Here is a 56,988-nt window from a genome sequence, read left to right on the forward strand (position 1 = left end):
CGAGACGAAACGCCCGGAACGCACCGGAACCCTCTGCCCCCGCGCCCGACCGCCGGCGGCCACCTTCTCGAGCTCTCAGCCCTGCGCGTGCGCCGCGGAGACCGGATGCTGCCTCCCGTCGACCTGACGGCGACCCCGGGCACCGTGACGCTCATCGAGGGACCCAGCGGCGCCGGCAAGTCCAGCGTGTTCGCCGCCCTTCGCGGAGCCGCGACATTCGATGGAGCGGCGACGTGGGCGGGCACCGACATCCGCGACCTCGCACCGTCGGAGTGGCTCGCCTGGGCGGGCCAGCGGCCCGGCCTCCTCGCGGGCACGATCGCGGACAACGTCACCCTCGGCGACCCGGCGCCGGAGGCCTCCACCGTGCGCGCCGCGCTCGACCTCGCGTGCGCCGGCAGCCTCGACCCCGCGCAGGAGCTCGGCGTCCAGGGGTCGGGCCTCTCGGGCGGGCAGGCGCAGCGCGTCGCGGTCGCCCGCGCGTTCTACCGGCACCTGCGCGGCGTCGCGCAGCCGCAGTTGTCGCTCGATACGCCGCCGAGCGGCACGACCGGCACGCTGATCGCGCTGGACGAGCCCAGCTCGGCGCTCGACCCCGACACAGAGGCTCGCCTGTGGCGCGGCATCCGTCACCTCGCCGACGAGGGCGCGACGGTGCTTCTGATCTCGCACCGGACGTCCGCCCGCCAGATCGCGGATACCGTCGTCCGCCTCGAACCGATCGAGGTCCTCGCATGACCACGCCCCCGGGAAGCGGTGGGGCGGGGACTCCGAGGGCGGTGCTGCGCGGCGCGATGCCGCCGGCGCGGCGGTTCGGATGGGCGCTGGCCGCGGGGTTCGCGTCCGAGGCGTCCGCCGTGGCGCTGCTCGCGGTGAGCGCGTGGCTCATCGTGCGCGCGAGTGAACAGCCGCCCGTGCTGTACCTGTCGGCGGCGGTGGTCGGCGTGCGGTTCTTCGCGATCTCGCGCGCCTCGTTCCGCTACCTGGAGCGGCTCACCGGCCACGACGCCGCGCTGCGGCAGCTCGCCTCGACCCGCGCCGACCTCGTGCGCCGCCTCGTTCCGCTGGCGCCCGACGGCCTGGCGCGCACCCGCAGGGGCTCGGTGCTGGGCACGCTCGTGGACGACGTCGACGAGCTGCAGAATCTGCCGCTGCGCGTGGTGCAGCCGCTCGTCGCGTCGGCGCTCGTCGCGCTCGGCGCCGTCGTGCTCGTGGCGTTCGTGTGGTGGCCGGCCGCGCTCACCCTGCTCGCGTGCCTCGCGGTCGCGGCGGCGATCTCGACGCTGTGGGGATGGATGTCGGGAGCCCGCGCCGAGCGCGACATCTCGCCGTTGCGCGGCGCCCTCGCCGACGCCGTGCTCGACCACATCGGCAGCCTCGATGTGCTCGCCGCGTTCGGCGCCGAAGCGCAGAGCCGCGAGCGGATCGCCCGCGCCGACGCCGACCTCCGACGCGCCATCGTCCGTCGCTCCGGAGCCCAGGCGGGAACCACGGCCCTCGTCTCGCTGCTCGCCGGTGCCGCGTCGATCGCGGCGGTGCTGGTCGCCGCGCCGGGCGTGGCATCCGGCGCTCTGACCGGACCATCGCTCGCCGTGGTCGTGCTGGTGCCGATGGCCGTGTTCGAGGTGTTCGCCGCCGTGCCGATGGCCGCCTCCGCATGGCGGCAGGTGCGGGCCTCGGCCGAGCGTGTCGCGGGCGCGCTGCCCGCGACACCGCCGGCCGAACTCGCGCCCGAGTCCACCCCCGCCACGGGCGATGCTCCGGAGTTGGGCGACGGCATCCGGCTGCAGTCGGCGGACGTGCGCTGGCCGGGCGCGGCGCAGGCCTCGCTCCACGACATCGACCTCGCGATCCGGCCGGGCGAGCGCGTGCTGGTCATCGGGGCGAGCGGGGCGGGCAAGAGCACGCTGGCGCATGCCCTCGTGCGGTTCCTCGACACGGACGGCGGCTACGACATCGGGCCCCGGTCGGTGCACGGCCTGTCGCCCGACGACGTGCGGCTGACCGTCGGCCTGTGCGAGCAGCATCCGATGCTCTTCGACGAAGACATCCGGCAGAACCTCCTGTTCGCGCGAGAGACCGCAACGGATGCCGAGCTCGAGGCGGCGCTCGCCCGCGTCGGACTGGATGCGTGGTTGCGGGAACGCGGCGGACTCGGCGCCCGCGTCGGGGAACGCGGCGCGCTCGTGTCGGGCGGTCAGGCGCAGCGCATCGCGCTGGCCCGGGCCCTGCTGCGGGGCTTCCCCGTGCTCGTGCTCGACGAGCCGACCGCGGGCGTCGACCCCGAGGCATCCGATCGGCTCCTCGTCGACCTGCTGAGCGCCGTGCGGGACGACCAGGCGGTGGTGCTGATCTCGCACGTCGCGGTGCCGGACGGGCTGGTCGACCGTGTGGTGCGGCTCGAGGACGGCCGCATCACCGCCTGAGCGGCGACCCACCCCGGCCCCGGATCGAGCCTCTCGGCGGATCCTCGCGGCGCGACGGCCGGCGCGGCTCAGGGTTCGCCGACGGTGCCGCCCGCTGCCGTCGCGGTGATGCGCCGCGCCATCCCCGCGAAGATGAACCCATGGAACGGCAGGACGGCGAGCCAGTACAGGCGCCCGGCAAGGCCGCGCGGGAAGAACAGGGCGCGCTGGTCGTACCGTGAACCGCCGCTCACCTCGTCGGCCGACGCCCGCAACTCGAGCCACGCGAGACCCGGAACCTTCATCTCGGCGCGGAGGCGCAGCATCCGTCCCGGCTCCAGCGCCTCGACGCGCCAGAAGTCGAGCGCGTCCCCCACTGCCAGCCGGTCGCGGCTGCGACGACCGCGCGCGAGGCCGATGCCGCCGACGAGGCGGTCCATCCAGCCGCGGACGGCCCAGAGCACCGGCGAGGAGTACCAGCCGTTCTCGCCGCCGATCCCGACGATGACGCGCCAGAGCGCCTCGGGGGATGCCGGACTGTGCGCGGTGCGGATGTCGCTGAACACCACGCGCCCGGCCCAGTCGGGATCGTTCGGCAGCGGGTCGCTGGGCGCGCCCAGCACGCCGGCATCCTGCCAGCTGGTCTCGATCGCGTCGGTCTCGAGCTTGCCCAGCGCCAGCTGCACCGCCGTGCGGTACGACGTGAGACCACCCTCCGGCGGCGGGATGAGCGCGTCGACCGCGTGGTCCTTCATGATGCACTCGTTCTGCAGCGACTCGACGAGAGGCCGCGCGATCGACCGCGGGATCGGTGTCACGAGATTCACCCAGTGCGACGCCAGTCGGGGCGTCAGCACCGGCAGCGCGGCGATGGCACGCTGCCGCAGCCCTGCCTCGACGGCATAGCCGTTCATCATCTGCCCGTACCGCAGCACATCGGGTCCGCCGATGTCGACGGCCCGGTTCACGTCGGCCGGCAGTCGTGCGGCGCCGAGCAGATAGTGCAGCACGTCGCGCACGGCGATGGGCTGGATGCGGTTGCGCACCCACCTCGGCGCGGGCATGTACGGCAGCACCTCGGTGAGATGGCGCACCATCTCGAACGACGCCGATCCCGAGCCGATGACGACGCCCGCCTGCAGCACGATCGTCGGCACGGCGTTCTCGAGGAACGTCCGCCCGACTTCGACGCGCGACTGCAGATGCGGCGAGAGCGCCACCCCGGTCGGGTGCAGGCCGCCCAGATACACGATGCGATCCACGGATGCCGCGGCCGCCGCCTGCGCGACGGTCTCGGCCGCACGGCGGTCGGTGTCGGCGAACCGCTTGCCGCCCGACATCGAGTGGACGAGGTAGAACACCACGTCGACGTCGCGCATGGCCTCATGCACCGGGCCCTCAGCGGCAGCGTCGCCGCGGACGATCTCGACGCGGTCGCCCCAGGGGAAGGCCGCCGCCCGGGCGGGGTCGCGAGCGAGCGCGCGGACCGCGTAGCCGGCGTTCAGCAGCCGCGGCACGAGCCTCCCGCCGATGTACCCCGTCGCCCCGAGGACGAGGGCACGTGGCACGGTGCCGTCGGGGCGCGTCAGCGCCAGGAGATCCGGCTCATGGCCGGTCGGCGCCGAGACATCGTCCACGGGGGGCAGACTACGCGGGCGCACTCCGCAGCCGCACGGGTTGACGTCCGGTCGGCCGTGGCGTAGTCAGAGGCGCGTCGCGAAGACCTGGATGCCCTCGGGCGACGGCAGCGGCTCGAACCCGACGCGCGGGTAGAAGGCGATGGCGCCGGTGTTGTCGGCCGAGGCGACGAGGTGGAGCCCGGGAACGCCCGCCTTCCGGAGCGCGTCTTCGAGCGTCTCGATGAGCCGGCGGCCGAGACCCTGGCCCTGCGTCTCGGGCAGCAGGTCGATGTGCAGGTGCGCCGGGTACTCGTCACCGAACGGCTGCGCCCCGCCCGCGCGGGAGTACGCGTAGCGGAGGATGCCGTCCTGCCGCGAGGCGGTGGCCGCCTGACCGCTCTGCGGTCGCGGCCAGCGCTCGGCGTGCCGAGGCCACCACTCGGCCCGGAACCACTCCTCGAACGCCGCGGAGTCGGGCGTGCCCACGACGTAGCCGACGACGCGGCCGTCGTCCGCTTCGACCACGAAGGCGAACTCGGGGTGACGCGCCGCGTAGGGCAGGACGAAGATCTCGGCCCAGAGATCGTCGTCATCGAGGATGCCGGTCGCGTCGGCTCCGGCATCCGCTGTCTTCAGGCAGATGTCGACGAGAGCGGGTTCGTCACCGGGGCGGAAGGGGCGGATGCGCGTCACCGGGCGAGTCTATGAGATGCGTCGGACAGCTGTCTTGGCCCGGGTCGTTGACGAAGCATCCCGCCCCGGCGCGGTCCCTCTCCCGGTCGTTGAGCGAGCGAGGAACGAGCGAGACGAAACGCTCTGAGTGTGCGGGAGGCTCAGTGCTCGACGACCACTCGCACATCGGCCGGGTCCACGCGCAGCGTGATCGTGTCGCCGGGCGCGAGCCCCGCGGCGCCGTCGGCGGCGACGTCCACCGCGACGTCGGGATCGGCGGTGCGCATCCGCACCCCGGCGGGCGTCTGCTCGAGGCGCACGATGCGTGCTGTCCACTCCCCCGCGGCGCGGGGCGGCCCGTCGATCACTCGGACGGCGCTCGGCCGGAACACCGCGACAAGAGACGGCTGCCGCCACCCGGCCGGGTGGGGCAGCACCAGGTCTCCGGCACGCCAGGCCGAGTCTGCGGGTTCGAGGGTCCCGACGACGCGGTTCAGCCCAGCGACCGCCGCGGCGAACCGCGTCGCCGGGGAGGCCAGCACTTCGCGGACCGGCCCGGTCTGCGTGACGCGGCCGTCCTCGATCACGACGAGGCGGGTCGCGAGAGCGACCGCGTCCACCGCGTCGTGGGTGGCCACGACGGCCGTCGTGCGCGTCGCCGCGAGCTGCTGGTGCAGCAGGGCGCGCACGTCACCCGCGGTCTCGGTGTCGAGCGACGTCAGCGGCTCGTCGAGCAGGATCGCGGCGGGCGACGTCGCGAGCGCCCGCGCCAGCGCGACGCGCTGCTGCTGGCCGCCCGACAGCTGTGAAGGTCGCCGTTCACCCAGGCCGTCGAGCCCGACACGTCGGAGCCAGTCGGCGGCCCCGGCCGCCGCCGCAGCCTTCGTGGCGCCGTGCACGCGCAGCCCGAACGCCACGTTGCCGTGCGCGGTGAGGTGAGGGAAGAGGCGCGGATCCTGACCGAGCAGCACCACCCCGCGCGCCGCCGGCGCGGTCTGCCGGGACGACGTGCGATCGTGGGTGCGCCGGTCGAGCAGCCGGCCGTGCAGCCGGACCTCTCCCTCGTCGAACCCGGTCAGCCCGGCGAGCACGCCGAGCAGCGTCGACTTTCCGGCGCCGCTCGGACCCATGAGCGCCACCACCTCGCCCACCGGCACGCTGAGCGCCACATCGAGCGCGAACGCGCCGTGCTGGACCCGGACGCGCGCGTCGAGTCCGGCAGGGTCGGCTGCGGACGGCGTGCCCGCAGCACTCATCGCGGGGCCTCCGCGCGCCAGGCCCGCACCAGCAGCAGTACGCCGACGGCGGTCACGAGCAGCAGCAGCGAGAGCGCCACGGCGGTGCCCTGCGAGACCCCGGCGCCGTTGAAGGCCGTGTAGATCGCGAGCGGCATGGTCTGCGTCACGCCCGGCGCGTTGCCGGCGAAGAGGGCCGTCGCGCCGAACTCGCCGATCGCGCGGGCGAAGCACAGCACGATGCCCGCGACGAGGCCGGGGGCGGCGAGCGGGAGGGTCACGCGGGCGAGGATCGTCCAACGCCCCGCGCCCAGACCCGCCGCCGCCTGCTCGAAACCGGTGCCGGTGGAACGCAGCGCCCCTTCGAGGGCGAGCACGAGGAAGGGCAGAGCGACGAAGGTCTGCGCGAGGACGACGGCAGTGGTCGTGAACGGGATGCGGATGCCCCACTCCGCGAGGATCCCGCCCAGCCAGCTCGTGCGACCGAAGAGGAACAGCATCGCGACGCCGCCGACCATGGGCGGCAGCACGAGCGGCACCGTCACGAGGGCTCGCAGCACGGCCGCCGTCCGCACGGTGCTCCGGGCGATCAGGAGCGCGAGCGGCACCCCCAGGACGACGCACACCGTCGTCGCGACGGCACCGGTCGCGAGCGAGAGGCCGAGTGCCGACAGCGCCTGCGGCGAGGTGACGTCCGTCCACAGTGTCGACCACTCGACCCGGAGCACGAGGGCGCCGAGCGGGAGCACCAGCAGTGCCAGCCCGATGAGCGCCGGGACGGCGAGCACGCGGGGCACGAACCCGGCCCGCTCCTCGTGCGTGCGGGCGTCGCGCGCCGCGGCGACCGTCACGGCGCTCCGAAGCCGAGATCGGAGAGCACCTGCCGGGCCTCGTCACCGAGCACGAACCGTACGAAGGCGTCGGCTGCCCGCGGGTTCGCCGCGTCCGTCAACGTGACGATCGGGTACCGGTTCACCACGTCCTCACCCCCGTCGACCTCTATCGCCTCGACGGCGCTCGTGGTCGAGGCATCCGTCACGTACACCAGGCCCGCGTCTGCCTCGCCCGCAGCCACCTTTGTGAGGACGGCGGTGACGTTCTGCTCGTAGCTGTCGACGCTCGCCTTCACCCCGGCGTCCGAGAGGAGCGTCGCCGATGCCGCCCCGCACGGCGCCTCGACGGCGCACAGCACCACTGTCAGATCGGGATCGGCGAGGTCGTCGAGGCCGTCGACTCCGCCGGGATCGCCCGCGGGGACCACCAGCGTCAGCGTGTTCGTCGCGAACAGCTCCGGCTCGCTCGCAAGGTCCGCGTCGACGACCTTCTGCATGTTCCTCTCGTCCGCCGACGCGAAGACATCGGCGGGTGCCCCCTCCACGATCTGGGTGGCGAGCGTCGACGAGCCGTCGTAGGTGAGCGGATGCACATCGAGGGACGGATGCCGCTGCTCGAACTGCGCCGCCAGCTCGTCGAACGCCGCCTGCAGCGATGCGGCCGCGTACACGCTGAGCTCGCCGGAGAGCTCCGGCTCCCCCGAGACGGGCGCCGGAGAGCTCACGCCGGGGTCCTGTGCGGAGCTTGCCGCGCAGCCCGCAAGCCCGAGCGCGAGCGCCGTGGCGACCAGTGCGGTGCGGACGACGGAGCCGTGGCGCACGTCAGGCCTTCGGGGTCTCGACGATCACCGTGGTCGCCTTGACCACGGCGACGGCGAGCGAGCCGGGCTCGAGTTCCAACTCGCGCACCGCCTCGGACGACATGAGCGAGACCACGCGGTGCGGACCGGACTGGATGTCGACCTGCGCCATGACGCCGTCGATCTGCACCCGCGTGACGAGCCCGACGAAGCGATTGCGTGCGCTCGAGAGCACGTCGGCAGGGTCGCCCGGAGCCGCGGCCAACTCCACCGCTCGGGCTGCGAGCGCGTCTCCGGGGATCTCGATCGGCGAGGCCCCGGTCGTCGGCAGTGCCCCGGAATCGATCCACCGGCGCACGGTGTCGTCGCTCACCGCGAGCAGCCGTGCAGCCTCGGAGATCTTGTAGCTCGCCACAGCGCCACGCTATCACCGCGCATGCGGGTTGTCCGAGAGGTTTTCGCCGTAAAAGCGGATGGCGGGTGCCGGAAGCCACAATTCGCGGCACCCGAACTGCCACGCACGCTTGGGAGTCACGACGCTGCAGGGTGCACCGGGGCCGGGAGTACTCTCGGCGAGATGACGGCGACTCTTCCGGCCGACGCTCATGTGCACAGCGAGTGGTCGTGGGACTGGGGCTCGGATCCAGCCTCCCGAGGCTCAATGGTCCGCACCTGCGAGCGCGCGATCCGGATCGGACTCCCGGCGATCGTGTTCACCGAGCACCTCGACTTCGAGCACGACTGGAGAGTCCACCACGGCGACATCGGAGAGCACGCTCAGAAGTACGTCGACGAGAGCGGCCATGCGCGGCTGCCCGACTTCGACGTCGAGGGCTATCTCACGGCGATCGAACGGTGCCGCCACGACTTCCCCGAACTGCGCATCCTCACGGGCGTGGAGTTCGGGCAGCCGCACCTGCGCGACGCGCACGCCGCAGATCTGCTCTCCAGTGGGACGATCGATCGCATCAACGGGTCATTGCACATGCTCCCCTTCGACGGCGTCGACCGTACCGAGCCGACCACGTTGTACCGCCACATGCCGGCGGACGACGTGATGTGGAGGTATCTCGAGGAGATCCCGCGCATGGTCGCCGGGTCGGACTCCTTTGCGGTGTTCACGCACATCGATTACGCCGTGCGCTCCTGGCCGGTCGCGACCGCAGGACCCTTCGATCCCCGCAGGTTCGAAGACGGATTCCGGGCTGGGATGCGCGCGATCGCGGAGTCGGACCGGGCCCTCGAGATGAACACCCGGCGGCTCTGGCCGTGGATCCCGCAGTGGTGGGCGGAGGAAGGCGGGCGTGCCGTCACGTTCGGCAGCGACGCCCACGGACCCGACATGCTCGCCGCTCATTTCCCGGAGGCGACGGCGATGCTCGAGCACTTCGGATTCCGGCCGGGCGCCCGTGCCGAGGACTTCTGGATCCGCTGACCTGAAAGGCGCGCGAGGTGCACCGGCGGAGAGAGACTGTCGATCGGGACGACGTCCGATCGTCATCCCGGTGAACGGCCGTCGCCCGGGCCATACTCTTCACAGCTGCGGCGGCTGAGATTGGAGCCATCATGTCGGACCACACCGGGCCCCTGGATATCCGCTTCACCGCCACGCTCGGCAAAGCTCAGCCGGGAGACACCTGGACCTGCGTGAAGCTGCCCGACTCCGCCACCATCTTCGGCACCCGCGGACTCGTCAAGGTGGCGGGCACCGTGGACGGGCACCCGTTCGAGGGGGCCTTCATGGCCCTGGGCGACGGGACGCACAAGCTGCCGATCAACGCCGAGGTCAGAAGAGCGATCGGCAAGACCGACGGCGACTCCGTGGACGTCCACCTCACCCGGCGCCGCTCCTAGCGCCGATGCCGGCGTCGTCAGTCCACGGGTGGTCGCCGCAGCCGCTTGACGTCGGTGCGCCGCTTCTTCTCACCCAATCGCCGTTCCTTGGCGCCCCGCGTCGGCTTCGTGGGTCGTCGCGACGGCGAAGGCGGCCGGAGCGCGTCGGCGACGACCGCCGCGAGCCGTGCGCGCGCGGCATCCCTGTTCCGCAATTGCGCGCGATGCTCGGATGCCGCGATCGTCAGCACTCCGTCGACCAGCCGGCCGCTCAGCCGCTCGAGCAGCCTCTCGCGTTGATGCGGGGACAGCACCGCCGAACGCGAGGCGTCCCACACCAGTTCCGCCCGCGAGTCCGCCGTGTTCACCCCCTGCTCGCCGGGGCCGGATGACCGCGAGAACCGCCAGGTCAGCTCGGACTCGGGGATCGTGACCCCATGGCCGATCCGAAGGCCGGGGCGATGAGGGGCAGGCATGCCTCCATCTTCCTCCCCGGCTGAGCACACGTCGGGGCACGTTCCGGTTCCCGACGGGTCGGGCCCGGCATCTTCGTGCGACCGTTGGCAGCTGCGCAAGCCCCCTCTCTTCTTGCAGATGCCTGCCTAGTCTCGCCTGCAGGGAGATCTCAGACGCGACAGCCGCCGATCGCGGTCAGCGGGTGCCGCCATGCGAGGGGAGGGACCATGTCCGAGCAGCAGGCGCATCATCAGGTGGTGGTGATCGGCGGGGGCAACGGCGGCATCTCGGTCGCTGCGCGACTGCGTCGCTCCGGCGTCGACGACATCGCCATCATCGAACCGCGCGAGCAGCACGTGTACAAGCCGCTGTTCTCGCATGTCGCCGGCGGCACCGCACGCGCCGGCATCACCGTACGCCCGCAGCGAGAGGTGATGCCGAGAGGCGTGGAGTGGATTCTGGATGCCGTCACCGCCGTCCAGCCCGACGCGAACGCCGTCGTGCTCGAGAGCGGTGACCGCGTCACCTTCGACCAGCTCATCGTGTGTCCGGGCATCCAGCTCGACTGGGACCGCGTGCCGGGGCTGGCCGAGGCGATGCAGACGCCGGCAGCGGCATCCCATTACGAATTGGAGCTGGCGCAGAAGGCGTCGCTGCTCCTGCGCGACCTGAAGGAGGGCACGGTCGTCTTCACTCAGCCCGACGGGCCTGCCTCGTGCGCGGGAGCCGCACAGAAGCCGATGTATCAGGCGTGCGACTACTGGCGGGCCACCGGGGTGCTGGACAAGATCCGAGTCGTGATGATCGTGCCGACGGAGACCGCGTTCATCCCGCCGTTCGATCGCGAGCTCGAACGCAAGATCGAGGAGTACGGCATCGAGCTGCGCACCCGCTCGGTGCTCCTCCGGGTGGACCCCGCGGCACAGGAGGTCGTGATCGGCGGTCCGGACGGGCCCGAGCACCTGCACTACGACGTGCTCAACGTCGAACCGCCGCAGTCCGCACCGGATTGGCTCAAGGCGTCGGTGCTGCCGGCGCCGGGGTCATCGGGAGGGTTCGTGGAGGTCGACCCGCGGACGCTGCGGCATCCGCGCTTCCCCCAGGTCTGGGCTCTCGGCGACGCCGCCGCGACCACCAACTCGAAGTGCGGGGGCGCGCTGCGCAAGCAGACGTGGGTGCTCGCCAAGAACCTCTCGAGGGTGCTCCGAGGGAAGGAGCCGAAGGCGAGCTACGACGGCTACGCGGTGTGCCCGTTCACCGTCTCGCGGTCGACGGTCGTGTGGGCGGAGTTCGACGACACGGGCAAGCAGAAGCCGACGATCCCGTTCTTCCGGCGGATGTACCGGGAGAGCCGGCTCTCGTGGATCTTCGACCGGCACGTTCTGCCCTGGGTCTACTGGAATCTCATCCTGACCGGGCGCGTCTGACCCGACCGCGGTCGGTGCGGCAGGGGGCGAACGGGCGAGCGGCGGCCGGCCACCGATGCGCGCGGCGTAGCCTGTGGATATGGCCTTTCCCCCACTCGTCGAGCCCCTCGCCGAGCTGAGCGACGCCGAACGCACGCGCACCGCGCGCCACCGCGTGCTCGCCGGCTTCGGCGATCTCGCACAGCGCCGCCTCGCCGCCGCCCATATCGCGGTCGTGGGGGCAGGCGGTCTCGGCTCGCCCGCCGTGCTGGCCCTTGCGGCCGCCGGAGTCGGCACCATCACCGTGATCGACGACGACCTGGTCGAGGCATCCAATCTGCAACGGCAGGTGATGCACCGTGTGGGCGATGTCGGTGCGGCCAAGGTCGACTCCGCCGTCCGCATCGCCGCCGACCTCTCGCCCACCACCCTGGTGCGGCCGGTGCAGGCAGTGCTCACGCCGGCCAACGCCCGCGACCTCCTCGCCGGCGCGCACGTCGTCATCGACGGCACCGACACGTTCGAGACCCGCGAGGCGGTGGCCGCCGCGTGCGAGCACCTCGGCGTACCGCTCGTGTGGGGCGTCGTGCAGGAGTTCCACGCACAGGCGACGGTCTTCTGGTCGGCGCCTCCCGCCGGCGCGACGCCCGTCCGCCTCGCGGATCTCTACCCTCCGGATGCCGGACGCGAGGCCCCCACCTGCGCACAGGTCGGCGTGCTCGGCGCGCTCTGCCTGCAGGTCGGCGCACTTCTGGCCACAGAGGCCATCAAGCTCGTCACGGGCATCGGCGAGCCGCTCCTCGGACGCGTGCTGGTGCTCGACGCCCTCCGCGGCCGGACCGACGAGGTGCCGCTGCGTCCCGCCGCCACGCACCGGGCCGGCGAGGCCGTCGTCGCCGATCCGTCAGCAGCCCCCGCTCCCTCACCGGCCGGCCCGCCGAGCATCCCGCAGCTGAGCCCGGCCGAAGCCCTCGCCGCCCAGCGTGCCGGCGCCGTGCTGTTGGATGTGCGCGAGCCTTTCGAGACCGCGCGCGGCGTCATCCCCGGCTCGATGCTGCTGCCGCTCGGCGACGTGCTCGCCGAGCCGCGACGAGTGGAGGCTTCCCGCGTGGTGGTGGTGTGCCAGGTCGGCATGCGCGCGCAGCGCGCGGCAGTGGCCCTGCGCGGCGCAGGGATCGAGGCATCCGTCCTCGCCGGCGGCATCGACGCGTGGACCCGCGACGGAGCGCGCACGGCGGTCGGCGCGTGAGCGGCTTGCGCACCGTCGAGGAGCACCTCGCCGACGCGCTCGCGGCCGCCGAGCCGCTGGAGTCAGAGCGCGTCACCCTTGCCGCCGCCCACGGTCGCACGCTGCGTGAACCGGTGCGTGCCGCCGTCGACATCCCGGTCTTCGACAACTCGGCGATGGACGGGTTCGCCGTCCGCTTCGCGGATGTCGCGGATGCCGACCCCGTCACCCCGGCGACCCTCCGCGTCGTCGCGGACCTGCCCGCCGGCACCGACGCCGACCCGGCACTCGCTCCTGGTGAGGCCGCCCGCATCATGACCGGGTCGGCGGTCCCGACTGACGCCGACGCCATCGTGCCGTTCGAGGACACCGCCGGTGGGCTCGCGGACTCCCTCGGCTCGATCGCGGTGCTGAGGGTCCCGCGTGCCGTGGGCGCCCACATCCGTCGCGCCGGGGAGGACGCCCGCGCCGGCGACGAGGTGCTCTCCGCCGGAGAACTGCTCGGCCCGCTGCAGCTGGCCGCCGCCGCGGCGGCGGGCGTCGCCGAGGTCGTCGTCTCACGGCGTCCCCGCGTCGCCGTCATCTCGACGGGCAGCGAGCTCGTCGAGCCCGGCTCTCCCCTGCGCCGAGGTCAGATCCCCGAGTCGAACAGCGTGCTCCTCGCCATCCTCGCCACGGAGGCCGGAGCCCAGCTCGTGCGCCGCGCCAGCGTGCCCGACGAGGGCGACGCCCTCGACGCGCTGCTCGCCGAGGTGACGGATCCGCGGTCGCCGGATCGCGCCGACGTCGTCGTCTTCTCCGGCGGCGTCAGCGCCGGTGCCTACGAGGTGGTCAAGACCGCGCTCGCCGGGACCATGGTCTTCTCGAAGGTGGCCATGCAGCCGGGCAAGCCGCAGGGCTTCGGCCGCCTCGAGGCCGGCACCCTGCTGTTCGGGCTGCCGGGCAATCCCGTGAGCGCGGCGGTCTCGTTCGAGGTGTTCGTGCGGCCGGTTCTGCTGCGGCTGCAGGGTCGCCAGGCCATCGACCGCCCCGTCCTCGCGCTCCAGGCGGGAGCCGGCTGGCGGACACCGCCGGCGCGGCGCCAATACCTGCCCGTCACGATCGACCGCTCCGACCCGGCCGCGTGGCGCGCGATCCCGGCGACGAGCGGCGGATCCCATCTCGCCGGCGGACTCGGCCGCGCCGAGGCATATGCCGTCGTGCCCGCCGAGGTCGACGCGGTGGCGGCGGGCGATGTCGTGGATGTCATGCTGATCTCATGAGTGCGCCGGAACAGCCGATCTTCACCCACCTCGACGCCGCGGGGAACGCGCGCATGGTGGATGTCACGCTCAAGCAGCCGACCGTGCGCTCCGCCACCGCCCGCGCCTTCGTGCGCTGCGCGCCCGACGTCGTCGCCGCGCTGCGCGATGGCACCGTGCCCAAGGGCGATGTGCTGGCCGTCGCCCGGATCGCCGGCATCCAGGCCGCCAAGCGCACCCCCGAACTGCTGCCGCTCGCGCATGTCATCGGCGTCCACGGCGCGGCGGTCGACCTGGCCATCGAAGACGGCGGTGTCGCGATCGAGGCGACCGTGCGCACCGCCGATCGCACCGGCGTCGAGATGGAGGCGCTGACCGCCGTGTCGGTGGCCGCTCTCGCCGTCGTCGACATGGTGAAGGGGCTCGACAAGGGCACGTCGATCGATCACGTACGCATCGTGACGAAGACCGGCGGCAAGAGCGGCGACTGGCACCGCCCGGACGAGAGCTGATGTCCGTTCGCGACCCGCACTCGCCCCTCAGCCTCGGCGCGATCCTGCTGGCCGGCGGCCGCGGCACGCGCGTCGGCGGGGCCGTGAAGCCGCTCTTCGAGGTCCGCGGCAGCACGCTGCTGGCGGCGGCGGTGACGGCGGTGACGGATGCCGGAGCCCGGCCGATCACGGTGGTGGCACCCGTCCTCGACGAGACGCTCCCCGTGGCCTGGGTGCGGGAGGACCCGCCGTTCGGCGGCCCCGCCGCGGCGGTCGTGGCGGCGCTCGATGAGTGGTCGGCGGAGACCGACCCGGAATGGACGCTCGTGCTCGCCTGCGATCTGCCCGGCGTGGGCGAGGCCGTGCGCCGCCTCGTGAACGACATCCCGCTGCTCCCCGCCGACACCGACGGCGTGTGTCTCGGCGACGCCTCGAGCCGCCCGCAGTGGCTCACCGGCGCCTACCGCACGCGGGCGCTGCGGCAGGCGGCATCCGCTCTTCCCGGTCGCGGACGGGACCTTCCGGTGCGGGCGATCGCCGACGAGCTCGCGATCGCCGTCGTCGCGGCGCCCGACGACCTGACCCGCGACGTCGACACGTGGGAGGATCTGAACGAGGCCCGCGCTCGGGTCGATCGCGCGCACCAGGTCGATCGCGCGCACCAGGCCGATCCCGCACCGCACCACCCACGCCCGGAGGAGTCGTCATGAGCGAGCAGTCCCGCACCCTTCCCCCCGAGGCCCTCGACGCCTGGGCGGCCGTGCTGCGCGAGCGGTTCGGGCTCGCGCCCGAAGACGTCCCGGTGTCGCTCATCCTCGATCTCGCGCGCGACGTCGCGAACGACGTCGCACGCCCGGCGGCGCCCTTCAGTACCTTCGTCGCCGGCCTCGTCGCGGGCCGCAGTGGCGGATCCCCCGCCGACATCGAATCCGCCGTGGCGGCGATCACCGAACTCGCCCGAGACTGGGAGCACGAGGCCTGATGGCCGTCGTCCGCTACTTCGCCGCCGCACAGGAGGCGACCGGCCGGGACTCCGAGCGCCGCACCGAGGCGACCCTGGGAGAGCTGCGCCGCGCGGTGTCCGAGGAGTTCCCGGGGCTGGGCGGCATCCTGCCGCGCTGCGCCGTGCTCGTCGGCGGCTCACGCGTCGACGACGACACGCCCCTCGGCGACGACGACCTGATCGACGTGCTGCCGCCCTTCGCCGGCGGCTGATCCCCTTCCGGGGTGCGGGGCCTTCCGGCCGCGGCGCTCAGCCGCCGAGGCCCAGCCAGGTGGCGGTGCCGTCGGATTCGACCTGGCGCTTCCAGACCGGCAGGTCGGTCTTGATCGTCTCGATGAGCGTGCGGCACACCGCGAACGCCTCGGCGCGGTGGGCGGACGCGACCGCGATCACGACGGCGGCGTCCCCGACGTGCAGCGTGCCCACCCGGTGCGACACCGCGACAAGCGCTCCGGTGGCCCCGATCGCCGCGGCGGCCAGGCGGGTGAGCGCGGCTTCGGCGTCAGGATGCGCCGAGTACTCGAGGGCGACGACGGCGGCCGCGGCATCCGGATCGTGATCCCGTACGCGACCGACGAACGTCGTCACGGCGCCCATGCGGGAATCGTCGACGGCGCGCAGGTGCGCGTCGAGATCGAGCGGCTCGGCGCTGATCGCAGCCACCCGCACGGCGTCGGTCGACACGGCCATCAGTGGTCCCCTCCACCGAGCTGGTCCAGCAGGTGACGGGCGACCGACAGCACCACCGGCATCCCATCCGTCACGCCGCCCGGAGACCCGGGCAGGTTGACCACGAGCGCGCCGTGCGGGTCGACGACGCCGGCGATCCCGCGCGTCAGCATGCCGGCGGGCTTCTCGGCCGCACCCCGTCGACGCAGCTCTTCGGCGATGCCCGGTACCTGGCGGGTCACGACGCGGGCGGTGCCCTCCGGCGTCTGGTCGCGCGGCGAGGCGCCGGTGCCACCCGTGGTGACGATCAGCTTCACGCCCGCGACGACCTCGGCTGTCAGCGCGCGCTCGACGCTGTCGGCACCGTCGGGCACCACGACGGCGTCGGCGCAGTCGAAGCCCGCCTCCCGCAGTGCCGAGACCGCGATCGGCCCGCTGGCGTCGGGGCGGGCGCCCTCGGCGGAGCGATCGGAGACGGTGATGACGGCGGCGCGGGTCATGCCTCCAGCCTAGGCACGCGCCGGGCTCTCAGGTGCGGCGTGCGAGCCGCACCACCACGGACTTGGATGTCGGCGTCCCCGAGACGTCGGCGACGGAGTCAAGGGGAACCAGCACGTTCGTCTCCGGGTAGTACGCGGCGGCGTTGCCCCGCGGCGTGCGGTAGGCGACGATGCGGAACTCCTCCGCCCGCCTCTCCTGCAGCGCCCCGTCGGCCCCCCGCCACTCCGACACGAGGTCGACGATGTCGTTCTCCGCGAAGCCCAGCGCGACGATGTCCTTGGCATTGACCAGCACGACCCGCCGCCCGCCGTGGATGCCGCGGTACCGGTCGTCCTTGCCGTAGATCGTGGTGTTGTACTGGTCGTGCGAGCGCAGCGTCTGCAGCAGCAGGCGTCCGCGCGGGATGCGCGGGTACTCCAGCGGGTTCACCGTGAAGCGCGCCTTGCCGTCGGCCGTCGCGAAGCGGCGCGCATCGCGCGGCCCGTTCGGCAGGTGCAGCGTGCGGCCCTTGTCGATGCGCTCCTCGTAGTCGTCGAATCCGGGGATGACGCGGGCGATGTGGGCGCGGATGAGCGCGTAGTCCGCTTCGAGCGCCGCCCAGTCCGCGTGCGGGACGTTGCGCTCCCCGTCGACACGCTCCGGAGCTCGGCCGGCGGCGGACTCGCGGTCTCTGTGGACCGGCGACTGCGTCCCGTCGGACTCCTCGGCCGCGGTGCGCTCCGGGTACCCACGGTCGTGCCGCGTCGCGTCCGCACCATGCGCCGCGGCATCCGTCACCGGCTCAGGTGATGTCACCGACTCAGGACGATCCCCGCCCGCGACGTCCTTCCCCCGTGACATCACCTGATCTCGCGACGACGAACCGCCGCCGGCACCCGTGGATCCGAAGACCAGGCCGCTCAGGCGGGCGACGATCGCGACCTCGCTGAGCATCTCCTCGGACGGCGGGGCGAGCCGGCCCCGCGACGCGTGCACCGCGCCCATTGAGTCCTCGACCGTGACCCGCTGCTCGCGGCCGCCGCGGCGGTCGCGGTCGGTGCGGCCCAGGGTCGGCAGGATGAGCGCGCGGCGCCCGGTGACGACGTGCGAGCGGTTGAGCTTGGTCGACACGTGCACGGTCAGCCCGACACGGGCCATGCCCGCCTCGACGACCGCGGTGTCGGGGGTCGCCGAGACGAAGTTGCCGCCCATGCTCATGAAGAACCGCACGCGGCCGTCGCGCATCGCGCGGATCGCCCCGACCGTGTCGAAGCCGTGCTCGCGCGGGGAGGCGAAGGCGAACTCCGTGTCGAGCGCGTCGAGGAACGTCGCGGACGGCTTCTCGTAGATGCCCACGGTGCGGTCGCCCTGCACGTTGGAGTGCCCGCGCACCGGGCACACTCCGGCGCCGGGTCGGCCGATGTTGCCCTGCAGCAGGAGCATGTTCACGACGTCGCGCAGCGTGGGCACGGAGTGCTTGTGCTGGGTCAGTCCCATCGCCCAGCAGACGATCGTCGCCTTCGACGTGCGCACCGTCTCAGCCACCCGGCGCAGCGCCTTCTCCGGAAGACCCGTGGCGGTGACGAGGTCGCGCCACGAGGCATCCGTCATCGCCTGGCGGTAGGCGTCGAAGCCGCTGGTGTGCGCCGCGAGGAACTCGTGGTCGAGCACACCCCCGTCGGTCTCCTCGGCCTCGAGGAGGTGCTTGCCGATCGCCTGGAACAGCGCCTGATCGCCGCCGAGCCGGATCTGCAGGAACTGGTCGGCGAGCTTCGTGCCGCCGAACGCCACGCCCCGCACCGTCTGCGGGTTCTCGAAGCGGATCAGTCCCGCCTCGGGCAGCGGGTTCACGGCGATGATCGTCGCCCCTCGCTGCTTCGCCTTCTCGAGCGCCGCGAGCATGCGCGGGTGGTTCGTGCCGGGGTTCTGCCCGGCGACGATCAACAGGTCGGCCTCGTGGACGTCGTCGATCGAGACGGTGCCCTTGCCGATGCCGATGGTCTCGGTCAGCGCCGATCCGGACGACTCGTGGCACATGTTCGAGCAGTCGGGCAGGTTGTTGGTGCCGAGCCCCCGCACGAGCAGCTGGTACAGGAACGCCGCTTCGTTCGATGTGCGTCCCGACGTGTAGAACACGGCCTCGTCAGGGTCGTCCAGCGTCCTCAGCTCGTCGGCGACCAGCGTGAGCGCGTCGTCCCACGAGATCGGGCGGTAATGCGATGCCCCCTCCTCCAGCAGCATCGGGTGCGTCAACCGTCCCTGCTGCCCGAGCCACCAGTCGTCGTGGCCGCGCAGCGCGTCGAGCGAATGCGCCGCGAAGAACTCCGGCCCCACGCGCCGCAGCGTCGCCTCCTCGGCGACCGCCTTCGCGCCGTTCTCGCAGAACTCGGCGATGTGACGCTTGTCCTCCTCGGGCCACGCGCATCCGGGGCAGTCGAAGCCATCCTTCTGGTTGACGCGCAGCAGCGTCTGCACCGACCGGGCCACGCCCATCTGCTCATTGGCGATCTCCAACGCGTGCAGCACCGCGGGCACACCGACCGCGACCTTCTTCGGTCGGGTGGAGCGCACACGCGTCTCGTCGATATCGGCTCTCGGGGGCTTCGTCGCCATACACCCAGGCTATGCCTCGCCCGGGCGCCGAGGGCGCCTCACGACATGTGAGCGGTTCCGCTTTGGATGACGGATGCGGCGACCGCCGGCATCCGCCCGGGAAGTCGTCCCACGCCCCTCAGCCACCCCACCACGCGCGCGCCGTACCGCGCAGGTCGTCTCGCGCCACCGCCCCGTGACCCGGCGCCGACACCGACGCCCGCGAGTCGACCGATGCGGCCCGGTTGTCGCCCATGACCCACACAGAGCCCTCGGGCACGGTCACGCGGAACGGGATGTCGCCACCCGGGCGAACCGCGCCGGCATAGGCCTCCTCGATCGGCGCTCCGTTGAGGAGCAGCCGCCCGGTTCCCGCCTCGCAGCACACCACCACGTCGCCCGCGACACCGACGACCCGCTTCACGAGGAGCGCGTCCCGTGTGCCCGACCATCCTTCGCGGTCGGTCAGGAGGACGACGTCTCCGCGACCGGGTGGACTCCACCGGTCGAACAGGACCGTGTCGCCGCTGTGCAGCGTCGGGTTCATCGAGTCGTTGTGCACGGTCGCCACGCCGAGGGCTGCGGCGAGCGCGAGCGCTGCACCGGTGGGGATCACAAGGGCTGCGAGCCAGACGAGCGCCCGAGCCCTGCCCACGGATCGACGGACCGCTCCCGAGCCGGCGACGATCGTCACGGCGCCTCGGCGAGCAACGTCGACATCGCGGTGATCTCGCGCTGCTGTTCGACGAGCACGTGCTTGCCGGATGCGCGCACGTACGCATTGGATCCCTCGCGGACCGCGCTCTCCGCCATCTCGAGGGCGCCCTCATGATGCGCGATCATCAGCTCGAGGAATATCCGATCGGCCGCAACGCCGTCGGCTGCATCGAGGGCCGCGAGCTGCTCGACGCCGGCCATGCCCTTCATCTGCGTGTGCGGGTGATCGCCGCACCCGCTCGGCACCGCTCCGGCGGCGGGCTGTGCGCCACCGTGACCGTCATGGCCGCCGCTCGAACCGCCGGCGGGGATCGCACCGCGCCAGGCGTTCTGCCATGCCCGCATCGTCTCGATCTCGGAGGTCTGGTCGGTCGCGATGAACTCGGCGAGCGCCCGCGTGCGCTCGCGAACCCCGGTGGCGCCCAGGACCAGGCTGCTGAGCTCGAGCGCCTGTTCGTGGTGCGGGATCATGCCCTCGATGTAGCAATGGTCCTCGACGGTCGGGTAGGCGGCGGCGGCGGCATCGGTCCTCGCGCCCGCAGGGGCCGCCTGCGGCGCCGATTCCGGACTCGTCGTCAGACTGAGCCCGACGGCCCCGACCGCCACGATGGCCGTCGAAAGGGCCAGCACGACGCCGAGGGCGGCGATACGACTGCGCATGGACGAGTCCTCTCAGATCTGGATGCCGCGGGCCGAGCCTCCGCGACACGGGGGTTCCCGCGGGGCGACGCGACCGGCGCGTCGCCCCGCGGGTGTGGATCAGGCCGCGTGCACCTTGGCCGCCTGCTGGCGGCGCAGGTGCCACGATGTGGCCGCCAGTCCGGCGCCTGCGGTGAGGAGCAGGAGGCCCGACAGCGCCCAGTTGTTCGCGTCGGTGCCGGTCGTCGCGAGTGCGCCGAAGATGGCCGCGGGCGACGCGGACGCCACCGTGAACGATCCCTGCGCGACGGCCGACGAGGTCTGCCCCGTCAGGACCAGCGAGTGCTCGCCGGCGGGTGTGTCGGACGGCACGATGAACTGCACGCTCACGGCCCCCTCGCTGTCGGCGACGAACGTGCCGACGTCGACCGGGTCGGAGTGCATCACGGCGCTCACGGTCTCACCGGGGGTGAAGCCGCTCGCGGTCGCAGACTGCGCGGCACCCGGCGCGACCTCGGCGCTGTCGAAGGTCACCGGCGCCGCTGCGGGCGCCGTCGAGCCGCCGTTCCCGTTCCCGTTCCCGTTTCCGTTTCCGTTTCCATTCCCGTTGCCGTTGCCGTTGCCGTTGCCGTTCCCGTTGCCGTTGCCGTTCCCGGACTCGGTGGGCGTCGGCGTGGGCTCCGCGGTGGGCTCCGTCGTGGGGGTCGGCGTCGGCGACGCGGTGGGCGTCGGCGTGATGTTCGGGTTGGGCACCCCGCGCATGTCGCCGTTGACCCACTTGCGGCCCTCGGGGATGTTCGGGTTCTGCGCCGCGAAATCACGCGGGTAGAGGGTGAAGCCCTGCCAGTGGATCGGCATGGGGCTCTGGTCCTCGTCGCGGTTGATGTGGTGGAAGCCCACGTTCACCCATGCCACGGGGTCCTCGAGCGTCTCGCCGTCGGCGATGTAGTCGGTGACCATCTGCCCCGCCTTCGACGGGATGAGGTTGTGGCTGGCGTGGATCTCGTCCGACTTGGCCGACGTGAACGCGATGTCGTAGTCGGTCTCGGGGTTGAGATTGTAGGCCTGGTCGCGCGGCACGATGATCTCGTAGGAGCGGGCGTGCCCGTCGGCGTTGATGCTCTCGGGGTTCACCACACGGTAGGCCTCGCGGTTCGAGCCCATCGTCTTGGTCTCGTTCGTGATCTGCGTGAGCTGCGTCTCGAGGATCGCCGTGTGACCGGTGTCGCCCGTGGTCCCGTACTCGCCGGTCGGGGTGGTCGCGAACTTCTCGACCAGCTGGGTGGCGCCGGAGTCGAGGCCGAAGTCCACGCGCCAGAACGCCGAGTGATAGTGGTTGACCGCGAAGTCCTCCTGGCCCGGGGCGATCGGCCACCCCTGGTTCACGACGTCGACGTAGTCGTTGGGCGACAGGTCGCCGGTGGCGCCGAGGCGCACCGAGATCTCGCCGTCGTCGTGGAATCGGTACTCGGTCTGGTACTCGTACCAGCCGATGCGCGACACGGTGTGCAGCACGAGATCGGTGCCCTGCGCGGCGTAGAGGGCGTCGCGTGCGATGTTGGAGCGGTACGCGAGTCCCGACTCCTCTTCGCCGATGCAGACGGCGGGGATCGCGCCGCGAGTGGCGTCGACCCACGAGGTTCGGACCTCGCCGACCGGGCAGTCGACAGCCTCGATGGCCTGCAGACGGCGCCCGCCGACCTGGTACGTCGTCACGTCGTTGTACTCCGTGGCGCCGGTGTCGTAGGGCACGTTCAGCTGGGCCAGCGCGATCGAGTCGAGCACGAGGATCGGCGCCGCGTCGTCCCGCGGCTGATAGGCGATCTTGTCGAGCACGAGCCCGCGATAGGTGTCGAGGCGCCAGCACATCTGCCAGCTGGATCCGGATTCGAGGGTCTTCGAGACGAGGGAGTCGCCGGAGCAGGATGCCTCGGTGACCGTCTGGGCAGAGGCCGCCGCCGGAGCGGACAGCACGAGGCCGCCCGCCAGCAGAGCCATCGCGGTGCCCGCGCCGAGCAGGCGGCGGAGGGGGTTTCGTTTCATCGGGAGGGTCTCCATGGTCATGAGATGGACAGGACGGCCCGCGTCGACAGGTTGACGACGTAGGTGCTGGTGGTGAGGAACGAGCCGCCGTCTACCTGGGCGAGCAGCTGCACGCACCGGTCGACGCCGCACGACTCGGCGCCGAAGGAGCCGGCATCCGTGACGAACGAGTGGGCGGTGACGATCACCTCGGCGGATGCCGGGGTCAGGGCTGAACCACCGGTGAGCGCGGCGAACTCGTCGACGACGGGCTGGGCCGCGTCCGAGTCGAGCAGCAGCTCCCACGCGAGCGAGGTCTCGGCATCCGTCGGAGCGGGCTGGGTGCCGGAGGCGCGGTCCACGGACTCGACCGCTCCGGTCGTCGCGTTGACGATCATGCTGACCGTCTCGTTGGTGGCGTAGTCGTAGTACAGCGAGATCAGGCGCCGCTGCCGGTCGGAGTATGCCTGCGGGTCGGCCACGTCGGTGGAGAGGAACTGCAGTCCCGGCTCGCCGAACACGTCCTCGCCGGCCGCGAACGCCGCGTCCTGTGCACCGACGAAGCGCACGTACTCGACCTCGGCACCCGACAGCGCGTCGTAGGCGGCCGCGATCTTCTCGGGCTTGGCGACTTCCTCGGCCTTCTCGGGGGCGTCCTCATCCGTGCTGTCGGCGGCGATGGGGGTGGATGCCGTGATCTCGGGCGACGAGGTCGCCTGAACGGCGGTCTGCGTCGCGAAGACGAGCGCGACGGCGGCGGCCGCCGCGGCGGCTGCGGAGCCGATGCCCAGGATGCGCGGTGTGAGCAGTCGGCCGCGCAGTGTCGGCCGCTGCCGCGAGGGGGGCGGCGAGTCCCCTTCGGGAGAGAGCTGTTGTTCGGTCACAGGGTTCCTTTCGACGGCGATGACGCGGCTCGCACCCGCGTCGGGCCGATTCTTCGCCCGCGCCGTTTCCCCGCCGTATGGGACGGCGAACGCCGAGCGAAATCCTGATGAGACGACACCCGCCGATCCCGGCCCGCTCATCTCACGCCGTGTCACGCGGCCGAAACACGGGCCGCCGTTTACGGCAACGCGCGCCCGGTAGCGTCGCCGCCAGCCGCACAGCGGCGAGCGCCGGCACCGAGGAGGACGCGTGAGCACTGCACTCGCAGATGCGATCGAGCGGGCGCGGCCGCGGAATGACCTGGGAACCAGCTCACCCTTCGCCGGCCTGCGCCGTCGCCACGCCCACACGATCGACGTCGTCGCCCAGTCCGTCGCGGCCACCGCGCCCGCCGGAGTCCTGCTGATCCATCCCGCCGCCGCCTACGCCCGCAGCGGATCGTTCGGTTTCCTCGACATCGCGATCACGATCACGCTCGTGGTGGGCGTCGGCCTGGTGATCGGCATGTTCGCGCGCCGCATCGCGAGCACGGGCTCGCTCTACACCTTCGCGGCGCGCGGCCTCGGCTCCCACGTCGGACTCGTGACCGGCGCCGCCCTGGGAATCGGCTACCTCGCGGTCGCCATGAACACGCTGGCGTCGGGCTCGCAGCGACTCGCGAACCTCCTCAGCGGCGGGACCGCTCCCCCATGGCTCGTGGTCGTCCTCCTCACCGCGTTCGGCGGCATCATCGCCCTGGTGGTCGCCCGCGGACTGCGGATGTCGACCCGCATGCTGCTGGTGCTCGAGTCGATCGCGGTGGTGACGGTGCTGATCCTCTCGATCGCCGCGCTCAGCCTCACCCGGTGGGATCTGGGGTTGCTCGTCCCACGTCCGTCGGACTTCTCGCTCGAGGCGATCATCACGGGCGTCGCCTTCGCCCTCATCGGCTTCGTCGGCTTCGAGAGCGGCGCCGCCCTCGGCCCGGAGACGCGCCGTCCCTTCGCGTCGGTCCCGCGCGCCGTGATGGTGAGCGTGGGGGCGACGGGCCTGGTCATGCTGGTCGGAACGGCCGCGCAGCTGTCGATCGTGGCGGAGCGTCCGGGTGCGGCATCCCTCGCCGCCGTGACAGGCCTCTCGGGCCTCATCGACGTGATCGTGGCGATCTCGTTCCTCGCCTGCGCCCTGGCGATGACGAACGCGGCGACGCGGCTCGGGTTCGCGATGAGCCGCGAGGGCCTGCTGCCGGCGGCCTTCGGCCGGGTCTCGGGTCGCGGCGTGCCCGCGGTTGCCGGCGTGCTGCTCGCGACGGTGGTGGCGGCGGTGCCGGTCGCCGTCCTCGCGGTCGGCGGCAGCCGGCAGGACATGCGGATCGTCACCTCGCCGGCGTCGATCATCGGCTTCGTGCTGGCCTACGCACTGGTGTGCGCGGCGGCGCCGGTCTTCCTCGCGCGCATCGGCGAGCTCACGGTGCGCGCGGTGGCCATCAGCGCACTGCCGCTCGCCGGCCTCTTGTGCGTGCTCGGGTTCTATCTCGCTGCGACACTGCGCGACAACCCCGGCGGACTGCTGTGGGCGGCCGCCATCCTCGCCATCGTCGTCGGGGCCGGCTCGCTGCGGCTGGCACGTCACCCGCGCGTGGCAGCACGGATCGGCGTACACGATTGGCCGGTCGACTCGGACTGCATCGAAGGGCCGGCGCGGGCGTGAGCGGCGCGGGTCTCGCGGGCGACTCGCGGCTTCCTGAGAAGGGCCTCGGCCTCGCGCTGGAGATCCTGGAACAGGTCGCGCGCGACGACCGCGGCGCATCCGCCGCCGAGATCGCCCGTGCCGTCGGCGCACCGCGGGCGACGGTCTACCGTGTGGTCAACTCCCTGGTTCGCGATGAGTATCTCGTGCGGCGACCGGACTTCTCCGGGTTCCTCCTCGGCACCCGCGTGCTCGAGCTCGCCGCGATCGTGGGTGCCCGCACTCGACCTGCCCACGCGGACGTCGTGGATCGCCTGCGCAGTGAGACGGGAGAGGCAGTGCACCTGTTCGCCTTCCACCGCTCAGGGCTGCTGGTGATCGACGAAGACCCCGCGCGGCCGCTGTCGGACCCTGATGCGCTGCTGGCCGACCCCACGCGATCGGCGATCGGGCACCTCTGGCTCGTCGCCCATCCCGATCGCCGTCTGCCGCAGGCGCCCTGCTGGCGGATCGACGCAGCGTCCGGCGACGTCCGCGCCATTCGCGAGGCGTATGCGGTCCGCGGCTACACCGAGCAGGTCGCGCTGCTCAACTCCGACCGCGGGTGCTTGGCGGTGCCGATCCACGACGACGCCGCCCGCCCGGTCGGAGCGGTGACCCTGTCGACCTCGATCTCGCGCCTCTCTGTCGCCGCACGCCACGTCGGCGCGCTTCGCGGGGCGGCGCACGCGCTCGCTCCGATCGGCGCGCTCAGCGACTGGTGATGCGCCGCCGGCTTCGCCACGAGAACGCGACGCCGTCGTTGCGAAGCCGGGGGCTCCGGCGATCAGGGCGCGGCGCCGAGGATGCCGTCGATCGTCGCCGCATCGGATGCGGCCTGCTCGAGCGCCCGCTGCGCCGCCTCGACGACCTCCGGATGCGGGTCGCCGTCGAGGATCAGCGTGACCAGGGCCACCATGCCGGCGTTCTGGTCGCGCAGGATCTCGGCGAACCGCCGTTCAGCGTCGGGGTGCTGCGCGTCGACGAAGCCCTGCAGCGTGCTCCAGGACGGCATGCCGGGCATCTGCGCGTGGTCGGAACCGTGCCCGCCGCAGGGGCCGTCGGCGGGCGGCTCGAGCGGGCGGGCCTCGGCCCACGACAGGTACCAGGCGCGCAGGTCCTCGAGTTCTTCGGCGTCGCGGGCGGCGACCCCGGTCGCGAACCCGAGGGCGCCCGCGTCGAGCCCGTCCTTGCGCTGCAGCGTCTCGGCGAGCTCCAGCTCCTTGACGCGGTAGTAGATCATCGCCTCGACGTAGCAGTAGTCGTCAGCGGTCACCGCGGAATCGGACGACGACGCGGCCGGCGCCGACGCCGACGTCCCGGGATTCGCCTGGCCCGCCGTGCCCGCACCGATGCCCGACGCCACCGCCAAGGCGATGCCCGCGGCGGCGGTCGCCACAGCGAGCGTCAACGCGACGACGGCGACAGCTCTGCGGCGCACGGGGACCTTCCGGATCAGGAGGGGATCCGCCCACGCCGCGGCGTCGTCACGCTTCGCGCTGCGCGCGCTCGGGAACGTGCGCCGGCGGGGATCGGGACCGTTCAGCGCCTGCCGGTGCCGAAGATCCCGCGGATCACTCCCCCGAGGATAGTCTGCGTCGACTTGGAGTTCAGGATCTGGTCGAGCGGCGACTTCTGGGTCGATCGTGACGTGCGCGTCGTGCCCGCCGTCTTCTTGAGCAGCCGTTCGTACTCCTGCTGCGCCTTCTTCTCTGCAGCGGCGCTCGACTTGTCGGCGGCGGCCTGCTGCTTGTCGATCGCGGCCTTCTGCTTCGCGTACTCGGCGTCGGCCTTCGCCTTCACGAGGGCTGCGTCCTCCGCGGCGGCGGCATCGTCGGCCGCCTTCATCTTCGCGGTGAGGATCTCGCGCGCCGACTCGCGATCGATCGCCGTGCCGTACTTCGCGAGCAGCGGCGACGCCTTCACCGCGGCCTCGATGGCCGGGTCCGGCGTCGGCGACATGAGCCCCTGCGGCGCGCGCAGCCGCGTCCACGCGACCGGAGTGGGAGCGCCCTTCTCACTCATCACGGTGACGATGGCCTCACCTGTGCCGAGTTCCTGGAGCACCCGCTCGAGGTCGTAGCCGGACTTCGGGTAGGTGCCGACGGTCGCGCGCAGTGCCTTGGCGTCGTCGGGCGTGAACGCCCGCAGCGCGTGCTGCACCCGCGAGCCCAGCTGCGCCAGCACGTCGGAGGGCACGTCCTTCGGGGTCTGCGTCACGAAGAAGACGCCCACACCCTTCGACCGGATGAGTCGCACGGTCTGCACGATCGCGGCGAGGAAGTCCTTCGAGGCGTCCTTGAACAGCAGGTGGGCCTCGTCGAAGAAGAAGACGAGCTTGGGCTTGTCGGCGTCGCCCACCTCGGGGAGGATCTCGAAGAGCTCGGCGAGCAGGTACATCAGGAACGTCGAGAACAGCGCCGGCTTGTCGATCACGCCGGGCACCTCGAGCAGGCTGATGATGCCGCGGCCGTCGGGCGCCGTGCGGATGAAATCTGCGACGTCGAACTCGGGCTCGCCGAAGAAGACGTCGGCTCCGGCATCCGCGAAGGTGATCAGCTCCCGCAGGATCACGCCCGCTGTCGCCGCCGACAGCCCGCCGAGCTCCTTGAGCTCGGCCTTGCCCTCGTCGCTGGTGAGGTGGCTGAGCACAGCCCGCAGGTCCGACAGGTCGACGAGCGCGAGGCCGTTCGCGTCGGCGTAGTGGAACACGAGGCCGAGGCTCGACTCCTGCGTGTCGTTCAGGCCCAGCACCTTGCTCAGGAGCAGCGGCCCGAAGCCCGACACGGTCGCCCGCACCGGCACGCCCTTGCCGATGCCGCCCAGCGCGAAGTACTCGGTGGCGGACGCCTCGGGCTTCCAGTCCTGCCCGATCGCCTCGGTGCGCGCGAGCAGCTTCTCGCTGGGCTCGCCCGGCGTCGCGACGCCCGACAGATCGCCCTTGATGTCGGCGGCGAACACGGGCACGCCCTTGGCTGCAAGCTGCTCGGCGAGCCCCTGCAGCGTCCGGGTCTTGCCCGTCCCCGTGGCTCCGGCGACGAGCCCGTGGCGATTCATCATGCCGAGCGGAATGCGGATCTGCGCCGACGGCACCGGGTCGCCGTTGAGCAGCGCGCCGAGGTCGAGAGTGGCCTCCTCGAATGTGTATCCGGAGGTGACCTTCTCGATGTCTTCTTGGTCGAGTGGGCCGGCTTGCGTGGGCGGGATGGTTCGCTGGTTGGGTTCTGTCGGGGTGGCTTGCGTCGGCGAGACAGTCGGTGGGGAAGTTTGTTCCTGCGTCGCCGGGGGCGAGCTGGGCGCTCGCGCGGGCCCTTGGGTCGCATCGGCCGCGGTTTCCCCTGCCGTCGGGATACCTGTGTCCGTGGGTGCGGGCTCGTGGGGAACGGCGGGCAGCGGCTCGCTCGAGGCTAGCGAAGATGAGGATGCGGGCTGCGCGGGAGCGCCGGTCGCCTTTGCCTTGGCCGCGGCGGCCTCGGCGGCGGCGAGCGCGGCCCGGGCCTGCGCGGCCTTCAGCTGTGCTTCGGCGGCGTCCGCCTCGGCGCGCAACCGGGCGAGCTCGGCCTCGGCGGCCAGGATGGCCGGGTCGGTCGCGGTGACGTCGGGCGCGGGCGAGTCGGGCGCGGTCATGCGCTCAGCCTAGTCACGCGCGTTTCGCCGGGGCATCCGTCCCCTCGCGCGCCATCGGAAGGGCGAAGGCGGCCGCCACCAGCAGCGCCGCACCCGCGCCGATCATTGCGCCGCCGACCGTGTCGCTCAGCCAGTGCGCGTGCAGATAGGTGCGGCTGAACGCCATCATCAGCACCCACGCGGCGCCCACCAGGCCCACCCACAGGCGGGGGAAGATCACCGTAGCCGCCACCGCGATCGTCGCCGCGTTCGCCACATGCCCCGACGGGTATGAACCGTAGTCCGACACGATGAGGATGTCTTCGGGGCGCACCCGCCCGAACGCGTGCTTCAGCACCTGCACACCTGCAACGGAGACCGCCTCGGCCGCCAGGAAGTACGCCGCCGCCCACGGGCGCCTCAGCAGGATCAGCCCGATCGCGCCGCCGATGGGCACCACCAGGACGCTGAACCAGCCGCCGCCGACGAAGTTCAGGACCTGAGAGAACCCCGCGACCGCCGGGTACCACCATTCGGCGACGAAGCTGTTCCACGCCGTGTCGATCGGGAAGGGCTCTTCGCCGCGCGAGAAGATCCACCAGCCCAGCAGGCATGACAGCACCACCAGCACAGACCCGGCGACCAGGTAGGTGATGACGGGCACCACCACCCGCCGCTCTGTCGTGGTCATCGCCCCATTCTGCCTGCCAGGCGGAGGTTTGCACCTCATCCGGGCTTTTCCGCGCGCCGCCGCACAGGCCCGACCGTGACGGCGTCGACCGCGTCCGGCAGGATGGGATCCATGCCAGCACGGGCCGTCGATATCGTCCGCGCCTTCATCGCGCCGCTCACCCGCACGCGGGTGTTCCGGCGTGTGCTGGGGCCGCTGCTGCTGCCACCGGTCGAGCGCTTCGTGGCGTGGATCTCTCACGGCCGCGTGCAGGTGAGCGCGCTGCTGGTGCCCTCGCTGGTGCTCCACACCGTCGGGGCGAAGTCCGCCGAGCCGCGTGATGCGGCGCTGATGTACACGCCCGACGGGCGGGGACGTGCGATCGTCGCTGGCACGAACTTCGCCGGCGCACGGCACCCCGCGTGGACGACGAACCTGCTGGCCCACCCGGATGCCGCGATCACCGTCCGGGGGCGCCGCATGCTCGTTCACGCCACCCCGGTGCCCGACGCCGAGCGCGACGCGGTGTGGGCGCGCATCGAGGCCCAGTGGCCGGGCTACCGCAACTACGAGCGCGAGTCCGGCCGCATCGTCCGCCTCTTCCGCCTGCAGCCCGTGGCCGCGGCGGACTGAGAACGGGGTCAGGGAGCGAGGCGCTCCACCGTCCGGGGACGGACGATCAGCCACAGCGCCAGCACGCCGACCACGGCGCAGCCGACCATCACGGAGGCCATCGTGGTGGCCGTGATGCCGGCATCCTTCGCGATCCATCCCACCAGCGGCGAGATGAGCCCTGCGACGCCGAAGTTGGTCGCGCCGACGATCGACTGCGCCGTGCCGGCCGCCTTGCCGTGGCGGTCGAGCGCCAGCACCTGCACGCACGGGAAGGTGAACCCGCACCCGGTCATGAAGACGAACAGGGGAACGATGGTTCCCCAGAGTCCGAGGCCGAGCTGATCGGTGACGATGATGGCGGATGCTGAGACAACGAGCACCGCCGTCGACCACGCCATCACCCACTGCGGACCGAAGCGGGCCGCCAGCCGCGACGCCGTCTGCACGCCCAGCACGACGCCGAGCGAGTTGACGGCGAACATCAGTCCGTACTGCTGGGCGCTCAGGCCATAGCTGAGCTGGAAGAGGAACGACGAGCTGGACAGGTACGAGAACAGGCCCGAGAACGTCATGCCGCCGATGATGAGCACGCCGATGAACACGCGGTCGCTGAAGACGCTGCGGTAGCGCTGCCAGACCGTGGTGGCGCCCCGCTCGTGGCGGCGCGCGGGCGGCAACGTCTCGGGCAGGAACACGATGGCCGAGACGAGCATGATCCCGCCGTACACCGCCAGCACGACGAAGATGCCGCGCCACGGCATGACGGCGAGGAGGGCCGAGCCGACGAGCGGCGCGAGCACCGGGGCGACGCCCGAGACGAGCGCGAGGCGCGACAGCATGACCACGAGGCGGCGTCCGCCGAACAGGTCGCGCACGATCGCGGCGGCCACCACGCCGCCGGCGGCGGCTCCCGCGCCCTGCAGCACGCGGGCCACCGACAGCAGCTCGAGCGTGGGCGCGAGCGCCGCGCCGACGCTGGCCACGACGTGCAGGGCGGTCACCGCCAGCAGCGGCAGCCGCCGGCCGACCTTGTCGCTCAGCGGGCCGACGATGAGCTGCCCCAGCGCGAAGCCGATCATGGTGCCCGTGAGGGTGAGCTGGATCATGGCGGCCGTGGTGTCGAAGTCGGCCTCGAGCACCGGGAACGCGGGCAGGTAGAGATCGATCGTGAAGGGGCCGAGGGCGGTCAGCGCGCCGAGCAGCACGATGTAGAGGACCCGACGGCGGTGCGTGATCGCATCGCCCGGGTGCAGGACGATCGGCGCGGTGGCCGGGTTGCTGCCCAGGGTGCGGATCGCGCCGGTGGACGTCGGGTGCGGGTGCGGCTGCGGTTCGTGCGGCGTGCGGGCCTGGGGCTTCTGGACGGGGGTGGAGGCGGTGTCGAGCAACAGTGGGCTTCGTTTCGTGGCGTGGTTTCGACGGGCGGCGTAGGAGTACGGCATCGACACCGGGCGGTGCGGGCGCACGGAGAGGAACCGGGGGGAACGAGGAGTCCGGCGCTGCCGATCGGCACCAGAACAGGGGAGACGACCGCAAGGTCGAATCGATTCGAGATCCCATGATAACGGATGCCTCCCCCCGACCGCACCCGCGATCCATTCGGCTGGTCGCCGCTGTCGGCGCCTTCCCAGGGCCCCGACACATGCGCTCGCATAGGATGGGCCCAACCCGTCGTCCGCGTTCCCGCGGCAGTTCGCGGGCGCCCAGACCCCTGTTATCGATTGGCAGAGATCACGAGCATGACCCAGACCTCCGACAAGCGCGCGAGCGGCAACCCGGCCACGCAGGCGAAGATCGACCTCACCGTCAAGCAGCAGCGCGAGCAGAAGCGCCAGGAGAAGCTCGCCGAGTACCAGAAGCAGCTCGCCAAGCGGCGGCGCAGCAAGCTCGTGTGGTGGATCGTCGGCTCCGTCGCGGCCGTCCTCGTCATCGGGGCGATCGTCGCCTCGATCGTCTTCGCGCCGGCGCCCGCGCCGACCTACGACCGCGGCGACGGCGACGGCAGCGGCATCGAGGGCGTCGAGACGTTCACCAACACGGCCAACCACGTCGAGGGCGATGTCGAGTACACCCAGACCCCCCCGGCCGGGGGCGACCACAACGCCATCTGGCTGAACTGCGGCGTCTACACCGAGCCCGTGCCCAACGTGAACGCCGTCCACTCTCTCGAGCACGGCGCGGTCTGGATCACCTACGACCCGGCACAGGTGTCAGACGAGGAGATCGCCCAGCTCGAGGACGCCCTCCCGTCGACCTACACGGTGCTCTCGCCGTACAACGACATGGACAGCCCGATCGCCGTCAGCGCGTGGAACGCCCAGCTCAAGGTCGACTCCGCCGACGACGAGCGCATCGAGGAGTTCATCACGGCGTACTGGAACAGCACGAACGCTCCCGAGCCGGGCGCGGCCTGCACCGGCGCGTTCGACGCGCCGGGTAAGAAGTAGGCGGCGTGTCGGACGAGACGTCGACCGGGGGTGCCCGGCGATGGCTCGTCGCCGCCGTCGCGCTCGTCCTGATCGCGGCGCTGGCCTTCGCGGTCGGACGCTTCTCGACCTTCGGTTCGCAGTCGGCTGTGACGACCCCGGGCACGGCCTCGCCCGAGGCCGGATTCTCCCGCGACATGCAGGTGCATCACGCACAGGCGATCGAGATGGCGATGGAGATCTACCGCAAGACCGAGGACGACGAGCTGCGCATCCTCGCCTACGACATCGCCACCGGGCAGGCCGGCCAGCGCGGTCAGATGTACGACTGGCTCGTGCAGTGGGGCCTCCCCCAGCGCGGCGGCCCGATGATGCAGTGGATGAACGTCTCCGACGAGCACGCTCACGACGGTGCGACCGCCGGCCGGCCGATGAGCGACGACGAGGCGCACGCGGCCATGGGTATGGCGTCCGCCGACGAGATCGCCGCGCTGAAGGCCGCCACCGGGCAGGAGGCGGATTGCCTGTTCCTGTCGCTCATGATCCGCCACCACGAGGGGGCGATCCCGATGGCCGAGGCGCTCCTCGACCTCGGCACCGACGCTCGTGCGCTCGAGGTGGCGCAGGCGATCAAGAACGGTCAGACCTCCGAGATCGACGCGATGCAGTCGATCCGGGCCCGCCTCGGCTGCTCGGGCTGACGCGGGCCGCGCCCGCTACAGTGAGCGCGTGACCGACGACATCCCCCCGCGCACGGCCTCGGCCGCCGGCAGACCCGTCACCATCGCCGTCACCATCGCCGTGGTCGCCGTCTACGTCAGTGCGTTCGCGAACGTGCTGCTCGGCATCCTGATCCTGCTCAGCCGCTATCAGGTGGCTCGCGCCGACGTGCTGCCTGTGTCGCTGCTCGGCGCGGCGGTCATCCTCTTCGGCCTCCTCCTCGTGGCCGTCGCGTCCGGACTGAGCCGCGGCAGCCGGCTGTCGCGCGTGCTCGCGACGGTGTACCTCAGCATCCTCATCGCACTCAACGCCGCGACGATCGCCACGACCGACGGCTGGGACTGGAGCACCGCTGTGCAGCTCGCGGTAGAGGTGATCGTCGTGGTCCTACTCTGGGCGCCGCCGGGTTCCCGCCGGTTCACCCGCGACCGGCCCGCCACCGCCTGACCCTCCGCCGGCGAGATCTCGCTCGACATACCGGCGGTGGAAGAACCGCACGATCTCGATGGCCCCGATGGTCAGCACCGTCACCACCGCCACGAGCCAGGCCGCATCCTCGCCCGGATCCACCAGCTGGAAGAACTCGGTGAGGAGCGGCACGGAGAACACCGCGACGAGCGCGATGAACATCGCGCCGATCACGAGCGCCTTGAAGCGGGTGATGGGGCGCGACAGCACGGTGAGCACCCAGATGCCCACGACGGCGAGGATGATCGTCGAGCCCGTCCGCAGTTCCGGCTCGCTCACGCCGAGCTGCATCGCCGCGAGCGTGTAGAGCGTCAGCGACACGGCGATGACCGCACCGGCGGGAATCGCGAACGCCAGCGAACGACGCAGGAAACCCGGGACGTAACGCTGCGTGTTGGGCAGCAGCGCCAGGAAGAACGCCGGGATGCCGATGGTCAGGCCGTCGGTGATCGACAGCTGCCGCGGGAGGAACGGGAACTCGAGAACGAGGGCGCCGAACAGCACCGCCAGCCCTGTCGCGTACGCCGTCTTCGTCAGGAACAGCATCGACACCCGCTCGATGTTCGCGATGACCTGGCGTCCTTCGGCGACGACGTCCGGAAGATGCGAGAACCGGCCGTCGAGCAGCACGAGGCGCGCCACGGCCTTCGTGGCCGCCGCGCCCGAGTTCATGGCGATGCCGAGATCGGCGGCCTTGATGGCGAGTGCGTCGTTGACGCCGTCGCCGGTCATCGCCACCGTGTGACCCCGGGACTGGAGCGCCAGTACCATCCGCTTCTTCTGCTCCGGTGTCACCCGGCCGAACACGAGGTTGCGCTCGAGCACGTCCGCCAGCGCCGCTTCGTCGTCGGGAAGGCTGCGCGCGTCGAACCCTTCGGGGACGTCCAGCCCGACCTCTCGCGCGATCGCCGCGACCGTGCGGGGATTGTCGCCCGAGATCACACGGATGCCGACCCCTTGCTGCGCGAAATAGGCCAGCGTCTGCGCGGCGTCTTCCCGCACCTGTTCGCGGAACGTGACGACCGCGGCCGGGGCGAGTGCAGGAGGCAGGCGCTCCGCCTCGGCATCCTCGTCGGTGAGGACCGCAGCCGAGTGCGCGAGGACGAGCGTGCGACGGCCGGAGGAGGCGAGCGCGGTGACGACCCGTCCGAGGTCGGTGGCAGCATCCGTCGCGGCATCGCCGAAGACCATCTCGGGTGCGCCGAGCACCCAGGTGCCGACCGGCCCCTCCGTGAACGAGACCGCGCTCCACTTGCGGGCCGACGAGAACGGGATGTAGGCCGACGGGGCGAGGGCGACGCCGACGGGGAACGGTTCGCGCAGGCAGCGCGCCGTGGCGTTCGCGTCGGGTGCCGCGCCGTACCACGCGAGCACGGCCTCGATGCCGGGTGCGGCAGCCGGCATCGCCTGCAGCGCGTCGAAGGCGATCTCGCCTGCCGTCAGCGTGCCCGTCTTGTCGAGGCAGATGACGTCGACGCGGGCCAGCCCCTCGACCGCGGGAAGCTCGTTGACCAGCACCTGCTGACCGGCGAGCTTCGCCGCCCCCACCGCGAACGTGATCGATGTGATCAGGACGAGACCGAGCGGGATCATGGCGGTCAGTGCCGCGATGGTGTTCACGACCGCGTCCACCCAGGCGCCGCTCTGCCACGCGTGGACCCACCCGCCGGCGACCATCATCTGCGCATTCAGCACGAGCAGGCCGACCGGACCGATGATCCAGCTCATCCACTTCAGGACGCGATCGACCGAGCTGCGCACCTCCGAGGCGACCAGCGAGAACCGCTTCGCCTCCCCCGCGAACCGGTTCGCGTACGAGTCGGCACCGACCCGCGTCACGCGCGCCGCGCCCTCTCCCGAGACGACGATCGAGCCCGAGAGCGCCTCGTCGCCCGGCCGCTTGTCAACCGCGTCGGACTCCCCGGTCAGCATCGACTCATCGATCTGCAGGGCGCGCGAGTCGATCATCGTCGCGTCGGCCGACACCTGGTCGCCGGCACGGAGGATGAGGATGTCGTCGATGACGACGTCAGCCGGCATGACCTCGACCTCGGCCCCGTCCCGGCGAACCCGCGACTGCGACGTGCTGAGGAGGGCGAGGCGGTCCAGCGCGGCCTTCGCGCGGAACTCCTGCACGCAGCCGATGATCGAGTTCGCGAACGCGGCGAGTCCGAACAGCGCATCCTGCCAGCGCCCCAGCACGAACAGCACGAAGAAGCAGGCGAAGACGATGCCGTTGAACAGGGTGAAGACGTTCGCGCGCACGATCGTCCAGACGCTCCGGCTCGTGTCGGGGCTGAAGGCATTGGTGCGCCCGGTGGCGACCCGTTCGGCGACGTCCGCGGCAGTGAGGCCCGGATCGACCGCCGCTGGCGAGAGCGAGGCGTCGGGAGCGGCATCCATGCGTTCAGGGTACTGATGCGGCACCGACAGACGGATGCCGCGCCCGACGTCGCTCGTCGGGGCGCGGCATCCGTCCGCCGTGGTGTGTCAGCCCTTCGTCGCGCCCGCCATCAGGCCGCGCACGAAGAACCTCTGCAGCGAGAGGAACACGATGAGCGGCACGGCCAGCACGAGGAACGCACCCGCCGAGATCAGGAACCACTGATCGCCCCACGACCCGGACAGGGAGTTCAGTGTCTGCGTCATCGGCAGCGACGAGGATGGCGCGAAAATCGTCGCCACGAGCAGGTCGTTCCACACCCACACGAACTCCAGGATGGCGAACGACGCGAGCGCCGGGGTCGCCAACGGCAGGATGATGCGGAAGAAGATCTGGCCGTGGCCCGCCCCGTCCACCCGCGCCGCTTCGATCACGTCCGAAGGGATCTCGGCGATGAAGTTGTACAGCAGGAAGATCGCCAGCGGCAGGGCGAAGATGACGTGCGCGATCCACATCGTCGCGAAGCTGTGATCGATCTCGCGCATCTCGAGGCCCGGGAAGACCGCGACGTCGCCGATCTCCAGCCCGCGCGAGAACAGGCTCAGCAGCGGCACCAGCGCCATCTGGATGGGCACGATCTGCAGCGCGAAGACCGCCACGAACAGCACGCCGCGTCCCCTGAAGTCCATCCACGCGAACGCATAGGCGGCCAGCGACGCGATCGCGAGGGCGAAGATCGTGACGGGGATCGTGATCGCGAGCGAGTTCAGGAACGACTCGCCGAGCGTCAAGGCCGTGCCGCCGGAGGTGAGGGCAGCCTCGTAGTTCCCGAGGGTGAAGTCGGGGTTGGTGAACACCGTCCACCAGCCGGAGGACGCGGAATCCGCGCCTGGACGGAACGATGTGATGAGCAGCCCGAGCGTCGGGATCGTCCACAGGAAGGCGATCGCGACGGCGATCACCGTCGCCACGGGCGACGTCATGCGTTTCTGCGCCTGCGCCTCGTTGCGACGAGTCTCGCGCGCGATCTTGCGCGCGGCCGCCCTGTCGAGTTGCGGGGTCGTCTTGGAGTCGACGGCGGTCATCACCGCACCTCCCTCTGCCGGCGGAGCTGTCTGACGTTGTAGATGATCAGCGGCGTGACGAACACGAAGATCAGCACCGCAAGCGCTGCCGCGTGCCCGTAGCTCTGGAAGCGCTGCTGCTGGTTGACCATCTCGAAGCCCAGCACCGTCGAGTTCGACCGGCCGCCGGTCATCACCGCCACGATGTCGTACAGCTTGAGTGCAGAGATCGTGATCGTCGTGAGAACGATGACGATCGCGGTGCGGATTCCCGGCACGGTGACGTTGGTGAACCGCTGCCACGCGTTGGTGCCGTCGAGCTGCGCGGCCTCCATCTGCTCGGCCGGCACCGCCTTGATGGCGGCCGACAGGACCACCATCGCGAAACCGGTCTGGGCCCACACGAAGGCGAAGAGCAGGCAGAACGTGTTCACGAGCGGCCAGACATCCAGCCACCTCACCGGGTCTCCGCCGAAGGCGACGACGACCGCGTTGAGAAGTCCGATCTGCTCACCCTGCCGGTAGTCGTAGACGAACTTCCAGATGAGGCTGATGCTGACCGGGGCGATCGCGAAGGGGATGAACACCAGGATCTTGAGGAACCGGTCGCCGCGCGCACGCTCCATGAACGCGGCGTACGCGAGCCCGACGATCGTCGCGAAGATGGGCGCGAAGATCGCCCAGATCAGCGTGTTGATGATCGACCAGAACCCCTGGGGGTTCGTGAAGGCCCAGACGTAGTTCTCCATGCCGACGAAGTTCTCGCCGGTCTTGTCGAAGAACGACTGGATGATCGTGGCGATCGACGGGTAGATGAGGCCGATCAGGATCAGGATCGCCGCGGGCGCCAGGAACAGCGTCAGCTGGTACAGATACCCCGCACCTTCGCGCGCCCGGTAGTCGGCGTAGAAGAGCAGCCCGCCCGCGATGAGCGCGATGGGGATCACGTAGATGACCGCGTTCTGGTACGGCCGCAGCATCATGAACGCCAGCACCGGGATCGCGAAGCACGAGACCAGTCGCAGCCAGAAGTAGCCCGTGCCCTTGCGGGGCGCGTACTCGATGAGCACCAGGAGGACCGCGACCACCACGCCGAAGACCAGCAGGACGATCGGAATCTGGACGAGCGGGCCCAGGTTGCCGATCCACTGGAAGAACGAGTTGAACGAGAACCCCAGCGACGTGGGCGGTGCGTCAGGGTCGGGCGGGCTCAGGAACAGGAAGACGACGAGGGCGGCGATCAGGATGAAGCCGATCGTGACCACGATGCGCGTCGTCGCGCGCGACGGCGGCTTGTTGCCGCCTCTTTCGGGCGGCGGCGTCGCCTTCGCCTGCTCCGCCGATGTTGCGGTCTGAGACATGTTCTGCCTTCCCCCGTCGACGCCGACGGATGACGTCACCCCGGTGCCGGGTCCGCTCGGCGAGGAGCGTGTAGACCCGGCACCGAGGTGCGGTGCGTCAGTTCTCGTAGCCTGCCTGGATGTCTTCCAGGACCTGCGGCGTCGGCTTTCCGTCGATCCAGTCGACCATGCCCCGCCAGAACGATCCCGAGCCGACGGTCGCCGGCATCAGGTCGGAGGCGTCGTAGCCGAACACCGTCTCGGGGTCCTGCACGATCGTCATGGCGTCGGTGAGGAACTTGCTCGAGGCAAGCGACGGGTCGGCGCCGGTGTTGGCCGAGATGGCGCCACCGAGAGCGACGCGCGCGTCGGCCCATTCCGGTGTCGACATGTACTCCGCGACTGCCTGCGTCGCGGCGTCGTCCGAGAAGACCGTCACGAACTCGCCTCCGCCCGAGACCGAGAAGGGCTCACCCTCGAATCCCGGCATGAGGAACGCGTAGACGTCGCCGTCCTCGGCCACGTCGGGTGTCGCACCCTCGGCCGTCTGCACCGCGAGGAAGTTCGCGGTGAGGAACGACGCCTGGTGCGTCAGCGCGCACGATCCGTTGGCGACGGCTGCGGCGATGGGGTCGCCGAAGGCGGTCGAGTTGATGCTCTTCACGTCTCCGAACCCGGCGTTGACGTACTTCGGGTCGAGCAGGATCTTCGCGACCTCGTCGAACGCGGCCTCGATGTCGGGGTCGGTGAACTCGACGTCGCCCGCAGCCCAGCTGTTGTACACCTCGGCACCAGACTGACGAAGCACGAGGTCTTCGATCCAGTCCGTGCCCGGCCATCCGGACGCGGCCTCGGACGAGAACCCGGCGCACCACGGCGCCGTACCGGTCTGCTCCTGGATCGTCGCGGTGAGTTCCAGCAGCTCTTCCCAGGTCGTGGGGATCTCGACGCCCCACTCCTCGAAGCTCGCCGGCGAGTAGTACACGTAGCCCTTGAGGTTCGCGAGCATCGGCGCGGCGTAGAACGTGCCGTCGACCGAGCCGTAGTCCTTCCAGGCGGGGGCCCAGTATTCGTCGACGTTGGCCGAGACCTCTTCGGTCCCCTCCTGCACCTCGCCGGTCTCGACGAGCGAGCGGAACAGCCCGGGCTGAGGCACGATCGCGATGTCGGGCGCGGAGCCACCGGCGACCTTCGTCACGATGTTGCCCTCGAACCCCTTGTCGCCGGTGTACACCACTTCGATGCCGGTGTCGGCGGTGAACTCGTCGAACGACTTCTGCAGGTTGTCAGCTTCAGAGCCGGTGATGCCGCCGGAGATCTCGACGGTCTCGCCTTCGAGCGAGCCGTCACCCGCGTCGCCCTCGTCTCCGCCCTCGGCGCAGCCCGCGAGAGTCAGTGCCGCGACGGTGGCGAGCCCCAGCGCGATGTAGCCGTGTCGACGACGTGATCGCAGTGCAGTCATGTTCGTCTGCCTCCTCTTCGAGTCGCGGAGCCGCACGCATTGCGCACCCCGCTCGTATGGATCGGGAACCGATTCCATATTCACGGTAGGGGATGCCGCAGGGCGACACAACGTCCCCGGATCACAACTCGGTAAACGCGGTCAACCGGGGTGGCATCCGCGAGGCGATCACGGCACAATGAGGCCCGGAACCGGTTCCACAATCCAGACGACGGCGGTGTCGTCGGAGGGGAGGAGGATCCGATGGCGGGCATCTCCGAGGTGGCTCGCGCGGCAGGCGTCTCGAAGTCGACGGCGTCCCGTGCGCTCACCGGCTCGGGCTATGTCTCGGCGGCGACGCGCGAGCGCGTGAGGGATGCCGCAGCCGCCCTGGGCTACGTCCCCACGACGAGCGCGGTCAGTCTCGTGACCGGCCGCACCCAGACCGTCGGCGTCGTGATGCCCTCACTCGACCGGTGGTTCTTCGCCCAGGTGCTCGAGGGAATCCAGGACGCGCTGCTCGAGCGCAGGTTCGACCTGGCGCTCTACGGCGCGCCTCCCGACTCCGCCGCACGGCGGGAGATGTTCGAGCACTTCCTCGCGAGAAAGAGGTTCGACGGGCTGATCGCTGTGGGGATCGAGCCGAGCGCGCGCGAGCTCGAGCAGCTGGTCGCCTTCGGCAAGCCCGTGGTCGCCGTCGGCGGGTACGAGGTCGGCACGAACGCGGTGTCGATCGACGACCAGGCGGCTGCCCGCATCGCCACCGAGCATCTCATCGGATTGGGTCACCGCGAGATCGTCTTCCTCGGCGGCGACCCCGACGGGCGCCGGACGAGCTTCGGCGACGGTCGCCGGCTGGACGGCTATCGCAGCGCCATGCGCGACGCCGGGCTCGAGGCATCCGTCCGTCATGTCCATTCCGAGGCCACCATGCCGGGTGGCTACCGGGCCGCGGTCGAAGTGCTGGGCGATCGCCGCACGCGCCCCACGGCGATCGTCGGCGTGTGCGACGAGGCGGCGGTCGGCGCGATCATCGCAGCGCGGCGGCTCGGCATCCGCGTTCCCGAGCGATTGAGTGTGGTCGGCATCGACGATCACCCCTACGCCGAGATGTTCTCGCTCACCACCCTGCAGCAGCGTCCGCACCAGCAGGGGCGGGCGGCTGTGCAGCTGCTGATGTGGCAGCTCGACGACCCCGGCGCCCCGACCCACCGGCTCTACGAGTCCTCGCCGCTCGTGGCGCGGAACTCCACCGCCGCGGTGGACGACGACGCGTCCGCGATCATCGGCGTCGGCCCCCGCGGCAGCGCCTGACCCCGTCCCCGCGGAACCATACCCTTTCGCGATTCCTTGCGTCGTGGAACCGCGAGAGGGTGGATTTCCGCGCGGGGTGCGGGTCAGAGCAGACCGAGGTCGCGGAACGTGCGGCCCTCCCAGGCGACGCGTTCGACGGCGTCCTCGACGCCGATCACGGTGCGGAACGTCTCACCGTCGGATGCCTCGACACGCACGAGCCCGGGATGGATCGGGGTAGCCGGTGGCCCGGTGACGACATCCTCGAGCACGCGGGTGAAGGCGCCGGTGCGGCGCAGCGGCGCGAGCAGGTCGCTGCCGTCGTGGATGTGAGCGGCGAGGTCGTCGAGGAGCGAGGTCCGGTCGAAGGCGTAGGCGCGGGGCAGCGCCGCGCCGTCTCGATGGACGTGGAGCGTGTCGAGCGTGTACAGATACACGAGGAAACCGCGCGTGCCGCGTACCAGCACGTACGGCTCCTGCCGGCGGACGGCGGTGGCCGCAAGACCTGCGGCGATGCGCGTGCCGTCGCGCAGCTCGATCACCAGCGACGACGTGTCGTCGGTGTCGATGTCGTTCGCCCGGCGCAGGTCCGCGTCGATCGCCACGACGTCCTCCGGGGCCGCGGCTCCGGCGACGGCGAACGCCGTGGCCACGGCGTGGGCGAGAGGATTCGTCACCACGCCGTCGGCGATCAGGCGTCCGTCGAGCTCACGGTGACCGGCCCACGGCGCGCGGCGCCAGTACTGCTCCGACCGCGACCACTGGCCCACCGCGCCGACGTGCACGAGGTCGCCGATGACACCGGATGCCAGGGCGTCGGCGGTCGCCGGAACACCCGCGCTGCCGAGCGACTGGAAGCCGACCTGCACCGCGCGGGAGGCGGCATCCGCCGCACTCAGGAGGGCATGGTGATCGGCGACCGAGGGCACCGGCGGCTTCTCGAGCAGCACGTGGGCGCCGCGGGCGAGCGCGAGCCGTGCGAGCTCGGTGTGGGTGGGAATCGGCGTGCTCAGCACGACGATGTCGAGATCGAGGGCCTCGATCATCGACGTCGCATCGGCGAACACCCCGGTCCCAGGTGGCACGTCGCCGCCGCCCCGGGGGTCGGCGACGGCGACGAGTTCGAGGTCCGGGCGGGCGAGCACGGCGTCGACGTGACTCCGGCCATGCCCGTGGACGCCGGCGACACCGACGCGAAGCGGTGGCGTCACAGCCCCGCCTCGGCGCGGAGCGCCGGAAGGGCCGCTTCGACCGCGCCGGCGTCGGCGAGCTCTTCGTCGAGCACATAGGCGGTCAGCTCGAGGTTCAGCTCACCCCCTTCGGGGATCGTCCGCGGCTGGTCCCACGCCACGGAGGGACCCGCGCCGAGGTACTCGGCGAAGCGGACGAACCACGGCAGGCGCTCCTCGCCCTGCGTGAGCACCACCGTCGTGCCGCGCTCCGGGAACGTGAAGGCGAGCCAGTCGGTCGCCGCGCCGTGCACATCCCGCTCGGTGTCCCCGGCCGGACTGAAGACCCGGGCGATCTCGGGGGCGAACCGCCAGAAGATCCCGCCGTAGCCCGCGCCGTCGCGGCCGTTCGTCGCCGGCGAGCCGAAGGTGATGGCGTCGAGCGTCGCTTTGAGGTGGCTGCGCCACCGCAGCGCCCAGCCGCCCGAGAGCTCAGCCGACCGGAGCTCCCGCACCTCGACCAGCTGCGTGGTGCCGTGCTCGTCGACCCAGCTGAGCCGCTCGTCGAGCGAGTGCCCGTCGATGTGCAGGCGGTCGCGCCGCTGCCGGCCGTGGTTGGGGACCATGATCGAGCCCTCGCCGCGCACGTAGGTGCGACCGCCCCAGTACGACGTGCCGTTGACGTCGGCGATCGCGAGGCTCACCCCCAGGTGGTGCGGGTGGTCGGTCGGCTCCGTAACGGAGAGCGGCGTGCCGTCGCGCGAGATCACGGCGTCGAGGTACGGGCGGGGCGAGAGCACCGAGTCGACGTTCGTCCCCTCCTCGTACTGGGCGACCACCGTCGACCCGAGCCGCAGCAGGGGGCGGGCAGGACCCACCCAGCCGCTGGCATGGGATGCCGGACCGGAACTCTGACGCGGCACCAGGACGGGCCGATAGAACAGGGCGTGGCCGGCGTTCTCGCCGTCCAGTGCTTGACGCATGCGATTCCAAGCCTGCCGCCCGATCTCGATCCGAGGAACCGACATGGTCGTCAGCGGAGGGGCGGCGAAACGGGACTGGGGGATGTCGTCGATGCCGACGATGGAGAGCTGTTGCGGAACCTCGACGCCGACCTCGCGCAGGCGCGACATCAGGCCGAGGGCGACGAGGTCGTTGAAGGCGATCGCGGCAGTGGCGCCCGTCTCGAGCACGGCGTCGGCGGCGTCATAGCCCGCCTCCATGCTCGATCCGGCCGGGATCGTGAGGAACTCGAGGTCGGGGTGCTCACGGGCGAGCTCCCCGAGCCCCTGCGCGCGCTGCTCGTTGGCGTAGCTGAGAGCGGGTCCGGCGACATACGCGATGCGCCGGTGGCCGAAGCCCCGCAGGTGCACGCCGAGCTCTTTGACCGCGGCGGTGTAGTCCACCGAGAGCTGCGCCGCAGGGGTGTCGTCCACGCGGCGGTTGACCACCACGACCGGCGTCGTGCGCTGGATCAGCTCGCGCAGCTCGGCATCCGGCATCCGTGGCGACACCAGCACGAGGGCGTCGCACTTGCTGCGCGCCTCCCCCGCGATGTCGGCCTCGACGCCGACCGCCTCCGCACTGTCGGCGACGAGCACGCGATAGCCGTCGCGCGCCGCAGCGACCGTGAGCCCCTTGAGCACGCCCTGGAACATCGGGTTCTCGAGGTCGGGCACCAGCAGCGCGATGGTGTGGCTGCTCCCCCGCACGAGGCTGCGCGCGGCCTCGCTCGGCGAGTAGTTCAGGGCGGCGACCGCACGGTTGACCTTCGCGACGATCGCGGGGTCGACGGTGGCGACGCCGTTGAGGACGCGCGACACCGATGCCTGCGACACTCCTGCGTGCTGCGCGACCTGCGCCATCGTGATCGGGCGCGCTGTGACCTCGCTCAACGGATCCCCTCCTCTCTCAATCTTGGGCGTCGACGTGCCCGGTGCGGCGCATTCGCGCGTGCGACTTCGACCCGGCGGCGGTCGCCGAGCGATTCTTGGCATGCCCGCCCGGGACCGGACCCCTCATCACTTCGGTCCGGCCCCGTGCGGTTCTGGGGACGACGGGCCGCGCCTCGGGTGGGCGCGGCCCGGCCGTCGGCTAGATGGCGGCGTCGTCGAGGGCCTGCTGCAGCTCTGCGATGAAGCTCTCAGCGGCATCCTCGGGCGTCTGCTCGCCGAACAGCACGCGCTGCGTGTGCTGGTCGATGATCGTCTCGATCGCGCCACCGCCCGGCGGGGTCGCCGGCGGGGCCTCGCCGACGCGCGGCGCGATCTCGTCGAGGAAGTCCACGACCTCCTGGTTGACCTCGTCGAGCTTGGGCGTGATGTACTCGCGGATCTTCTCGTTCGCCGGTACACCGCGCTCGGCGAGCAGCAGGTCGGCCGCTTCCTCACTGTTCGAGAGGAAGTCGAGGAACAGCGCCACCTCGGCGGGGTACTCGGTCTTCGCAGAGGCCGACCAGAACATCGACGGCTTGTAGTACGCCGCCGCGCTCTCGCCCTCGTCGGGCGTCGGCACCATCAGCGGCTCGAGATTCTGGCCACTCGCCTCGCGCAGCGCGGCGACCTGGTTCGACCACCACGGGCCGAAGGCCGACTGGTTCGTGGCCGTGAACGACTCGGCGAGGCCCGCCGACTCACGCTCGATCGTGGCCGAGGGGTCGGGGGTGCCGCCCGCCTCGGTGGCGTCGAGCAGGTTCTGCCACCATGCGGCGAGCGTCTCTGCGGACGCCGTCACCTCGGGCGACCCGTCCTCGGCGTAGAGGGACTCGCCGTGCTGGCGCAGCCAGTTGTTGAGTCCGCCGTCCTCGAAGCCCCACGACTGCGAGCCCACGACGGCGCCGCCGCTCTTCGCGGTGACCTCCTCGGCGATCTCGTTGAGGTCTTCCCACGACCAGCTCTCATCGTCGGGCAGCTCGATGCCCAGGCTGTCGAGCACGTCGACGTTCGCCATGTAGGTGTACGAGTTGATGCCGACCGGGATGCCGTACTGCGTGCCGTCGAGGGCGCCGGTGCCGAGCACGGCCTCGGGGAAGTCGCCGGTCGGCAGCTGGTCGCCGAGGGTGCCGAGGTCGAGCAGCACGCCGTTGGCGGCGTACGTCGACAGCTGCTTCTCGTCCATCTGGATGATGTCGGGGGCATCGCCGGCGGCGACCGTCGTCGCGAGCTTGTCCCAGTAGCCCGCCCAGTCGGTGTACTGGGGCTCGATGGTGATGTTCTCGTGCTCGGCCTCGAAGGCCGCGATGAGCTCTTCCGTGATCCCGTGGCGGACGTCGTTGCCCCACCAGGTGAAGCTGAGGGTCACGGGCTCGTCTGACAGGGTCGGGCCGGTGGCGGGAGCCTCCGTCTGTCCCGCGCACGCCGTCAGCGTCAGCATCGTCGCTGCGCCGACGGAGGTCAGCAGCAACCAGCGCGGTGCGGTTGTGGTGCGTCGCATGTCTTGCATCCTTTCGACCGAAGTCGGTGTGTGGGTGTTGGTGCGTGTGATGAGGGTGGGCCGGGGGCCCGCGAAGGTGTGCGTGACGCGGACGTCACTTGATCCCGGTCGTCGCGATTCCCTTGATGAGGAACTTCTGGCCGAACAGGAAGATCAGGAAGATCGGGATGAGCGAGACGACGCTCATCGCGAACATCTGGGCGTAGTTGGTCGTGCTCTGGGCGTCTTCGAACGACCGCAGCGCGAGCGGGACCGTGTAGAGCTCGGGCTTGGTCAGGAAGATCAGCTGCGAGAAGAAGTCGTTCCACGTCCAGATGAAGGTGAAGATCGCGGTCGTCGCCAGGGCCGGCACCATGAGCGGCAGGATGATCTGCAGGAAGATGCGCGGGTGGCCGGCGCCGTCGATCCTGGCTGCTTCATCGAGCTCCTTCGGGATGCCGCGGATGAACTGCACCATCAGGAAGATGAAGAAGGCATCCGTCGCGAGCAGCTTCGGCACGATCAGCGGCAGAAAGGTGTTGATCCAGCCCAGCTGGGAGAACAGCACGTACTGCGGCACGATGATCACGTGGATCGGGAGCATGATGCTCAGGAGCATCACCGCGAACCAGAACCGCTTGCCGCTGAACGGCAGCCGCGCGAACGCGTACGCGGCCATCGAGCACGACACCAGGTTGCCGATGATGCAACCGAGCACGATCAGCGCCGAGTTCCACATGTAGACGTTGAACGGATATGCCAGGGCGTTCCACCCGTCCACGTAGTTCGAGACCTGGAAGCTGTCGGGGATGATGCTCGGATCGCGGAAGATCTCTTCGTTCGGCCGCAGCGAGCTCACGACCATCCAGATCACCGGGTAGAGCATCACCAGCGCGAGCGCGATGAGCAGCGTGTGCCGCACGATGCTCGCCATCGGCTTGCGGAACGGGCTGCGCCGGCGGGCGCGCGGTGCGCGGCCGGTGACGATCGTCTCGGTCGCGAGCGGGGCCGTCATGGCGGCGTCGTCAATCTTGGTCATCGTAGAAAACCCAAAACCTCGAGGTCCAGAACATCAGGACGGTCAGAATGCCGACGATGACCAGCAGCAGCCACGCCATCGCCGAGGCGTAGCCCATGTTGTAGTTGGTGAAGCCCTGCTGGTACAGGTACAGCGTGTAGAAGAGCGTCGAGTCGACCGGGCCTCCCGTTCCGCCCGAGACGATGTACGCCTGCGTGAACGACTGGAATGTGCCGATGAGCTGGAGCACCGCGTTGAAGAAGATGATCGGGGTCAGCAGCGGGATCGTGATCCGGAACAGCTGCTGCCGGCGGCTCGCGCCGTCGACGTCGGCGGCCTCGTAGTACATGGTGGGGATCTGACGGAGCCCGGCGAGGAAGATCACCATCGGCGAGCCGAACGTCCACACGTTCAGGATCATCAGCGTGCCGAGCGCCGTGTCGGGATTGGAGATCCATCCCTGCCCCTGGATGCCGAAGACCGCGAGCACCTGGTTCACGAGGCCGTCGACGCCGAAGATCTGACGCCAGAGGATCGCGATCGCCACGCTCGCTCCGAGCAGGGAGGGCAGGTAGAACGCCGAGCGGTAGAACGCCAGTCCGCGAAGGCCCCGGTCGAGCACGATCGCGAGGAACAGCGCGACCGCGAGCTGCAGCGGCAGGGAGATGAACACGTAGCTGAACGTGACCTGCAGCGATGTGGCGAGCCGCTCATCGGTCAGCATCCGCGAGAAGTTCTCGAAGCCGATCCACTTCGGCGGGCTCAGCAGGTTGTACCGGGTGAACGACAGGCCGAACGATGCGACCATCGGGCCGATCGTGATCAGCGCCAGCCCGACGAACCACGGAGCCAGGAAAAGGTAGGCGGCCTTGTTCTGCTTCTTGCCGTCAGACTTCGCGGTCTTCAGCTTGCCGAGCTCGCTGACAGCGCTCATGCGTCTGCTCCACGGGCACGGCCGGGGGGCCGTGTTCTGGGGCGGTGCGTCGTCGTCACCGTGTCCTCCGGTCTCGTCTTCGAGTGGTGAGAATGCGCTTTCTGGAATGCGCTTTCTCATTCTTGTCAGAACGGATGTCGAAGCGCAAGTCCCCAGTGAAAATCAGGCGTGGTTCGAGACCAAACCGTGAGAAAGGGATTTCGCAGATTGCGCAGTCTCAGCACGCCGCTACGATTCCCCGGGCATGACGAAGGCCCCGGATGCGAGCATCCGGGGCCTTCGTGATTCGCAGAGCGGGTTACTTGAGGGTAACCGTCGCGCCAGCCTCCTGGAGGGCGGCCTGAGCCTTCTCGGCGGTCTCCTTGTTGGCGCCCTCGAGGACAGCCTTGGGAGCACCGTCGACGACGGCCTTCGCCTCACCGAGGCCGAGCGAGGTGAGCTCGCGGACGACCTTGATGACCTGGATCTTCTTGTCGCCGGCGGCCTCGAGAACGACGTCGAACGAGTCCTTCTCCTCGACCTCTTCGGCGGGGGCACCACCGGCGGGAGCGCCGGCGGCCACGGCCACGGGGGCGGCGGCGGTGACGTCGAAGGTCTCCTCGAACGCCTTCACGAACTCGCTGAGCTCGATGAGCGTGAGCTCCTTGAACGCGTCGAGCAGCTCCTCAGTGCTGAGCTTTGCCATGATGATTCTCCTTGATAGTGGTTTTGCTACGCCGAGGCCCGATGTCAGGCCGCGGACTCCTGCTTCTCGCGCAGCGCGTCGACCGTGCGGACGGCCTTCGACGGGAGCGCGTTGAAGACGTATGCCGCCTTGGTCATCGAGGCCTTCATCGCACCGGCGAGCTTCGCCAGCAGGACTTCACGGCTCTCGAGATCGGCGAGCTTGTTGACCTCGTCAGCGCTCAGGGGGTTTCCGTCGAAGAAACCACCCTTGATCACGAGAAGAGGGTGTGCCTTGGCGAAGGCACGAAGACCCTTCGCGACGGAGACCGGGTCACCGTGCACGAACGCGATGGCAGACGGACCCTTGAGGTCGTCGTCCAGCGACGTGATCCCCGCGTTGTTCGCGGCGATCTTGGTCAGCGTGTTCTTCACCACGGCGTATTCCGCGTCCTGACGAATGCTGTTGCGCAGCTCCTTGAGCTGGGCAACCGTCAGACCGCGGTACTCGGTCAGCAGAACGGCGGTCGAGTCCTCGAAGTTCTTCGTGAGCTCGGCGACCGATGCTTCCTTCTGCGCCATGGCCACTCCTTGTGGTGTACGAGACGCTCCGCGGTGGCGGGGCGCCGGCCGGAGGCATCCGCTCATCATCTCGTCGCGGCAACAAAAAAGCTCCGGCGCAAGCGCACGGAGCGGGATTCCTGAATCCAGGAGAATCGTTCGTGACACCTGCGCGGGCCCCTGCGTTGCAGAGCTTCGATCTCCATGCGTTCACACGCACGTCGATGACCGGCGGTCTTCGGCTTCATTCATGGTAAGGGATGCCGCGCCCACCTCCAAATCGGGACGGCGAGGTGTGCACGCGGCGATGTGCGCAGACGTCGATCCCGATTCTCATACTTTCTTCACTTCCCCCGGCGGAGGGCTTTGCATATGCTCCATCGCGACGGGTGTCAACGATGACGCCCGCAATGGAGGGGAAGACGATGTACCCATCTAGAGCACTTTCCACGCGCGCCAGGACCGCGGTGATCGCGACGACGGCGGTCGCAGCCCTGGCGCTGATTCCAGCCGGCGGCGCATACGCAGCGCCCGCCCAAGCCTGCGATACGCGCACCAACAACACGTACGAGAAACTCCTCTCGTGCGTGAGCGTCGACGGAGTCCTCGAGCACCAGCAGGCGTTCCAGGCGATCGCCGACGCCAACGACGACACCCGCGCGGCGGGCACCACCGGCTACACCGCGAGTGTCGAGTACGTGGTCGACACGCTGGAAGCCGCCGGCTGGAACGTCGAACTCGACGAGTTCCCGTTCACCTTCGTGCCGCCGCCCTTCCTCGAGCAGCTGACGCCGGTCGCCGCCGAGTACGAGTCGGGCACCTTCACCGGAACCGGCTACGGCGAGCTCACGGGCAATGTGATTCCGGTCGACATCGTCCTCGACATGCCGCGCGACCCGGTCACGAGCGGCTGTGAGGCATCGGACTTCGTCGGTCTCGACTTCTCGGGCGAGAACGACATCGCGCTGATCCAGCGGGGCACATGCGAGTTCGGCGTGAAGGCGGTGAACGCGCAGACGGCGGGCGCCGAGGCCGTGATCATCTTCAACCAGGGCAACACCGAGCTTCGCTCCGGCCTCGTGACGGGAACACTGTTCGGCATCAACCAGACGCCGCTGAACATCCCCGTCGTCGGCGCGAGCTTCGCCGACGGCGCCGCGCTCGCCCAGGCGAACTCGACGGCGCACATCGTCGTCGACCAGCCCGAGTCGCGTCCTCAGGTCAACGTGATCGCGGAGCTGCCCGGCGCGAACGACTCCAACGTCGTCATGGCCGGCGCGCACCTCGACTCGGTGCTGGCCGGTCCCGGCATCAACGACAACGGCAGCGGATCGTCGGCGCTCCTCGAGATCGCCCAGCAGATCTCGAAGCTCAAGCCCGAGAACACCGTGCGCTTCGCGTGGTGGGGCGCCGAGGAGAGCGGCCTGCTCGGCTCGCGCGCGTGGGTCGACGAGCAGCTGGTGGAGGGCACCCTCGACGAGGTCGCGCTCTACCTGAACTTCGACATGGTGGCGTCGCCGAACTACATCTTCATGGTGTACGACGGTGACGAGTCCGGTTGGGATGCGCCTGCCGGCGTGCCGATCCCCGAGGGCTCCATCCAGATCGAGGACCTGTTCGAGAGCTACTACACCTGGGCGGGCGTGCCGTACGACGACGCGCAGTTCAGCGGTCGCAGCGACTACCAGGCGTTCATCCAGAACGGCATCCCGGCGGGCGGCCTGTTCACCGGCGCCGAGGTGCCCAAGACCGTGCAGCAGGCAGAGATCTGGGGCGGTGTGGCGGGCCAGCAGTATGACCCGTGTTACCACCTCGCCTGCGACGACATCGACAACCTCGCGCTCGACGCGCTCGACGTCAACTCCGACGCGATCGCGGCGGCCGTGCTGACCTATGCCTACTCCACCGAGACGGTGAACGGCGTCGTCGGCGCGAAGGTGCCCGGAAACTTCGCGTTCCCGGCTCCGGCCGGGCCCGAGGGCACCGTCAACCTTCCCGGTGGCGGCGGCCTTGCGCCTGACCATGACCACGAGCACGGCGACGTCGACTGAGTCGATGCGCTGAGCGAGGCGGGGGTGCCGTACCGGCATCCCCGCCTTCGTCTGCGCCCTCTCAGCGGACCCATTGCGCTGACTCTTCGGGAGGACGAAGCTCGGACGCGAGCCCCAGCACGACAGAGTCGCACGACGATGTCCGTCGCACGACGGAGAGGACGAAGATGTCCAGCAACAGGGCCGTCGCCTACAAGGGCCCCGGCGAGGTCGAGGTCATCGACACGGATTACCCGGAGTTCGAGCTGAAGGACGGGCCGGGCGTCAACCCGGCGAACGTCGGCAGGAAGGTGCCGCACGGCGCGATCCTCAAGACCGTGAGCACGAACATCTGCGGTTCGGACCAGCACATGGTGCGCGGCCGCACGACGGCACCTGCAGGGCTCGTGCTCGGCCATGAGATCACCGGTGAGGTCGTCGAAGTCGGCCCCGACGTCGAGTTCGTCAAGGTCGGCGACATCGTCTCGGTGCCCTTCAACATCGCATGCGGCCGCTGCCGCAACTGCAAGGAGGGCAAGACCGGCATCTGCCTCAACGTCAACCCCGACCGTCCGGGGAGCGCCTACGGCTACGTCGATATGGGCGGTTGGGTCGGCGGCCAGGCGGAGTACGTGCTCGTACCGTACGCCGACTGGAATCTGCTGGTCTTCCCCGACCGCGACCAGGCTCTCGAGAAGATCCTCGACCTCACCATGCTCTCCGACATCTTCCCCACCGGGTTCCACGGCGCGTACACCGCCGGCGTCGGCCCGGGATCGACCGTCTATATTGCGGGCGCCGGACCCGTCGGCCTCGCCGCTGCGGTGGGAGCACAGCTGCTGGGTGCGGCGGTGGTCATCGTGGGCGATCTGAACGAGGACCGCCTTGCCCGTGCGCGCTCGTTCGGGTGCGAGACCGTCGACGTGTCGAAGGGCGACCCGAAGGATCAGATCGAGCAGATCCTCGGTGTGCCCGAGGTCGACAGCGGCGTCGACGCCGTCGGGTTCGAAGCGCGCGGACACGGAGCGGATGCCACGCACGAAGCACCCGCCACGGTGCTCAACTCGCTCATGGACCTGACCGCGGCGGGCGGCGCGCTCGGCATCCCGGGTCTGTACGTCACCGGCGACCCCGGCGGCATCGACGAGGCCGCGAAAGTCGGGTCGCTGTCGCTGCGGCTCGGCCTCGGCTGGGCGAAGTCGCTCTCCTTCACCACCGGCCAGTGCCCTGTCATGCGCTACAACCGCCGCCTCATGATGGCGATCCTCCACGACAAGGTCGCGATCGCCGATGCCGTCGGCGCCACCGCCATCGGACTCGAGGACGCCCCGCAGGGGTATGCCGATTTCGACCAGGGCGCCGCCAAGAAGTACGTGCTGAATCCCAACGGGTACATCCAGTCCACCTGACAACGAGCGGATTCCTCGGTCGAGGCATCCGCTCGCCGACGAAAGGAACACCACCATGTCCGTCACCCTCGATGACGCCCGTCGCGTCATCACCGCCGCAGAGAAGCGCGCCGACGAGATCGGCCAGCCCATGAACATCGCCGTGGTCGACGCGGGAGGCAACCTGGTCGCCCACGTCCGTCAGGACGGCGCATGGATCGGGAGCGTGAACATCTCGATCAACAAGGCCTGGACCTCACGTGCGTTCGACATCGAGACGAAGACCCTCGGTGACAACTCTCAGCCGACGCAGCAGTTCTACGGCATCCACGCCACCAACGGCGGCAAGGTCGCGATCTTCGCCGGCGGCGTCCCCCTCTCCCGCGACGGCGCCGTCGTGGGCGCGGTGGGCGTCAGCGGCGGATCGGGCGACCAGGACCAGACGGTTGCGGAGGCAGGCGCCGCCGCCTTCTGACGCACCTTCCTGCGACCGACGCGCCGCCGCTGCTCGCCGCCAGGGGCACGTCGACCTGTGGCCGTCAGCTACTCGCGCCAGGGGCAGAGGTCGACCTTGTGGCCGTCGGCATCCGCCAGGGTCCACCACTCGGGCGCGTGGGAGTCGTCGACGATCACTCCGCCGGCGGCGAGCGCAGCCTCCAGGCGCTTCTCGATCACGTCGCGGGGAGCGTTCACGTCGAGGTGGGACCTGCCGCGCAGCGGCTTGTCGACGGGCTGGAACCAGATCAGAGGACCCCGTCCGTCGGCGTCGAACAGCACGCCGTCGCGCACTTCGCGAAAGCCCGTCGCGGCCTTCCAGAACGCCAGCGCGGCACGGGGATCGGGTGTCGCCACCGCGAGCATCAGGTCTTGCATCCGCTCGGTCTCTGCGCGGATGTCGAGCTCGCGGGCCGCCTGGGAGATCTGCGCGGCGAGCGCGGCATCCTTCGCCGTCAGCCCGCCCGCCGAATGGGTGAGCAGCCGTACGCGCACGGTGGCGAAGCGCACGTCGACGTCGGGATGGTGGTCGGCCGCCTCGGCGAGGTCGGCGATCGCTGCGAACAGCTGCGCCCCGGCCGCGAAGCTGCCGGTGCGGAACAGGGCGAAGGCGCCGGTCACGCGGGGACGCCAGTCCTCGACACCCGGGAACGCGCGGAATTCGTCTGACGTGATGGTGCTCATGATCCCGAGGATGCCACCGCCACCGCCGAGCGCAACCCCTGTGGCGGTCCGGCGGCGCCGAGGAGCGGCACGGCGTGCGGGCCCCATGCGCGATGCGGACCGGCTCGATAGGGTCTGAGGAGGCTGGTCGACATCCGAGCGGCGGGAGTTCTCGCTGCCGACATCGTGAGGTTCCGATATGGGCAAAGTCGCGTGGGGATTCACCTGTTCGCTCGACGGTTTCATCGCCGGGCCAGACCATGACATGGGCTGGTTGTCGGCAGCGGAGCCGATGGCGCCGGGCGCGACCGAGCGCATGGCGGCCGAGGTCGGCGTGATCATCGCCGGGAGAGACGGCTACGACGCGGCGAAGGCCCAGCAGGGCGAGCGCGACGAGATGACCTCCGAGGCCTACGGCGGCGCATGGTCGGGGACGGAGTTCATCCTCACGCACCGTCCTCACGAGATCGCAGACGACGCCTCCGTCGTCGCGTTGAACTGCAGCGTCGTCGAGGCGATCCGCCGGGCGCAGGAGATCGCGGGCGACAAGGACGTGCAGATCATCAGCGCGGACATCGCCCGCCAGGCGCTCGAGCACGACCTCATCGACGAACTGCAGGTGTTCGTCGCACCGGTGTTCCTCGGTGACGGCACCCGCATCTTCGATGTCCCCGGCGGGCGTCGCTACGACTGGGAGCTGGCCGAGATCTACGAAGGCGCCGAACGCAGCCTCGGACGGACATACCGGCCGAAGCGCAGCCGTTGACAGGCTCTCGCGCGCCTGGCGCGCGTCATCGGCCGGACGGTCGGCGACCCGGCGTTCCAGGTGCGTCGCAGGCGGCGGATGTCGGGTCGGCGGCGTAGCCTCGGAGGGTGAACCCCGAGCACGCCGCCGCACGCACTTCGGCGCTCGCGGCGCACGCCCCGGACGTCGCCGCCCGCATCGTTGCGGACTCGCGGGATCGCGTCGCCTGGGTGCGCGCACGGTCGCGCGGCATCACCGCGACCGACGTTGCGAGCCTGACCTCCGACCGCGCCATCGGCCGTGCCGCCGACGCCAAGCTCCTCGGCTCGGGCTTCTCGGGCAACGCCTACACCGCGCACGGCCGTGCGCGTGAGCCCGAGATCGCCGGGTGGGTCGCCGCGACCCACGGCATCCAGCCCTCGTCGGCGCTCTTCCACGCCGTCGTCGAGAAGCGCCACCTCGCGACCCCCGACGGCATCGCCGTCGACGCGTCGGGGCGCATCATCCTCGCCGAGATCAAGACGACGAACAAGGCCTGGCGCAGCATCCCGCGCTCCTACCTGCGGCAGGTGTGGTGGCAGCAGCACGTGCTCGGCGCCGAGCGCACCCTCGTCGCCTGGGAGCAGCACGACGGCTTCGTGCCCGTCGGCGACGAGCCGCGCTGCGCGTGGGTCGATCGCGACGAAGCCGAGATCGCGAAACTCGTGCGCCTCGCCACCGCCCTCATCGACGAGCTGTACCTGCGCACGACGCGCTCACGACAGCAGGCGGAACGGATGCCGCACCCGCCTGCCGCGCCGCGTGAGCCGTTCCGCGCGCTCGCCCTCGCCGACTGATCCGGCTGCCGTGCCCGGCTGAGCCGGTTCCTCATCGCAGCGTGGTCACACGCCGCGCATCGGCGTCCCAGATCCGCGCTCCTGTCGCTTGCCCGACGAAGTTCGGCGCTTTCATCAACCGCATCGCCGTCGCCAGTCGCGGGGCGGTGAGTCCCCGCGCCAGAGTGATGTGCGGCGTCCACCGGTCGATCCCGGTGTTCGAGTACCGCGGCTCGGGTCGACCGGCGATCTCTGCGACGACGCGGTGGATCGCCAGGAGCGGCGCGCTCACGACGACATGCCGCGCGAGCACGTACCGGTCCCGATGGCCGAGGAGCACGACTCCTGCGAGCTCCAGGGTGATGGGGAGCAGGTCAGCGATACCGTCGAACGCCGATGGATCGAGCCGGTCCCGCACCGCGAGCGTCAGGTGCGGACGGTTGCTGGGTGCGGGATTGCGCCCCGAGCTCGGCAGATCGGCCGCGAGCAGTCGATCCCAGTCATCCCGGACCGCGCGGTCGAGCTCGGCATCCGGAATCAGTTCGACGCTGAACACGCCTCCATACTCCTCGAACCGACCGTGCCGCGCGACGACGGCCCGCCGCTCACCGTGCCTGTCCCGACGCCTCGACCTTCGCCGCATCCACCGACGCGGCTTCCGCATCGTCGTCGGCGACCCCGTCCGAGCCCTGGGCATCGATGCCTGCATGCTCGACCTCTGCGCCCGCCTGCTCCGGATCCCAGCCGGGCTTCGGCACGGAGTCGATGAGCAGCCGCGTGTACTCGTGCTGCGGGTCGGCGAGCAGTTCGTCCGTGCGTCCCCGCTCGACGATCTCGCCGCGGCGCATCACGACCGTCTCATCGCACACCCTCCGGACGACGGCCAGGTCGTGGCTGATGAACAGCACCGTCAGACCGCGCTCCCGCCGAATGTGGTCGACCAGGTCGAGCACCTGCGCCTGCACCGAGACGTCGAGCGCGCTGGTCGCCTCGTCCATCACCAGCACGCCCGGCTCGATCGCGAGGGCGCGCGCGATCGCGACGCGCTGCCGCTGTCCTCCCGAGAGGGTGCGCGGCCGCGCCGCGGCGTGCTTCTCCCCCAGGCCCACCTGCGCGAGCAGGTCCCGTACACGCGTGCGAGACTCGGACGCGCTGAGTCGCCTCTCGCTGCCGGTGCCGCCGTGCAGGCGTAGGGCGTCCTCGATCGCGCGGCCGGCCGTGATGCGCGGATCCAGCGACAGATAGGGGTCCTGGAACACCATCTGCACGCTGCGCGCGTGCGCCAGTCGCTCCCGGCGGCCGCGGGGGACCGCCGTCCGTGCACGGCCATCGATGCGGATGTCGCCGCCGTCGGCGCTCTCGAGGCCCACGACCAGGCGCGCCAGCGTCGATTTGCCCGATCCCGACTCCCCCACCACACCGAGTGCACCGCCACGCGGCACGGTGATCGAAGCCTCGATCACCGCGTGCACCGGCTCCTTCCCGCGGCGGTGATACGTCTTCGAGATCCCGAACGCCGCGAGCATCGGCGTGGCCGGCGCCGTTGGCCCCGACAGCGCAGTCGGGACGTGGTCGGAGCGCTCCCCGAGGGGCCAAGGGTCCGTCCGCAGCGGACTCCGTCCATCGGTCGCGGCAGGCACGTCGCGCGGAGGCGCGGTTCCCTCCGCCGCGCGAGACACCGGGGCGCTGCCGAAGAGCGTCGGGGTCGCGGCGACGAGCCGGCGGGTGTACTCCGCCTGTGGGTCGCGCAGCACGTCGTGTGCACGCCCCTGCTCGACGATGTGTCCGCCGCTCATCACGTAGACGCGGTCGCAGAGCGAGGACGCGAGGTTGAGGTCGTGTGTGATGAACAGCATGCCCATGCCCCGGCGTGCGCGCTGCTCGCTGAGCACGCCGATGATCTCGGCCTGCGTCGTGACGTCCAGGGCGGTGGTGGGCTCATCGCACACCAGCAGTCGCGGCGACGTGGTGAGCGCACCCGCGATCATGACGCGCTGCAGCATGCCGCCTGAGAACTCGTGCGGATACTGGCGCAGGTGCTCCTCGGGGCGCGGCAGGCGCACGGCGGTGAGCAGTTCGACGGCGCGTGCTCTCGCGGCATCCGCCGACCACCCCTCGGCCAGCCGCAGCGCCTCGG

The 56,988-nt window shown here is 70.7% G+C and carries 55 protein-coding genes (1 of these 55 only partly in view); 23 read left to right on the plus strand and 32 right to left on the minus strand.

Annotated features, from left to right (window positions below; genetic code table 11):
- Positions 1 to 738: ATP-binding cassette domain-containing protein (locus tag B1729_RS05950; RefSeq protein WP_163631297.1), on the plus strand; the 738-nt coding region annotated here is incomplete at its 5' end.
- Complete coding sequence (cydC, locus tag B1729_RS05955) at positions 735 to 2,426, plus strand: thiol reductant ABC exporter subunit CydC (RefSeq protein ID WP_163631299.1); 1,692 nt, start codon at positions 735 to 737, stop codon at positions 2,424 to 2,426. The genes B1729_RS05950 and cydC, both read left to right, overlap by 4 nt.
- A 68-nt stretch (positions 2,427 to 2,494) precedes the next feature.
- On the opposite strand, the gene B1729_RS05960 is transcribed toward cydC, so the two are convergent.
- The 6 genes from B1729_RS05960 to B1729_RS05985 form a co-directional block, all read right to left on the minus strand.
- A complete protein-coding gene (locus B1729_RS05960; protein WP_163631301.1) occupies positions 2,495 to 4,042 on the minus strand; it encodes an SDR family oxidoreductase in 1,548 nt (515 codons plus the stop codon).
- Between the two features lie 66 nt (positions 4,043 to 4,108).
- Positions 4,109 to 4,717, minus strand: coding sequence for a GNAT family N-acetyltransferase (locus B1729_RS05965; RefSeq protein ID WP_163631303.1), 609 nt, complete (start codon positions 4,715 to 4,717; stop codon positions 4,109 to 4,111).
- A gap of 140 nt (positions 4,718 to 4,857) precedes the next feature.
- The gene (locus B1729_RS05970; protein ID WP_163631305.1) at positions 4,858 to 5,952 is read right to left on the minus strand and encodes an ABC transporter ATP-binding protein; all 1,095 of its coding nucleotides are present in this window, start codon (positions 5,950 to 5,952) and stop codon (positions 4,858 to 4,860) included.
- A complete protein-coding gene (locus tag B1729_RS05975) occupies positions 5,949 to 6,782 on the minus strand; it encodes an ABC transporter permease (protein WP_163619092.1) in 834 nt (277 codons plus the stop codon). Before B1729_RS05975 ends, B1729_RS05970 begins: the two co-directional genes overlap by 4 nt.
- Complete coding sequence (gene modA / locus B1729_RS05980; RefSeq protein ID WP_163631307.1) at positions 6,779 to 7,585, minus strand: molybdate ABC transporter substrate-binding protein; 807 nt, start codon at positions 7,583 to 7,585, stop codon at positions 6,779 to 6,781. Before modA ends, B1729_RS05975 begins: the two co-directional genes overlap by 4 nt.
- Before the next feature lies 1 nt (position 7,586).
- Positions 7,587 to 7,979, minus strand: coding sequence for a TOBE domain-containing protein (locus B1729_RS05985; protein ID WP_163619088.1), 393 nt, complete (start codon positions 7,977 to 7,979; stop codon positions 7,587 to 7,589).
- Between the two features lie 162 nt (positions 7,980 to 8,141).
- On the opposite strand from B1729_RS05985, the gene B1729_RS05990 reads away from it, so the two are divergent.
- Both B1729_RS05990 and B1729_RS05995 read left to right on the plus strand, forming a co-directional pair.
- A complete protein-coding gene (locus tag B1729_RS05990; RefSeq protein WP_163631310.1) occupies positions 8,142 to 8,999 on the plus strand; it encodes a PHP domain-containing protein in 858 nt (285 codons plus the stop codon).
- 131 nt (positions 9,000 to 9,130) lie between these two features.
- Positions 9,131 to 9,418, plus strand: a complete 288-nt coding sequence (locus B1729_RS05995; protein WP_163619084.1) for a DUF1905 domain-containing protein — start codon at positions 9,131 to 9,133, stop codon at positions 9,416 to 9,418.
- A 17-nt stretch (positions 9,419 to 9,435) separates the two neighbouring features.
- Here the strand turns inward: B1729_RS05995 and arfB are convergent, their stop codons facing one another.
- Complete coding sequence (arfB, locus tag B1729_RS06000) at positions 9,436 to 9,873, minus strand: alternative ribosome rescue aminoacyl-tRNA hydrolase ArfB (RefSeq protein WP_163631312.1); 438 nt, start codon at positions 9,871 to 9,873, stop codon at positions 9,436 to 9,438.
- A gap of 207 nt (positions 9,874 to 10,080) precedes the next feature.
- Between arfB and B1729_RS06005 the strand changes: the two genes are divergently transcribed.
- From B1729_RS06005 to B1729_RS06035, 7 genes are all read left to right on the plus strand, one after another.
- Positions 10,081 to 11,280, plus strand: coding sequence for an FAD-dependent oxidoreductase (locus B1729_RS06005; RefSeq protein WP_163631314.1), 1,200 nt, complete (start codon positions 10,081 to 10,083; stop codon positions 11,278 to 11,280).
- Positions 11,281 to 11,359: 79 nt separating this feature from the next.
- Positions 11,360 to 12,508: a ThiF family adenylyltransferase gene (locus B1729_RS06010; RefSeq protein ID WP_163619078.1), complete on the plus strand. Its 1,149-nt coding sequence runs from the start codon at positions 11,360 to 11,362 to the stop codon at positions 12,506 to 12,508.
- The gene (glp, locus tag B1729_RS06015) at positions 12,505 to 13,749 is read left to right on the plus strand and encodes a gephyrin-like molybdotransferase Glp (protein ID WP_163631316.1); all 1,245 of its coding nucleotides are present in this window, start codon (positions 12,505 to 12,507) and stop codon (positions 13,747 to 13,749) included. The genes B1729_RS06010 and glp overlap by 4 nt, the downstream gene beginning before the upstream one ends.
- A complete protein-coding gene (moaC, locus tag B1729_RS06020) occupies positions 13,746 to 14,240 on the plus strand; it encodes a cyclic pyranopterin monophosphate synthase MoaC (protein WP_163631318.1) in 495 nt (164 codons plus the stop codon). Before glp ends, moaC begins: the two co-directional genes overlap by 4 nt.
- Complete coding sequence (locus B1729_RS06025) at positions 14,240 to 14,929, plus strand: NTP transferase domain-containing protein (protein WP_163631320.1); 690 nt, start codon at positions 14,240 to 14,242, stop codon at positions 14,927 to 14,929. The genes moaC and B1729_RS06025 overlap by 1 nt, the downstream gene beginning before the upstream one ends.
- A complete protein-coding gene (locus tag B1729_RS06030; protein WP_163619070.1) occupies positions 14,926 to 15,201 on the plus strand; it encodes a DUF6457 domain-containing protein in 276 nt (91 codons plus the stop codon). Before B1729_RS06025 ends, B1729_RS06030 begins: the two co-directional genes overlap by 4 nt.
- Entirely contained in the window at positions 15,201 to 15,434 is a 234-nt protein-coding gene (locus tag B1729_RS06035) for a MoaD/ThiS family protein (RefSeq protein WP_163619068.1), read from the plus strand. The genes B1729_RS06030 and B1729_RS06035 overlap by 1 nt, the downstream gene beginning before the upstream one ends.
- Positions 15,435 to 15,471: 37 nt before the next feature.
- On the opposite strand, the gene B1729_RS06040 is transcribed toward B1729_RS06035, so the two are convergent.
- The 7 genes from B1729_RS06040 to B1729_RS06070 form a co-directional block, all read right to left on the minus strand.
- Positions 15,472 to 15,912: a molybdenum cofactor biosynthesis protein MoaE gene (locus tag B1729_RS06040; protein ID WP_163619066.1), complete on the minus strand. Its 441-nt coding sequence runs from the start codon at positions 15,910 to 15,912 to the stop codon at positions 15,472 to 15,474.
- On the minus strand, positions 15,912 to 16,391 hold the full coding sequence (locus B1729_RS06045; RefSeq protein ID WP_163631322.1) for a MogA/MoaB family molybdenum cofactor biosynthesis protein: 480 nt from the start codon (positions 16,389 to 16,391) through the stop codon (positions 15,912 to 15,914). Before B1729_RS06045 ends, B1729_RS06040 begins: the two co-directional genes overlap by 1 nt.
- Before the next feature lie 28 nt (positions 16,392 to 16,419).
- Entirely contained in the window at positions 16,420 to 18,984 is a 2,565-nt protein-coding gene (locus B1729_RS06050) for an FdhF/YdeP family oxidoreductase (protein WP_163631324.1), read from the minus strand.
- A 118-nt stretch (positions 18,985 to 19,102) separates the two neighbouring features.
- Positions 19,103 to 19,657, minus strand: coding sequence for a signal peptidase I (gene lepB / locus B1729_RS06055; protein ID WP_163631326.1), 555 nt, complete (start codon positions 19,655 to 19,657; stop codon positions 19,103 to 19,105).
- Complete coding sequence (locus B1729_RS06060; RefSeq protein WP_163631328.1) at positions 19,654 to 20,340, minus strand: DUF305 domain-containing protein; 687 nt, start codon at positions 20,338 to 20,340, stop codon at positions 19,654 to 19,656. Before B1729_RS06060 ends, lepB begins: the two co-directional genes overlap by 4 nt.
- A 99-nt stretch (positions 20,341 to 20,439) precedes the next feature.
- Positions 20,440 to 22,362, minus strand: coding sequence for a hypothetical protein (locus tag B1729_RS06065; RefSeq protein WP_163631330.1), 1,923 nt, complete (start codon positions 22,360 to 22,362; stop codon positions 20,440 to 20,442).
- A 17-nt stretch (positions 22,363 to 22,379) separates the two neighbouring features.
- Positions 22,380 to 23,225, minus strand: coding sequence for a hypothetical protein (locus B1729_RS06070; RefSeq protein ID WP_163631332.1), 846 nt, complete (start codon positions 23,223 to 23,225; stop codon positions 22,380 to 22,382).
- Between the two features lie 250 nt (positions 23,226 to 23,475).
- On the opposite strand from B1729_RS06070, the gene B1729_RS06075 reads away from it, so the two are divergent.
- Together B1729_RS06075 and B1729_RS06080 are read left to right on the plus strand one after the other, a co-directional pair.
- Positions 23,476 to 24,915 carry an APC family permease gene (locus B1729_RS06075; protein ID WP_163631334.1) on the plus strand — a complete coding sequence of 480 codons (1,440 nt, stop codon included), beginning with the start codon at positions 23,476 to 23,478 and terminating at the stop codon, positions 24,913 to 24,915.
- Complete coding sequence (locus B1729_RS06080) at positions 24,912 to 25,658, plus strand: helix-turn-helix domain-containing protein (RefSeq protein WP_163631336.1); 747 nt, start codon at positions 24,912 to 24,914, stop codon at positions 25,656 to 25,658. The genes B1729_RS06075 and B1729_RS06080 overlap by 4 nt, the downstream gene beginning before the upstream one ends.
- Before the next feature lie 62 nt (positions 25,659 to 25,720).
- Here B1729_RS06080 and B1729_RS06085 read toward each other — a convergent pair whose 3' ends face one another.
- The 3 genes from B1729_RS06085 to B1729_RS06095 form a co-directional block, all read right to left on the minus strand.
- A complete protein-coding gene (locus B1729_RS06085; protein WP_163631338.1) occupies positions 25,721 to 26,374 on the minus strand; it encodes a DUF305 domain-containing protein in 654 nt (217 codons plus the stop codon).
- A 101-nt stretch (positions 26,375 to 26,475) separates the two neighbouring features.
- Positions 26,476 to 28,560, minus strand: coding sequence for a helicase HerA-like domain-containing protein (locus tag B1729_RS06090; RefSeq protein ID WP_163631340.1), 2,085 nt, complete (start codon positions 28,558 to 28,560; stop codon positions 26,476 to 26,478).
- A gap of 13 nt (positions 28,561 to 28,573) precedes the next feature.
- Positions 28,574 to 29,230 (minus strand): phosphatase PAP2 family protein, encoded by a 657-nt coding sequence (locus B1729_RS06095; RefSeq protein ID WP_163619046.1) that lies wholly within the window; start codon positions 29,228 to 29,230, stop codon positions 28,574 to 28,576.
- A gap of 111 nt (positions 29,231 to 29,341) precedes the next feature.
- Between B1729_RS06095 and B1729_RS06100 the strand changes: the two genes are divergently transcribed.
- Complete coding sequence (locus B1729_RS06100) at positions 29,342 to 29,842, plus strand: nitroreductase family deazaflavin-dependent oxidoreductase (RefSeq protein ID WP_163631342.1); 501 nt, start codon at positions 29,342 to 29,344, stop codon at positions 29,840 to 29,842.
- Positions 29,843 to 29,850: 8 nt separating this feature from the next.
- Here the strand turns inward: B1729_RS06100 and B1729_RS06105 are convergent, their stop codons facing one another.
- Complete coding sequence (locus tag B1729_RS06105; protein ID WP_163619042.1) at positions 29,851 to 31,212, minus strand: multidrug effflux MFS transporter; 1,362 nt, start codon at positions 31,210 to 31,212, stop codon at positions 29,851 to 29,853.
- A gap of 351 nt (positions 31,213 to 31,563) precedes the next feature.
- On the opposite strand from B1729_RS06105, the gene B1729_RS06110 reads away from it, so the two are divergent.
- From B1729_RS06110 to B1729_RS06120, 3 genes are read left to right on the plus strand one after another with little or no spacing between them, the layout of a single operon-like run.
- Positions 31,564 to 32,271: a DUF3105 domain-containing protein gene (locus tag B1729_RS06110; protein ID WP_163619040.1), complete on the plus strand. Its 708-nt coding sequence runs from the start codon at positions 31,564 to 31,566 to the stop codon at positions 32,269 to 32,271.
- 5 nt (positions 32,272 to 32,276) lie between these two features.
- Positions 32,277 to 32,951, plus strand: a complete 675-nt coding sequence (locus B1729_RS06115; protein WP_163619038.1) for a DUF305 domain-containing protein — start codon at positions 32,277 to 32,279, stop codon at positions 32,949 to 32,951.
- A 28-nt stretch (positions 32,952 to 32,979) separates the two neighbouring features.
- Entirely contained in the window at positions 32,980 to 33,417 is a 438-nt protein-coding gene (locus tag B1729_RS06120; RefSeq protein ID WP_163631344.1) for a hypothetical protein, read from the plus strand.
- On the opposite strand, the gene B1729_RS06125 is transcribed toward B1729_RS06120, so the two are convergent.
- From B1729_RS06125 to B1729_RS06140, 4 genes are all read right to left on the minus strand, one after another.
- Positions 33,358 to 35,841, minus strand: a complete 2,484-nt coding sequence (locus tag B1729_RS06125) for an HAD-IC family P-type ATPase (protein WP_163631346.1) — start codon at positions 35,839 to 35,841, stop codon at positions 33,358 to 33,360. The two genes, B1729_RS06120 and B1729_RS06125, sit on opposite strands and share 60 nt — an antisense overlap.
- Positions 35,842 to 35,928: 87 nt before the next feature.
- Positions 35,929 to 36,906, minus strand: coding sequence for a carbohydrate ABC transporter permease (locus B1729_RS06130; protein WP_163619034.1), 978 nt, complete (start codon positions 36,904 to 36,906; stop codon positions 35,929 to 35,931).
- Positions 36,906 to 38,246 (minus strand): sugar ABC transporter permease, encoded by a 1,341-nt coding sequence (locus B1729_RS06135; protein WP_163619032.1) that lies wholly within the window; start codon positions 38,244 to 38,246, stop codon positions 36,906 to 36,908. The genes B1729_RS06130 and B1729_RS06135 overlap by 1 nt, the downstream gene beginning before the upstream one ends.
- Before the next feature lie 97 nt (positions 38,247 to 38,343).
- Positions 38,344 to 39,687 (minus strand): ABC transporter substrate-binding protein, encoded by a 1,344-nt coding sequence (locus B1729_RS06140; protein WP_163619030.1) that lies wholly within the window; start codon positions 39,685 to 39,687, stop codon positions 38,344 to 38,346.
- Between the two features lie 243 nt (positions 39,688 to 39,930).
- On the opposite strand from B1729_RS06140, the gene B1729_RS06145 reads away from it, so the two are divergent.
- Positions 39,931 to 40,980 (plus strand): LacI family DNA-binding transcriptional regulator, encoded by a 1,050-nt coding sequence (locus B1729_RS06145; protein WP_163619028.1) that lies wholly within the window; start codon positions 39,931 to 39,933, stop codon positions 40,978 to 40,980.
- Between the two features lie 83 nt (positions 40,981 to 41,063).
- Here B1729_RS06145 and B1729_RS06150 read toward each other — a convergent pair whose 3' ends face one another.
- From B1729_RS06150 to rplJ, 7 genes are all read right to left on the minus strand, one after another.
- Positions 41,064 to 42,170, minus strand: coding sequence for a Gfo/Idh/MocA family oxidoreductase (locus B1729_RS06150; RefSeq protein ID WP_163631348.1), 1,107 nt, complete (start codon positions 42,168 to 42,170; stop codon positions 41,064 to 41,066).
- Positions 42,167 to 44,023 (minus strand): DUF6807 family protein, encoded by a 1,857-nt coding sequence (locus B1729_RS06155; protein ID WP_163619024.1) that lies wholly within the window; start codon positions 44,021 to 44,023, stop codon positions 42,167 to 42,169. The genes B1729_RS06150 and B1729_RS06155 overlap by 4 nt, the downstream gene beginning before the upstream one ends.
- Positions 44,024 to 44,222: 199 nt before the next feature.
- A complete protein-coding gene (locus B1729_RS06160) occupies positions 44,223 to 45,560 on the minus strand; it encodes an extracellular solute-binding protein (RefSeq protein ID WP_163619022.1) in 1,338 nt (445 codons plus the stop codon).
- 94 nt (positions 45,561 to 45,654) lie between these two features.
- A complete protein-coding gene (locus B1729_RS06165) occupies positions 45,655 to 46,578 on the minus strand; it encodes a carbohydrate ABC transporter permease (protein ID WP_239526072.1) in 924 nt (307 codons plus the stop codon).
- Positions 46,565 to 47,491 (minus strand): sugar ABC transporter permease, encoded by a 927-nt coding sequence (locus B1729_RS06170; RefSeq protein WP_163631350.1) that lies wholly within the window; start codon positions 47,489 to 47,491, stop codon positions 46,565 to 46,567. The genes B1729_RS06165 and B1729_RS06170 overlap by 14 nt, the downstream gene beginning before the upstream one ends.
- Before the next feature lie 298 nt (positions 47,492 to 47,789).
- Positions 47,790 to 48,176, minus strand: coding sequence for a 50S ribosomal protein L7/L12 (rplL, locus tag B1729_RS06175; RefSeq protein WP_163619019.1), 387 nt, complete (start codon positions 48,174 to 48,176; stop codon positions 47,790 to 47,792).
- A 44-nt stretch (positions 48,177 to 48,220) separates the two neighbouring features.
- The gene (rplJ, locus tag B1729_RS06180; RefSeq protein ID WP_109211493.1) at positions 48,221 to 48,736 is read right to left on the minus strand and encodes a 50S ribosomal protein L10; all 516 of its coding nucleotides are present in this window, start codon (positions 48,734 to 48,736) and stop codon (positions 48,221 to 48,223) included.
- A gap of 446 nt (positions 48,737 to 49,182) precedes the next feature.
- Between rplJ and B1729_RS06185 the strand changes: the two genes are divergently transcribed.
- The 3 genes from B1729_RS06185 to B1729_RS06195 all read left to right on the plus strand — a co-directional run bounded on the left by B1729_RS06185 (position 49,183) and on the right by B1729_RS06195 (position 52,608).
- Complete coding sequence (locus B1729_RS06185; RefSeq protein ID WP_239539448.1) at positions 49,183 to 50,766, plus strand: M28 family peptidase; 1,584 nt, start codon at positions 49,183 to 49,185, stop codon at positions 50,764 to 50,766.
- Between the two features lie 167 nt (positions 50,767 to 50,933).
- Positions 50,934 to 52,154: a formaldehyde dehydrogenase, glutathione-independent gene (gene fdhA / locus B1729_RS06190; protein ID WP_163619899.1), complete on the plus strand. Its 1,221-nt coding sequence runs from the start codon at positions 50,934 to 50,936 to the stop codon at positions 52,152 to 52,154.
- A 55-nt stretch (positions 52,155 to 52,209) separates the two neighbouring features.
- Positions 52,210 to 52,608 (plus strand): heme-binding protein, encoded by a 399-nt coding sequence (locus B1729_RS06195; RefSeq protein ID WP_163619901.1) that lies wholly within the window; start codon positions 52,210 to 52,212, stop codon positions 52,606 to 52,608.
- A gap of 68 nt (positions 52,609 to 52,676) precedes the next feature.
- On the opposite strand, the gene B1729_RS06200 is transcribed toward B1729_RS06195, so the two are convergent.
- On the minus strand, positions 52,677 to 53,312 hold the full coding sequence (locus tag B1729_RS06200; protein ID WP_163619903.1) for a VOC family protein: 636 nt from the start codon (positions 53,310 to 53,312) through the stop codon (positions 52,677 to 52,679).
- 178 nt (positions 53,313 to 53,490) lie between these two features.
- On the opposite strand from B1729_RS06200, the gene B1729_RS06205 reads away from it, so the two are divergent.
- Together B1729_RS06205 and B1729_RS06210 are read left to right on the plus strand one after the other, a co-directional pair.
- Complete coding sequence (locus B1729_RS06205) at positions 53,491 to 54,057, plus strand: dihydrofolate reductase family protein (RefSeq protein ID WP_163619905.1); 567 nt, start codon at positions 53,491 to 53,493, stop codon at positions 54,055 to 54,057.
- Positions 54,058 to 54,164: 107 nt separating this feature from the next.
- On the plus strand, positions 54,165 to 54,872 hold the full coding sequence (locus B1729_RS06210) for a YqaJ viral recombinase family protein (protein ID WP_163619907.1): 708 nt from the start codon (positions 54,165 to 54,167) through the stop codon (positions 54,870 to 54,872).
- Between the two features lie 31 nt (positions 54,873 to 54,903).
- Here B1729_RS06210 and B1729_RS06215 read toward each other — a convergent pair whose 3' ends face one another.
- Positions 54,904 to 55,407, minus strand: coding sequence for a 2'-5' RNA ligase family protein (locus tag B1729_RS06215; protein ID WP_163631353.1), 504 nt, complete (start codon positions 55,405 to 55,407; stop codon positions 54,904 to 54,906).
- 49 nt (positions 55,408 to 55,456) lie between these two features.
- Positions 55,457 to 56,988, minus strand: the 3' portion of a protein-coding gene (locus B1729_RS06220) for an ABC transporter ATP-binding protein (protein WP_163631355.1). It continues 394 nt past the right edge of the window; 1,532 of the gene's 1,926 nt are visible here — the last part of the coding sequence; its start codon lies off the right edge, out of view; it ends in the stop codon at positions 55,457 to 55,459.

The sequence above is a fragment of the Microbacterium sp. B35-04 genome, assembly GCF_010634885.1.
GTDB lineage: Bacteria > Actinomycetota > Actinomycetes > Actinomycetales > Microbacteriaceae > Microbacterium.

Coding starts and splice junctions, on each gene's coding strand:
- B1729_RS06025 (WP_163631320.1), top strand. CDS start 14,240: ATGTCCGTTCGCGACCCGCACTCGCCCCTCAGCCTCGGCGCGATCCTG.
- B1729_RS06100 (WP_163631342.1), top strand. CDS start 29,342: ATGCCAGCACGGGCCGTCGATATCGTCCGCGCCTTCATCGCGCCGCTC.
- B1729_RS06195 (WP_163619901.1), top strand. CDS start 52,210: ATGTCCGTCACCCTCGATGACGCCCGTCGCGTCATCACCGCCGCAGAG.
- B1729_RS06135 (WP_163619032.1), bottom strand. CDS start 38,246: ATGTCTCAGACCGCAACATCGGCGGAGCAGGCGAAGGCGACGCCGCCG.
- B1729_RS06160 (WP_163619022.1), bottom strand. CDS start 45,560: ATGCGACGCACCACAACCGCACCGCGCTGGTTGCTGCTGACCTCCGTC.
- B1729_RS06035 (WP_163619068.1), top strand. CDS start 15,201: ATGGCCGTCGTCCGCTACTTCGCCGCCGCACAGGAGGCGACCGGCCGG.
- B1729_RS06045 (WP_163631322.1), bottom strand. CDS start 16,391: ATGACCCGCGCCGCCGTCATCACCGTCTCCGATCGCTCCGCCGAGGGC.
- rplL (WP_163619019.1), bottom strand. CDS start 48,176: ATGGCAAAGCTCAGCACTGAGGAGCTGCTCGACGCGTTCAAGGAGCTC.
- rplJ (WP_109211493.1), bottom strand. CDS start 48,736: ATGGCGCAGAAGGAAGCATCGGTCGCCGAGCTCACGAAGAACTTCGAG.
- B1729_RS06065 (WP_163631330.1), bottom strand. CDS start 22,362: ATGAAACGAAACCCCCTCCGCCGCCTGCTCGGCGCGGGCACCGCGATG.
- B1729_RS05990 (WP_163631310.1), top strand. CDS start 8,142: ATGACGGCGACTCTTCCGGCCGACGCTCATGTGCACAGCGAGTGGTCG.
- B1729_RS06205 (WP_163619905.1), top strand. CDS start 53,491: ATGGGCAAAGTCGCGTGGGGATTCACCTGTTCGCTCGACGGTTTCATC.
- B1729_RS06170 (WP_163631350.1), bottom strand. CDS start 47,491: ATGAGCGCTGTCAGCGAGCTCGGCAAGCTGAAGACCGCGAAGTCTGAC.
- B1729_RS06145 (WP_163619028.1), top strand. CDS start 39,931: ATGGCGGGCATCTCCGAGGTGGCTCGCGCGGCAGGCGTCTCGAAGTCG.
- B1729_RS05970 (WP_163631305.1), bottom strand. CDS start 5,952: ATGAGTGCTGCGGGCACGCCGTCCGCAGCCGACCCTGCCGGACTCGAC.
- B1729_RS06060 (WP_163631328.1), bottom strand. CDS start 20,340: ATGCGCAGTCGTATCGCCGCCCTCGGCGTCGTGCTGGCCCTTTCGACG.
- B1729_RS06095 (WP_163619046.1), bottom strand. CDS start 29,230: ATGACCACGACAGAGCGGCGGGTGGTGGTGCCCGTCATCACCTACCTG.
- B1729_RS06200 (WP_163619903.1), bottom strand. CDS start 53,312: ATGAGCACCATCACGTCAGACGAATTCCGCGCGTTCCCGGGTGTCGAG.
- fdhA (WP_163619899.1), top strand. CDS start 50,934: ATGTCCAGCAACAGGGCCGTCGCCTACAAGGGCCCCGGCGAGGTCGAG.
- B1729_RS06050 (WP_163631324.1), bottom strand. CDS start 18,984: ATGGCGACGAAGCCCCCGAGAGCCGATATCGACGAGACGCGTGTGCGC.
- B1729_RS06005 (WP_163631314.1), top strand. CDS start 10,081: ATGTCCGAGCAGCAGGCGCATCATCAGGTGGTGGTGATCGGCGGGGGC.
- B1729_RS06030 (WP_163619070.1), top strand. CDS start 14,926: ATGAGCGAGCAGTCCCGCACCCTTCCCCCCGAGGCCCTCGACGCCTGG.
- B1729_RS06140 (WP_163619030.1), bottom strand. CDS start 39,687: ATGACTGCACTGCGATCACGTCGTCGACACGGCTACATCGCGCTGGGG.
- B1729_RS06125 (WP_163631346.1), bottom strand. CDS start 35,841: ATGGATGCCGCTCCCGACGCCTCGCTCTCGCCAGCGGCGGTCGATCCG.
- B1729_RS06090 (WP_163631340.1), bottom strand. CDS start 28,560: ATGACCGCGCCCGACTCGCCCGCGCCCGACGTCACCGCGACCGACCCG.
- B1729_RS06010 (WP_163619078.1), top strand. CDS start 11,360: ATGGCCTTTCCCCCACTCGTCGAGCCCCTCGCCGAGCTGAGCGACGCC.
- moaC (WP_163631318.1), top strand. CDS start 13,746: ATGAGTGCGCCGGAACAGCCGATCTTCACCCACCTCGACGCCGCGGGG.
- B1729_RS06130 (WP_163619034.1), bottom strand. CDS start 36,906: ATGACCGCCGTCGACTCCAAGACGACCCCGCAACTCGACAGGGCGGCC.
- B1729_RS06110 (WP_163619040.1), top strand. CDS start 31,564: ATGACCCAGACCTCCGACAAGCGCGCGAGCGGCAACCCGGCCACGCAG.
- arfB (WP_163631312.1), bottom strand. CDS start 9,873: ATGCCTGCCCCTCATCGCCCCGGCCTTCGGATCGGCCATGGGGTCACG.
- B1729_RS06040 (WP_163619066.1), bottom strand. CDS start 15,912: ATGGCCGTGTCGACCGACGCCGTGCGGGTGGCTGCGATCAGCGCCGAG.
- B1729_RS05995 (WP_163619084.1), top strand. CDS start 9,131: ATGTCGGACCACACCGGGCCCCTGGATATCCGCTTCACCGCCACGCTC.
- B1729_RS06165 (WP_239526072.1), bottom strand. CDS start 46,578: ATGACCAAGATTGACGACGCCGCCATGACGGCCCCGCTCGCGACCGAG.
- cydC (WP_163631299.1), top strand. CDS start 735: ATGACCACGCCCCCGGGAAGCGGTGGGGCGGGGACTCCGAGGGCGGTG.